Source organism: Streptomyces sp. NPDC058697 (assembly GCF_042715345.1).
GTDB classification, from domain to species: Bacteria; Actinomycetota; Actinomycetes; order Streptomycetales; family Streptomycetaceae; genus Streptomyces; species Streptomyces liliifuscus.
This window is the reverse complement of sequence record NZ_JBHXSU010000045.1, coordinates 1-57,671: the sequence shown is the minus strand read 5'-3', so window position 1 is coordinate 57,671 and position 57,671 is coordinate 1. Positions and strand designations below refer to the sequence as shown.

Below are 57,671 nucleotides of genomic sequence, written 5' to 3'. Positions count from 1 at the left end.
TGCTTCATCAGCCCCTTCTGGAAGCCGTCGATCTGCGCACAGGGATTCCGCAGCCCGGTGACCTTCACCACGGCCTCGCCCCCGACCCGCAGCAGCGTCCCGGTCGGCAGCCCCAGCAGATCGATCCCCCGGGTGGTGACGTTCTCCCCGAGCTCCCCGGCCGCGACCTCGAACCCGGCCTCCCGCACCTCGTCGAACAACTCCTCATGAATGAGGTGCACCTGCCGCAGATTCACCTGCGAAGGATCCTTCTCCACCCGGGACCGATGCTTCACCGTCACCCCGGCATGCACATCCCCCTCCACCCCAAGCCCGGCAAGCAACGTAATGCCACCCCGATTCGGCTTGGAAAACGAATACTCACCACTACTGCTGACCGCAGCGACACTCCCACCCATGCTGTGAAGCTCCCCTCTTTCTCACGCTCGCCGGCGCGTTACGCCTGGTCGACTTCCTCGTTGATCGGATCGTACGTCAACCGAACTGTTCGACCGGGGGCTTGAATGCGGGGCTGTGAAGCGAGCGGGAACGGCTGGGCCTGCGGCCGGTCTTCCGAACGGTTTCCGCTGACGAAGGGATTGTGCAGAACCCACTACACGCAGCAGCGGAGGGGGAGAGGGCTGGCTCCGATCAACGTTGGACGCGCAGTCGCCGACAGCCGGTGTTGTGAGTTCGGCGGATGCGGCAGAGCGGTTTCCGCCAGAGAACTCTGTTCCGCTCACTACCGGCAGAGAACCAAGAGGCAGCCGCTTTCACCCCTGCGGAAGAAGAGGGGAAACGGTGCCCTCCGCGAGATGGTCGAGCAACGCTTCGGGAGCACCGCGACCGTACTGCAGGCCGTGCAATGCGGAGCGCGTCCGCCTCGGCCACTACAACGTGACCAGAGGATTCGTCGACCAACTGCTGAGGCTCCAGCAGGGCAGTTGTGCCGTTTGCGCAAGAGCTCACACGGGCGGGAGAGCCATGGACATTGATCACGACCACGGCTGTTGCCCTGGCCCGGGCAGTTGCGGGGACTGCGTGCGAGGGCTCGTCTGCAACAACTGCAACCTGCATGGCCTTGGGTGGTACGAAGCTCTCCCGCCCGAGCTTCGTACCTTCGATCTGCTCAACGAGTACCTCGCCGACCCGCCGGCGAAGCGACTGCGCGCAGAACTGGCCCTGTCCGCAGGCTAGATCCCGTCAGGCGTTCTCGGCCCATTCGCGCAGAGCGGCCTTGCTGGAGAAGTCCGCCACGTTCTTGTCCAGCGGATCGTCTGTGTATTGATGGAAGCGCCACTTGGCCTGGATCCGCGGTTTGCCCGCCGTGACGTAGTCGGCGATCCAGAGACCGTCACCCGCGTATGAGGTGTCGTCGACGTTCAGCCAGTAGTTCCTGTTCGCGTAGAGAACGACCCGGTTGTTCGGCCGGAGTTCCTTCACCTTGCGGATGAAGCGGTCCTTTTCGGCGTTGGTCGCGTGGGTGCCGTCGCCTGTTGTCTCCCAGTCGACGGCGAGGATGTCGCCGGCCTTTTCGGGGGCCTTGCCGACGAAGTACTCGGCCTGAGCCGTGAGGTTGCCCGGCCAGAGGAAGTGGTAGAAGCCGACGACGCAGCCGGCGTCACGGGCCCGCTTCGTCTGCGCGCTCAGCTTCGGATTGACGTACGTGCGGCCTTCGGTGGCCTTGACGAAGACGAAGGACAGGCCCTCGGTGCTGTACGTGGACGACTGGTAGCCGCTGACGTCTATGCCGCGCAGCATGCGGTTCCTCCGTGCGGTGGGGGGACGGGTGCAGGTGTTGCCTGTGGGGAGCAACTTCCTTTGCTCTTCCCCCACTTCGCCCGTCCCATCCTCAGCACTCGATGATGTTCACCGCCAGCCCGCCCCGGGCCGTCTCCTTGTACTTGACGCTCATGTCCGCGCCCGTTTCCTTCATCGTCTTGATGACCTTGTCGAGGGACACCTTGTGGGAGCCGTCGCCGCGCATGGCCATCCTGGCCGCCGTGACGGCCTTGACCGCTGCCATGCCGTTGCGCTCGATGCAGGGGATCTGGACGAGGCCGCCGACCGGGTCGCAGGTGAGGCCGAGGTTGTGCTCCATGCCGATCTCCGCGGCGTTCTCCACCTGCTCCGGGCTGCCGCCCAGTACCTCCGCCAGCGCGCCCGCCGCCATCGAGCAGGCCGAGCCGACCTCACCCTGGCAGCCGACCTCGGCGCCGGAGATGGAGGCGTTCTCCTTGAAGAGCATGCCGATTGCGCCCGCCGCGAGCATGAAGCGGACCACACCCTCCTCGTCCGCGCCGGGCACGAAGTTGATGTAGTAGTGCAGGACCGCCGGGATGATGCCGGCCGCGCCGTTCGTCGGGGCGGTCACCACGCGGCCGCCCGCCGCGTTCTCCTCGTTCACCGCCATCGCGTACAGCGTGATCCACTCCATCGCGTGGGCCAACGGGTCGCCCTCGGCGCGCAGTTGGCGTGCCGACATGGCCGCGCGGCGGCGGACCCTGAGGCCGCCGGGCAGGATGCCCTCACGGGACATGCCGCGCGAGACGCACGCCTGCATCACCCGCCAGATGGCCAGCAGCCCCTCGCGGATCTCGTCCTCGGTGCGCCAGGCCCGCTCGTTCTCCAGCATCAGGGCGGAGATCGACAGGCCCGTCTCCTTCGTCAGGCGCAGCAGCTCGTCGCCCGTGCGGAAGGGGTACTTGAGAACCGTGTCGTCCAGCTTGATGCGGTCCGCGCCCACCGCGTCCTCGTCGACGACGAACCCGCCGCCCACCGAGTAGTACGTCTTCGACAGCAGCTCGCCGCCCGAGGCGTCGTACGCCCACAGCGTCATGCCGTTCGCGTGGTACGGCAGCGTCTTGCGGCGGTGCAGGACCAGGTCGTCGGGGAAGGAGAAGTCGATCTCCTGGTCGCCGAGCAGGGCGATGCGGCCCGACGACTTGATCTGCTCGACCCGTTCGTCGGCCCCCTCCACGTCCACCGTGCGCGGTGAGGCGCCCTCCAGGCCGAGCAGCACCGCCTTGGGGGTGCCGTGGCCGTGGCCGGTCGCGCCCAGTGAGCCGTACAGCTCGGCGCGTACCGAGGTCACCGAGGACAGGACGTCCTCGGTGCGCAGCCGGCGGGCGAACATCCGCGCGGCACGCATCGGGCCGACCGTGTGGGAGCTGGACGGGCCGATGCCGATCGAGAACAGGTCGAAGACCGAGATGGCCACGGGGACTCCTCAAAGCGGGGGTGATGCAGAAAAGACGAAAGGCGCGAAGCGCTGCGACCAGGGCGGTGGTGGTGGGTGTCGGGCGGGCGAGGCACCGCGCACACCTTCCAGTGTGCGCGGTGCCCCGGTGAAACGGGACTACTGGCCCAGACCGGGGTACAGCGGGTGCTTGTCCGCCAGTGCGGACACCCGGGCCTTCAGCGCCTGCGCGTCGGCCTCCCCGAAGGTCGAGGGGGCCTTCAGCGCCTCGGCGATGACGTCCGCGACCTCGGCGAAGTCCTCGGCCGTGAAGCCGCGGGTGGCCAGGGCGGGCGTGCCGATCCGCAGGCCCGAGGTGACCATCGGCGGGCGCGGGTCGTTCGGGACGGCGTTGCGGTTGACGGTGATGCCGACCTCGTGGAGACGGTCCTCGGCCTGCTGGCCGTCCAGCTCCGAGTCGCGCAGGTCGACCAGGATCAGGTGGACGTCCGTACCGCCGGAGAGGACGTTCACCCCGGCCGCACGCGCGTCGGGCGCCGTCAGCCGCTCGGCGAGGATCCGGGCGCCCTCGACCGTACGGCGCTGGCGCTCCTTGAAGTCCTCCGAGGCGGCGACCTTGAAGGAGACGGCCTTGGCCGCGATCACGTGCTCCAGGGGGCCGCCCTGGAAGCCCGGGAAGACCGACGAGTTCAGCTTCTTCGCGAAGGCCTTCTTGGCGAGGATGATCCCGCCGCGGGGCCCGCCCAGCGTCTTGTGGGTGGTGGAGGTGACCACGTCCGCGTGCTCCACCGGGTTCGGGTGGAGACCGGCCGCGACCAGACCCGCGAAGTGCGCCATGTCGACCCACAGATAGGCCTCGACCTCGTCCGCGATGCGGCGGAACTCGGCGAAGTCCAGCTGCCGCGGGTACGCCGACCAGCCGGCGATGATCACCTTCGGACGGTGCTCCTTGGCGAGCCGCTCGACCTCGGCCATGTCGACCAGGCCGGCCTCGTCCACGTGGTACGCGACCACGTTGAACTGCTTGCCGGAGAAGTTGAGCCGCATCCCGTGGGTGAGGTGGCCGCCGTGGGCCAGGTCCAGGCCGAGGATGGTGTCGCCGGGCTGGGCCAGCGCGAACAGCGCGGCCTGGTTGGCGGAGGCGCCCGAGTGCGGCTGCACGTTGGCGTACTCGGCGCCGAACAGCTCCTTGACCCGGTCGATGGCGATCTGCTCGGCGACGTCGACGTGCTCGCAGCCGCCGTAGTAGCGGCGGCCCGGGTAGCCCTCGGCGTACTTGTTGGTGAGGACCGAGCCCTGGGCCTCCATGACGGCGACCGGAGCGAAGTTCTCCGAGGCGATCATTTCGAGGGTGGACTGCTGACGGTGCAGCTCGGCGTCGACGGCGGCGGCGACGTCCGGGTCGAGCTCGTGGAGGGACTGGTTCAGAAGCGACATCGGTCAGGAGTCCTTAGCTGCCGGAGAATTCGGTGTACTCGTCCGCGGAGAGCAGGTCCTTCGGCTCCTCCGCGACCCGTACCTTGAACAGCCAGCCGCCCTCGAACGGGGCGGTGTTCACCAGCGCGGGGTCGTCCACGACGTCCTGGTTGATCTCGGTGATCTCGCCGGAGACGGGCGAGTACAGATCGCTCACCGACTTGGTCGACTCCAGCTCGCCGCAGGTCTCGCCCGCGGTCACCGCGGAACCCACCTCCGGGAGCTGGACGTACACCACATCGCCGAGCGCGTTGGCCGCGTGCTCGGTGATGCCGACCGTCGAGACGCCGTCCTCGGCGCCCGACAGCCACTCGTGCTCCTTGCTGTAGCGCAGCTGCTGGGGGTTGCTCATGGCCTGAATTCTCCTGTACGCGGGGGAGTGCTGATGCAGGGGGACTGGGGGTGACCTGGGCGGATGTGCTCCGGGTCACTTCTGACGCTGCCGACCGGTGTCGCACAGGGCCTGCGAACCGGTGTCACTTCCGACGCCGGCCGACCGGTGTCACTTCTGACGCCGACCGTCCGGTGTCACTTTCGACTCGTGCCGACCGATGTCACTTCTGACGCTTGCGGACCAGTGTCACTTCTGGCGCTTGTAGAAGGGCAGCGCCACGACCTCGTACGGCTCGTGGCTGCCCCGGATGTCCACGCCGACACCGGGCGTGCCGGGTGCGGAGTGCGCGGCGTCGACGTACGCCATCGCGATCGGCTTGCCCAGGGTCGGCGAGGGCGCGCCCGAGGTGACCTCGCCGACGGCCTTGCCGTCGGCGACGACCGGGTATCCGGCGCGCGGCACACGGCGGCCCTCGGCGATCAGGCCGACGAGGACGCGCGGGGGCTGCGACTCGGCCCGGGCGGCGGCCGCGGTCAGCGCCTCGCGCCCCACGAAGTCGCCCTCCTTCTCGAACTTCACGACCCGGCCGAGCCCGGCGTCGAAGGGGGTGAGCGAGGTGCTCAGCTCATTCCCGTACAGCGGCATGCCCGCCTCCAGGCGCAGGGTGTCCCGGCAGGAGAGGCCGCAGGGGACGAGCCCGACGGGGGTGCCCGCGTCGGTCAGTGCCTGCCACAGCTTCTCGGCGTCGGCCGGAGCCACGAACAGCTCGAAGCCGTCCTCGCCGGTGTAGCCGGTGCGCGCGATCAGCGCGGGGACGCCCGCGACCGTGCCGGGCAGGCCGGCGTAGTACTTCAGGCCGTCCAGGTCGGCGTCGGTGAGGGACTTGAGGATGCCGGGGGACTCGGGGCCCTGGATCGCGAGCAGGGCGTACGCGTCGCGGTCGTCGCGGACCTCGGCGTCGAAGCCCTCCGCCCGCTCCACGAGCGAGTCCAGGACGGTCTGGGCGTTGGAGGCGTTGGCGACGACCATGTACGTGGTCTCCGCCAGCCGGTAGACGATCAGGTCGTCCAGGATGCCGCCGTCGGCCCGGCAGATCATCGTGTAGCGGGCCCGTCCGGGCTTCACGCCCCCGATGTTGCCGACCAGCGCGAAGTCGAGCAGCGCGGCCGCCTGAGGCCCGGTCACGGTGATCTCGCCCATGTGGGAGAGGTCGAAGAGCCCGGCCCGGGTGCGTACGGCGAGGTGCTCGTCGCGCTCGGAGCCGTATCGCAGGGGCATGTCCCAGCCGGCGAAATCGGTCATCGTCGCGCCGAGCGAACGATGGAGGGCGTCGAGCGCGGTATGGCGCGGTTCAACGGGGGCGTTACTGCTCACGGTGGGGCTCCCAAGGCATGACGGCGAGGTCGTTCCTCCCCATCTGTCATCGGAACCTGAGAGGTTCGCCGTGACCACCGGTCGGCCGGACGGTCACTGACTTGCACCTTGGGTGGAGCCGAAGCCCTGCTGACAGGGAGACGGCCCGCTTTTCAGATGTGCCTCGCCCGCGCGGTAACGGTGCCTGAGAGATTCAAGGGAGGGACTTGCTCCTTCGGCGCCCGGACCACGTACGAAAAAACGTGTCCGGAACTCTCCCGCGCGGATTCAAGCGGCCGGTATGCAGTTGGCGGGCACATCATTGCACGCATCGGAGCGGCGCGGCAGGGGACTCTTCGCGAGGGGGCGGTGCACGGCGTCACGGCCCGGCCGCACGGCGTCCGCACAGGGTCCACAGGCATCCACAGCGATCTGTGACGGGGCTGTGGCAGGACGAGAACAGAAATGAGGGGACCAGCGCATTACCTTCTCTTTACACTCGACGGGGATGGGTCTCCCGACCCCATGGGGAGGACGATCAGGGTGAACAGGACCACGGCGTACGCCACGAGCGCGGCCATCGCGCTGCCCAAGCAGCCCACTGCCCCGGCCGGGGAGGCGTGCGGCCCGCTTCAGGCGCCCGTCGTCCGCGACCTGCGGGAGCGCGCGGGCCACAGCCCGCACGGCCTCCGCTTCGGCACGTCCGACCTGGTGGTGGTCACGGGCCTGCCCGGCAGCGGCAAGTCGACCCTGATGCGCCGGGCGGTGACGGGCCGCCGCATCGACTCCCAGGACACCCGCGACCGCTGGGACGGCCGGCTGGCCCGCTTCCTGCCGTACGCGGTCTACCGGCCCCTGGTCCGCGCCGCGCACTACGCGGGCCTGCGCCGGGCCCTGCGGTCCGGCGAGGGGGTCGTGGTGCACGACTGCGGGACGCAGGCCTGGGTGCGCAGCTGGCTGGCCCGGGACGCCCGGCGGCGCGGCGGCACCCTGCACCTGCTGCTGCTCGACGTGGACCCGGGCACGGCCCTGGACGGCCAGCGTGAGCGGGGCCGCGGTGTCTCGCGGTACGCGTTCGCGCGGCACCGCGGCGCGTTCCGCCGGCTGCTGCGTTCCGTGGAGAAGGGCGACCTGCCGGAGGGCTGCGGCTCGGCGGTGCTCATCGACCGGGCGGCGGCGGACGTGCTGCGGCGGGTCGACTTCGGCGACTGAGGTCCCGGCGACCGGACGGACTGCGGCGGGGGAGGGCGCGTGCGCGTAATCTCGACAGCCGCAGACGGCGGTTCGAGCAGGCGGTAGAGAGATGGACTTCCCGGCACAGGACATTCCGGTGCAAGCACACCCACACCCCCATGTCGGCTGGCCCGGCAACGAGTTGGAGGCGGTACTGGCCGCCTCCCTCGGCGCGGCGTCGCCTTCGGCGGGAGCCCGGATCGTGGAGGTCATGGGCCGCAGCTTCCTCTGGGTGCCGCTGCCCGAGGGCGGCGGCCCGCACAGCGGCCCGCTCGACCTGCCCACGATGGAGTTCGGCGGGCAGGCGTACGTGCCGGTCTTCAGCTCGGAGCAGCAGTTCCGCCAGGTCGTCGGCGACCACCTGTCGTACACGGTGGCGCCCGCCGTCGAGTTCGCGCGCGGGCTGCCGCCCCAGGTGGGCATCGTGGTGAACCCGGACGGCACGGTCGGGGTGCCGCTGCCGCCGCCCGCCGTGGCCGAGCTGTGCCGGACCGGACGTACGGAGCTGGACGGGCAGGCGAGCGGCGGCCGGGTGCGGCTGTTCCAGCCGGACTGGCAGCACGACCCGGTGGACTTCCTGGCCGCCGCCTCCGCGGAGTTCGCCGCGACCGGTGTCGTCCTGAGCGCCCGCCGCTGTCTGGCGAGCATCGAGGGCGGCGACCCCGTGATGTTCATCGGCGTGGAGCTGGCCCACTGGCACGACGACGCCCGCGCCCTCCCCCTGGACGCCGTGGGCCGCGCCCTCGGCCAGGTCCCCGTGCCCCACCCGGTGAACCTCGTCTTCCTGGACGTGGCCCAGGACCCGGTGGGCGACTGGCTGCGGACGCAGGTGCGCCCGTTCTACACCGGGGCCCACTAGTTCTCGCCGCCCGGCAAGGGCGCGCCCCGAAGGGGCGCGGGGAACGGCGCGCTCAGCCACCCCCGACCCGCGGCCGGCTGACAGCAGAAAGCCCCGAGCTCTCAACACCAAACCCAGCGGAGCGCAACGGTGCTGTCGGGATCGCCACTTAAGCTGGTTTCATGGCTCGTCGGGGTGGTGCCATGTTCAAGCGAGCACAGCGCCCCGTCGAATGGACCTGTATGTCAGGGATGTCACGAAGGGGCGGTAGAAGGTGAGCGCGTCGGGCACGGCCGCGGCCGGGCAGGTCGAGCACATGCTGCGCCAAGTGACGCCCGGGCGTTACGACGCCTACGAGGCGCTTCTGCGCGCCCTCGCGACCCCGTCGTCCGGCCAGGTCTGGATGCTGCTCTGGCACGGCCAGGCGGGCTCGCCCGACGCCCAGTACGGGAACATGGAGGTCGAGGGCTTCGGCTACGCGCCCTGTGTGACCTCCGCCCAGGAGCTCTCGGCGAGCGGCTGGAACCGTTCGTACGAGGTGGTCGACGGGCTCGACGTGGCCCGCACCCTCTACCCCGACCACTACGGCCTGTGGCTGAACCCGCATGCGCCGGGCGGCGGCGTCGGCATCCCCTGGCTGGATCTGCGCCGTATCTCGACCGGCCTGGAGCGGCAGCCCGCGGGCCCGCTCAGGCTGTCCGAGCCGGGCATCGAGATCCCGCAGTTCTACGCCCTGCTCACGCAGAACGCGCACCGGACCGCAGCTGTCAGATCGCTCCGCCGCGCCTGGGTGCAGCCCGCGCTCGGGGCGCCGTATCTCGCCATCGGGCTTGATGTGTACGACACCAGCCCGCCCGCCGTGGACTCGGTGCGGGCGATGATGCAGCAGTCCATCGGCGCGGTGCCGGACGGTCTGCCGGTGTCGACGGTCGCGATGTCCGACGAGTACGACCCGGTGGCCCTGTGGCTGCGGATCAACGCGCGGCCGTTCTACGATCGTGAGGCCCACGCGGCGCCCGCCCAGGCGCCGGCGGCCGGCGGATACGGATTCCCGGGCACCTACTGAGACGAATCGAAGCATCTGAGACGATCGGGTCGAACTACCCGGTCGACGCACCTGAGACGATCCGGTCGAAGCGCCCGGGCGAAGCACCTGAGACGATCCGGGTCAGGTCGAGTCCAACCTGTGGAGCATCGGCTCCCTCTCCCGCATCACCCCTGGGCGGTATGTCCCGATCTACGCGGGTAAATGGGCTGCGAGGCCCCTTTCGTACCAAAACTCCCGCGTCCGACCCCCGTTACCCGGCGTTCGGATAACGGAACCCTCCTGACAGCATCACGTTTGCGCATCCATTCACCGTCAGGTCTGGCAACAGATCGCCGAGGCGTTGAAGACTCCCGGTCCAGGGGGTTTATCCCCCGTGTACGACGGACTGATCACGCCGCTACAAGCGGCAAGTGTGGGCCGGCTACCGCCGGTTGAGAGGGGTCCCTGCCACGATGACGGCACCATTGCACGAGCCGACGGCCGAAGCCGCCCCGAGCGCGGCCGAGGAGGCGGCGCTCGTAGCCGGCTCCGCCGAGGCGAAGGCGGTACAGGGTCGTTCCCTCGGCCGCATCGCCTGGGAGCGCCTGAAGCGGGACAAGCTCGCCCTGACGGGCGGCGTCATCGTTCTCGTGCTGATCGCGATCGCGCTGCTCGCTCCCGTGATCACGAACCTGGTCGGGCAGGACCCCGAGTCCCACCACGAGGACCTGATCGATCCGCTCTTCTCGACCCCCACCGGGTCCTTCGGTGGAATCAGCGGAGACCACCTTCTCGGCGTTGAACCGGTCAGCGGCCGCGACATCTTCGCCCGGATCGTCTACGGCGCCCGTATCTCGCTGCTCGTCGGCTTCCTGTCGGCCCTGGTGGCCGTGGTGCTCGGCACCGTGCTCGGCGTTCTCGCCGGCTACTTCGGCGGCTGGGTCGACGCCTTCATCAGCCGCGTGATGGACGGCCTGCTGGCCTTCCCGCAGCTGCTCTTCATCATCGCGCTGGTCTCGGTCATGCCGAACGAGATGCTGGGCCTGACGGGTACGGGCGTGCGCCTGTTCGTCATGATCCTGGTGATCGGCTTCTTCGGCTGGCCCTATGTGGGACGCGTGGTGCGCGGTCAGACGCTGTCCCTGCGTGAGCGCGAGTACGTGGAGGCCGCGCGCAGCCTCGGGGCCGGGCGGTTCTACATCCTGTTCAAGGAGCTGCTGCCCAACCTCGTCGCGCCCATCATCGTGTACACGACGATGATGATCCCGACCAATATCCTCACCGAGGCGGCGCTCAGCTTCCTGGGCGTGGGCGTCAAGCCGCCCACCGCCTCCTGGGGACAGATGCTCTCCTCCGCGATCGACTACTACGACTCGGACCCCATGTACATGGTGATCCCGGGTGTAGCGATCTTCATCACCGTGCTCTCCTTCAACCTCTTCGGCGACGGCGTACGCGATGCGCTCGACCCGAAGGGTTCCCGCTGAACTGCCGTACCCCCAGGGCCCCGTCATCTGTCGACGGGCCGCTACATATCGGAGGATCCGAGTGAGTACCCAACGCACCACAGGGCGGCGCAAGCAGGCCGCGGCCGCCGCAGCCGTGGTCGCTGCGCTGCTGTCCACGGCGGCGTGCGGCGGCGGCAGCGACGACGACGGCGGCTCGAAGAACGGCGCGGCCGGCTTCAACGCAGCCAACAACAAGGTCGCGCAGGCCTCCCTCGCCAAGAAGGGCGGCGAGCTGAAGTTCGCGGGCGCCCAGGACGCCGACTCGTGGGACACCACGCGTGGCTACTACGGCTTCGCCTGGAACTTCATGCGGTACTACAGCCGCACGCTGGTGACCGGCAAGGCGGAGCCCGGAGCCAAGGGCGCCGAGGTCACCCCCGACCTCGCGACCAGCACGGCGAAGATCTCCGAGGACGGCAAGACCTACACGTACACGCTGCGTGACGGCGTCACCTGGGAGGATGGCAAGCCCATCACCTCCAAGGACGTCAAGTACGGCATCGAGCGCGTCTGGGCGCAGGACGTCCTGTCCGGCGGTCCGGTCTACCTGAAGGACGTCCTGGACCCCAAGGGCGAGTACCCGGGCCCGTACAAGGACAAGTCCAAGGACAAGCTCGGTCTGAAGGCGATCGAGACGCCCGACGACAAGACCATCGTCTTCAAGCTGCCCGAGGCGAACTCGGACTTCGAGGACATCCTCGGCCTGACCTCGGCGTCCCCGGTCCGTCAGGACAAGGACACCAAGTCGAAGTACGGCCTGAAGCCCTTCTCCTCCGGCCCGTACAAGTTCGAGTCGTACACGCCGAACAAGAAGCTGGTCCTGGTCCGCAACGAGAACTGGAAGCAGTCCTCGGACCCGGTCCGCAAGGCGTACCCGGACAAGATCTCGCTGACGCTGTTCACCAACGCCAATGACATGGACCAGCGTCTGATCAACGGCGACTACGACCTGGACATCGGCCAGACCGGTCTGTCCCCGCAGGGCCGCACCACCGCCCTGAAGCAGCACAAGGCCAACCTGGACAACCCGGTCTCCGGCTACATCCGCTACGCGGTCTTCCCGCAGAGCGTCAAGCCGTTCGACAACGAGCACTGCCGCAAGGCCGTGATCTACGGCGCCGACCACGAGTCGCTGCAGACCGCTCGCGGTGGCCCGGTCGCCGGTGGCGACATCGGCACCAACATGCTGCCGCCGTCCGTCCCCGGTTCCGAGGGCCAGAAGTACGACCCGTACGAGTCGGCCACGACGAACAAGAACGGCAACGTCGCCAAGGCCAAGGAAGAGCTCAAGGCCTGCGGTCAGCCGAACGGCTTCAAGACCACCATCGCGGTCCGCAACAACAAGCCGGTCGAGGTCGCCACGGCCGAGTCCCTCCAGGCCTCGCTGAAGAAGGTCGGCATCACCGTCGACATCGACCAGTTCGACGGTGCCCAGACGACCGGCATCATCGGTAGCCCCGAGAACGTGAAGAAGAAGGGCTACGGCATCATCATCATGGGCTGGGGTCCGGACTTCCCGACCGTCCAGGGCTACGGCATGCCGCTGTGGGACAGCAAGTACATCCTCGAGAGCGGCAACAACAACTTCGCCCTGATCAAGGACAAGACGATCGACGGTCTCTTCGACGACTACGTCAAGGAGCTCGACGAGGCGAAGAAGGTCGAGATCTCCACGGAGATCAACCACAAGGTCTCGGAGGGCGCGTACTACCTGCCCTTCGTGTTCGAGAAGTTCATCAACTGGCGCTCCAGCCGGCTCGCGAACGTCTACACGACCGACAACTACAGCGGTCAGTACGACTTCGTGAACCTCGGCCTGAAGAAGTAACACCGACCGGCGCACCCGCCATACGGCACGAAAGGCAGGTGAAGGCCGGCGCGGCGTGACCCGCGGGCCACCGGATGACCTCCGGTGGCCCGCGGCACCGCCGCCGGGCCGAGAGCAGTGCTCGCATACCTCATCAGGCGGCTCTTCGCCGCCGCAGTGATGCTGGTGGTCATCATTCTGGTGGTCTTCGGCATCTTCTTCCTCGTCCCCCGCTGGGCGGGCGTGGACCCGGCCACGATGTTCGTGGGCAAGCAGGCCGACCCCGCGGCGATCGAGGCCGTGCGGCAGAAGCTCGGTCTGGCAGACCCGATCTTCGCCCAGGTCTGGGAGTTCTTCAAAGGCCTCTTCGTCGGGCGCACCTACGCGGCCGGCGGCGACGTCACGAACTGCGCGGCCCCCTGCTTCGGCTACTCCTTCCGCAACGAGCAGGCCATCTGGCCGGTTCTCACCGACCGCTTCCCAGTGACCCTGGCTCTCGCGCTCGGTGCCGCCATCCTGTGGCTGATCTTCGGTGTCGCGGCGGGCGTGCTCTCCGCGCTCAAGCGCGGTTCCCTCTGGGACCGTGGCGCGATGATCGTCGCCCTCGGCGGCGTCTCGCTCCCCATCTACTTCACCGGCCTGCTGTCGCTCGCGATCTTCAGTTACGGACTGGGCTGGATCGACGCCCAGTACGTACCCATCGAGGAGAGCTTCACCGGCTGGTTCGGCGGCATGATCCTGCCCTGGGTCACGCTGGCCTTCCTCTACGCGGCGATGTACGCCCGGATCACCAGAGCCACCATGCTGGAGGTCCTGGGCGAGGACTACATCCGCACGGCCCGCGCCAAGGGCCTGCGCGAACCCGTCGTCATCGGCAAGCACGCGATGCGCTCCACCATGACGCCGATCCTCACCATGCTCGGCATGGACCTCGGCGCCCTGATCGGCGGCGCGATCCTCACCGAGACCACGTTCAGCCTTCCCGGCCTCGGGCAGGCGGTTCTCAAGGCGATCAGCGACAAGGACCTGCCCGTCATCCTGGGCGTCACGCTGATCACCTCGCTCGCGGTGATCGTCGCGAACCTCCTGGTGGACCTGCTGTACGCCGTGATCGACCCCCGAGTGAGGCTCTCATGACCGAACTCAGCAAGAGTGGAGCCGCGGTGAGCGAGCCCGTCAAGGACTCGCCCGCCCCCTCCGCCTTCCTCGAAGTCCGCGACCTGAAGGTGCACTTCCCGACCGACGACGGCCTGGTCAAGTCCGTCGACGGGCTCAGCTTCACGCTGGAGAAGGGCAAGACCCTCGGCATCGTGGGCGAGTCCGGCTCGGGCAAGTCGGTGACCTCGCTCGGCATCATGGGCCTGCACACCGCGGGCCAGTACGGCAAGCGCAAGGCGCAGATCTCCGGCGAGATCTGGCTCGACGGCACGGAACTGCTCTCCGCCGACCCGGACTACGTGCGCAAGCTGCGTGGCCGCGAGATGGCGATGATCTTCCAGGACCCGCTGTCGGCGCTGCACCCGTACTACACGATCGGCCAGCAGATCGTGGAGGCCTACCGGATCCACCACAAGGTCGACAAGAAGGTGGCGCGCAGGCGTGCCATCGAGATGCTCGACCGGGTCGGCATCCCTCAGCCGGACAAGCGGGTCGACAGCTATCCGCACGAGTTCTCCGGCGGTATGCGCCAGCGCGCGATGATCGCGATGTCGCTGGTCAACAACCCCGAGCTGCTGATCGCGGACGAGCCGACGACCGCCCTGGACGTGACCGTCCAGGCGCAGATCCTCGACCTCATCCGGGACCTGCAGCAGGAGTTCGGCTCCGCGGTCATCATCATCACCCACGACCTGGGCGTCGTCGCCGAGCTCTCCGACGACATCCTGGTGATGTACGGCGGCCGCTGCATCGAGCGGGGCCCGGCCGAGAAGGTCTTCTACGAGCCCAGGCACCCCTACACCTGGGGCCTGCTCGGCTCCATGCCGCGCCTGGACCGTGAGCAGACCGAGCGGCTGATCCCGGTCAAGGGTTCCCCGCCCTCGCTGATCAACATCCCCTCGGGCTGCGCCTTCAACCCGCGCTGCTCGTACGCGGACGTCCCCAAGGACAACGTCACCCGCACGGTCCGCCCCGAGCTGACCGAGGTCGGCAGCCAGCACTGGGCCGCCTGCCACATGACGCAGGAGCAGCGGGAACGGATCTGGACCGAAGAGATTGCGCCGAAGCTGTGAGTGACAAAGCAGAGGACAAACCCGTGGTCATCCCCGCGCAGAGCGACGGCGTGGCGACCCTCACCAAGGACGCCGCCCCCGGCGAGACGCTCCTGAAGGTGACCGGCCTGCAGAAGCACTTCCCGATCCGCAAGGGCCTGCTCCAGCGGCAGGTCGGCGCGGTGCGGGCGGTCGACGGCATCGACTTCGAGGTCAGGTCCGGCGAGACGCTCGGTGTCGTGGGCGAGTCGGGCTGCGGCAAGTCGACGATGGGCCGGCTGATCACGCGGCTGCTCGAACCGACCGCGGGCAAGGTCGAGTTCGAGGGCAAGGACATCACGCACCTCAGCGTCGCGGGCATGCGCCCGATGCGCCGTGACGTCCAGATGATCTTCCAGGACCCGTACTCGTCGCTGAACCCGCGCCACACGATCGGCACGATCATCAGCGCCCCCTTCAAGCTCCAGGGCGTCATGCCCGAGGGCGGCATCAAGAAGGAGGTCCAGCGGCTGCTGTCGGTGGTCGGTCTCAACCCCGAGCACTACAACCGCTACCCGCACGAGTTCTCCGGCGGCCAGCGCCAGCGCATCGGCATCGCCCGCGCGCTCGCGCTCAACCCGAAGATGGTCGTGGCGGACGAGCCGGTCTCCGCGCTCGACGTGTCGATCCAGGCGCAGGTGGTGAACCTGCTGGACGACCTCCAGCAGGAGCTGGGCCTCACGTACGTGATCATCGCGCACGACCTCTCCGTCGTACGCCATGTCTCGGACCGTATCGCCGTGATGTACCTCGGCAAGATCGTCGAGCTGGCCGACCGCGAGTCGCTGTACAAGGCGCCGATGCACCCGTACACCAAGGCGCTGATGTCGGCGGTGCCGATCCCGGACCCCCGGCGCAAGTCGGCCAAGAGCGAGCGCATCCTGCTCAAGGGCGATGTGCCCTCGCCGATCTCGCCGCCGAGCGGGTGCCGCTTCCACACGCGGTGCTGGAAGGCCACGCAGATCTGCACGACCACCGAGCCGCCGCTCCTGGAGCTGAAGCCCGGTCAGCAGGTCGCCTGCCACCACCCCGAGAACTTCGAGGACCAGGCCCCGCAGGACACCGTGCTGCTGACCGCCGCGAAGGAGGCGGCGGAGCTGGTGGCCGACGAGGTGCTCGCGGAGTCCGCGGCCACGTCGGCGGCGGTCGCGGCCGAGGTGGCGGCGGTCACCAAGGAGGCCCCGGCTTCCGAGGACACACCGGTGAAGGACGCTGGCCCCGAGGCCGCCTCCGAAGCCGATGAAGCCTCCGAGGCCTCCGAGGGAGAGACTCCAGCCAAGGAGAAGTAAGTAACACCGAGCCCCTGCCTTGCAATGGAAGGCAGGGGCTCTGTGCTGGGCGAGAATGTTCGGGTGATTCAGGAACTCTTCACCCCGTCCGTCCAGCACACACTCGACCTGGTCGGCATCTTCGTCTTCGCGATCTCCGGTGCCCTGCTGGCCGTGCGCAAGAACTTCGACGTCTTCGGCATCGCCGTCCTCGCCGAGGTCACCGCGCTGGGCGGCGGGCTGTTCCGCGACCTGATCATCGGAGCCGTGCCGCCCGCGGCCTTCACGGACCTGGGGTACTTCCTCACTCCGCTGCTCGCCGCCCTGCTGGTCTTCTTCCTCCACCCCGAGGTGGAGCGGATCCAGCTCGGGGTGAACATCTTCGACGCGGCCGGCCTCGGCCTCTTCTGCGTCGCGGGCACGACGAAGGCGTACGAGTACGGGCTCGGCCTCACCGCCTCGGCGACCCTCGGACTCGCGACCGCGGTCGGCGGCGGTGTGCTGCGGGACGTCCTCGCCAACGAGGTCCCCTCGCTGCTGCGCTGGGACCGCGACCTCTACGCCGTGCCCGCCATCGTCGGCAGCGCGATGGTCGCCCTGTGCATCCGCTACGACGCCCTGAACACCTTCACCTCCGCGCTCGCCGTCGTCACGGCCTTCACGCTGCGGCTGCTCGCGATGCGGTACCACTGGCGCGCGCCCCGGGCGTGGCACCGGCGCTCGACGGCGGTCGAGGTGTCGGAGTGAGGCGGGACACGGGGCGTTTCACGTGATCGAAACAGAAAAAGCTACTGCTTAGTAATCACCTGTTGTACCGTTCAGGCATGTCAGAAGCAGCTTCCGTGCATGCGGTACGGGCCAGGATCGGCGACAGCGAGTTCGACCGCGACACCGCGGTCACCCGTCGCGCGCCCGGCGTCTACGACATCGACCTGTCCGCCGGGTGGACGATCATCAGCGCCGTCAACGGCGGCTACCTGCTCGCGGTCCTCGGCCGCGCGCTCGCCGACGCCCTGCCGCACGCCGACCCGTTCACGATCTCCGCGCACTACCTCACCGCGTCCCAGCCGGGCCCGGCGGTCGTCCGCACCGACGTCGTACGCACCGGCCGCACCCTCTCCACCGGCCAGGCGTCGCTGTTCCAGTACGACGACCAGGGCCGCGAGGTCGAGCGGATCCGCGTGCTCGCCTCGTACGGGGACCTCGACGGCCTGCCCGACGACGTCCGTACGACGGCCCGGCCGCCCGCGATTCCTCCCATGGACCAGTGCTTCGGACCCGAGGACGGACCCGCCCCCGTCTCCGGCAGCTCCGCCATCGCCGACCGGCTGATGCTCAAGCTCGACCCCGCCACCCTGGGCTGGGCCCTCGGATCGCCGTCCGGCAAGGGTGAGATGCGGTCCTGGTTCGGCCTCGCCGACGGCCGCGACCCGGACCCCCTCTCGCTGCTCCTCGCGGTGGACGCGCTGCCGCCGACCGCCTTCGAACTCGGCCTGTCCGGCTGGGTCCCGACCGTCGAACTGACCGTGCACGTACGCTGCCGTCCGGCCCCGGGCCCCCTCCGCGTCTCCATCACCACCCGCAACCTCGCGGGCGGCTTCCTGGAGGAGGACGCGGAGGTCTGGGACAGCAGGGACCGACTGGTCGCGCAGTCACGTCAGCTGGCAAGGGTGCGGCTCGGATAGATGGGGTTCGGGCTAGGGGGTGATTGAGCCGGTCTGTGCCGGAGCCACAGGCTGGGCACAGCGTGAACCCAATCGAGGCACATGGGCGGTTGGTTGCATGCAGCTCTCAGAAACCGCTCAGAATCCGGGAGTTGTCCTCATGAAGCGTGTACGCCATGTCCCCGCCGTCGCCCTGTTGGTGCTGTCCCCGCTGCTCCTGACGGCCTGTGGATCCGGCTCGGACGACTCCTCGTCCTCGGGCAACGGCAACGGCAACGGCACCTCGGGGCAGCAGAGTTGCCAGGCGCCGTCGGGTGCGCCGAGCGGGGCTCCGTCGGGTGCGCCGAGCGGTGCGCCGTCCGGGGGGTCTTCGGGAGCACCCTCGGGAGCGCCGTCAGGTGCGGCCACGGCCAAGGCCCCGTCGGGCGCGCCCTCCGGGATGCCGTCGGGGGCGGCCAGTGGCGGTCCGGGCCAGGGCGGCGGTCCCGGCGGCGGGCAGGGTGGCGGTCCGGGCGGTGGCTGTGGGGCCGGTGGCCAGCAGGGGCAGGGGCAGCAGGCTCAGGGCTGATCCGCTCGCGGCCGGTGGTGAAGGGCGCGAAGGGCGCGTACGGCGGTGTCGTACGCGCCCTTCGCGCGTGCGGGCCAGTCGAATCGCGGGGCGTCAGCCCAGCCAGTGGCGGCGGCCGATGCTGATCAGCCGCATCCGGCGGGTGGCCACCCGGGCGACCTGGTCCAGTTCCTCGGGGGCCGCCTCCAGGAACGTACTGGCGGTCATCAGCATCTGGTCGACGTACAGACCGGCGAGCATCAGCAGGTCGTCGTCGCTCCAGCCGGCGGACTCGGGCTGCTTGGCCAGTTCGGCCTTCACCTCGTCGGTGAACCGGGCCATCTGCTCCGCAATCGCGGAACGGACCTTCTGCACACCGCCGTTGCGCTCGCGTGCGATGAACCGGATGTGCGCGGGATGCTCGCGCACATGACGGGCGATCAGGGCGACGGCACGGTCTATACGTTCGTCGCTGTCGCCGGAGGCCGACACCGTGCCGGCGATCATCGGGTGCAGACTGCCCAGCGCCTCCTCGACCAGGGCGACTCCGAGATCCGCGGTCGAGTGGAAGTGCCGGTAGAAGGCGGTCGGGGCGACGCCGACGGCCCGGGTGACCTCGCGCAGGCCCAGGCTGCTGAGGCTCTGCTCCTCCAGCAGGCTCAACGCGGCGTCCAGGAACGCCTGTCGGGTCTTCTGCTTCTGGGCCTGCCGGACGCCGAGGGTGTGACTCATGCCATGTAGTTAACAACTGTTCTCTGTATTGGGAAAGTCGTGCGGCGCGCTAGACTCTGGAGTCAGTGAACAACTGTAACCACAAGCGTTCACCGAGTTGTCGGGTCCCGGAAACATCCGGGGGCATCCGGACCGTACGGAGCTGTGCGGAGCGGACACGGCGGCTCGCCGGACTTCCACGAGAGGCATCTCATGCTGTTCCTCGTCGCAGCGCTCCTGCTGCTGGGCCTCATGCTCGGCACCGTGGCCCACGCCCCGCTGTCCTTCACCCTCGTCGCCGCCGCGGTCATCGGCGTGTGGCTGGCCGTCTTCGCGGTCCGCGAGCGCCACGGCCGGCGCCGCGAGACGTCGAACTGAACCGCCCGAACTCGCGATCACCCACGCTCACCTGACTGTTCGACTGCCTGTTGGGAGCAGACACATGGAACTCACCACCGCCGCCCCGCGGCGCCGGAGCACCGTCCGTGACGCCGACGGCATGGCCGTCGCGTCGTTCATCCTCGGCCTCGTCGGCCTGCTGGCCCTGAACATCTTCCTGGGCCCCATCTCCATCGCCCTCGCCTCGGCGGCCCTCTACCGCCGCACCACCCGCCGCGGCCGCGCCTACCTCGGCCTGGGCCTGGGAATCGCCGACCTCCTGGTCCTACTGGCCTTCATGTCGGCGGACAGCACGCTGTCGTGGAGCTTCTGAGGTTCACGCTGCCGCCACCGCTGCTACTGCTGTGGGCAGGCGTTCCGCAGGGCGGAACGGGTGGGCACAGCCACTAGCGCCGGGTGCCTGGTCAAGAGGGGCTGAGCAAGAGCCCCGGTGGGGCACCCCGGCACCGGGCCCGTACAAACAACCCCCGCCCGACCAGCCCATCAGACAGCGGGCCCTAGAATCGGGCCTACCATGGCATACCTCGACCACGCCGCGACCACCCCGATGCTCCCGGAGGCGGTCGAGGCAATGACCGCGCAGTTCTCCGTCACCGGCAACGCATCCTCCCTGCACGCCGCCGGCCGCCGCGCCCGCCGCACGGTCGAGGAAGGCCGCGAAACCCTCGCGGACGCCCTGGGCGCCCGCCCGAGCGAGGTGGTCTTCACCTCCGGCGGCACCGAGGCGGACAACCTCGCCGTGAAGGGCCTGTACTGGGCCCGCCGCGACGCCGACCCGGCCCGCACTCGGGTCCTCGCGAGCCCCGTGGAGCACCACGCGGTCCTCGACGCGGTCCACTGGCTCGGCGAGCACGAGGGCGCCACGGTCGAGTACCTCCCCGTCGACCGGTACGGCCGCGTCCACCCCGACACCCTCCGCGAGGCCATCGCGCGCAACCCCGACGACGTCGCCCTCGCGACCGTCATGTGGGCGAACAACGAGATCGGCACGGTCATGCCGGTCCGCGAACTGGCCGACGTGGCAGGGGAGTTCGACATCCCGCTGCACGCCGACGCCGTCCAGGCCTTCGGACAGGTCCCCGTCGACTTCGGCGCCTCGGGCCTCGCCGCGATGACCGTCTCGGGCCACAAGATCGGCGGCCCGTACGGCATCGGGGCGCTGCTGCTGGGCCGTGAGTACAGCCCCGTACCGGTCCTGCACGGCGGGGGCCAGGAGCGGCACGTACGCTCCGGGACCCTGGACGTGCCCGCCGTCGCCGCGTTCGCCGTGGCGGGCCGGACCGCCGCCGAGCAGCGCGAGTGGTTCGTCCGCGAGATCGGCGGGCTGCGCGACGAACTGGTCGACGCCGTCCGCCAGGCCGTGCCGGACGCGATCCTCGGCGGGGACCCGGCGAGCGGGGGCCGGCTGCCGGCCAACGCCCACTTCACGTTCCCCGGCTGCGAGGGCGACTCGCTGCTCCTGCTGCTCGACGCGCAGGGCATCGAGTGCTCCACGGGCTCCGCGTGCACGGCGGGGGTGGCCCAGCCGAGCCATGTCCTCCTCGCCACGGGCACCGATCCCGACCTCGCCCGCGGCACGCTCCGCTTCTCCCTCGGCCACACCTCGACGGAGACGGACGTCGAGGCGGTCGCGAAGGCGATCGGGCCGGCGGTGGAGAGGGCGCGGACGGCGGGGCTGAGCTAGACGCTCCGCTGGATGTGCGGTTCTGAGACGGGCCGGTTTGTAGCTGCGGGCCGGTGGGGGTTGGTCGCGCAGTTCCCCGCGCCCCTAAAAGGGGGCGCTCGTCTACGCGCTGCGTGTGGACGGTTCCGCCGACGGGGAGGCCGACCGCTCGGCCGCCTCGCGCACCAGGGGTATGTACCGCTTCCAGTCCCAGTGCGGGCCCGGGTCCGTGTGGTCCGTGCCCGGGACCTCGACGTGGCCGATGATGTGCTCCCGGTCGACCGGGATGCCGTACCGGGCGCAGATACGGGCCGTCAGACGGGCCGAGGCCTCGTACATCGCGTCGGTGAAGTCCTCGGGGCGGTCCACGAAGCCCTCGTGCTCGATACCGACGCTCCGCTCGTTGAAGTCGCGGTTGCCCGCGTGGAAGGCGACGTCCAGCTCGCGGATCATCTGTGTTACGCCGCCGTCCTGGCGGACGATGTAGTGCGTCGCGGCGCCGTGCGCGGGGTTCTGGAAGACCTTCACCGCGCTCGCGTAACTGCCCTGTGTGACATGGATGATCACGCGGTCTATGCCGAAGTCGTCGGGCCGGTCGGCCATACGCCAGTTCGACGAGGAGGCCGCCACCCAGCGCGCGCCCCGGAAGTCGACCTCGCCGTCCGTGCGCGGCTTCTCCACGCTCGGCAGCCGCCACCACATGCGCTTCAGCTCGTCCTGGGCCAGCACGGCCGTGCCCACCGCGGCCGCGGCCGCGGTGGCCCCGCCGATGAGCAGCGCACGGCGCCCGATGCGCCGGTCCGTGTCCTTGCCCGTATCCCCACCCTGATCGTGCATGTCTAGTCGAACGGATACTCGTGGGTTCCGGTTCCCGCGGACCCGTACCCTTGAAGGGTTATGACTGAGACCTCGCAGCGCCCCCTTCGCGTACTGGCCGCCATGTCCGGTGGTGTGGACTCCGCCGTCGCCGCCGCCCGTGCCGCGGAAGCAGGGCATGACGTGACCGGAGTCCACCTCGCTCTCTCGGCGAACCCGCAATCGTTCCGCACGGGCGCGCGTGGCTGTTGCACCATCGAGGATTCGCGCGACGCCCGCCGCGCCGCGGACGTCATCGGCATCCCGTTCTACGTGTGGGACCTCGCCGAGCGCTTCCGCGAGGACGTGGTCGAGGACTTCGTCGCGGAGTACGAGGCGGGCCGCACCCCGAACCCCTGTCTGCGCTGCAACGAGAAGATCAAGTTCGCGGCCCTGCTCGACAAGGCCCTCGCCCTCGGCTTCGACGCGGTCTGCACGGGCCACTACGCCAAGGTGATCGTGAACGACGACGGCACGCGCGAGCTGCACCGCGCCTCGGACATGGCCAAGGACCAGTCCTACGTCCTCGGTGTGCTGGACGACCGTCAGCTCGCGCACGCGCTCTTCCCGCTCGGCGACACGCTCACCACGAAGGACGAGATCCGCGCGGAGGCCGAGCAGCGGGGCCTCGCCGTCGCCAAGAAGCCCGACTCGCACGACATCTGCTTCATCGCCGACGGCGACACCCAGGGCTTCCTCGCGAACCGCCTCGGCAAGGCGGAGGGCGACATCGTGGACGAGACCGGCACGGTCCTCGGCAGCCACGAGGGCGCGTTCGGCTTCACGATCGGCCAGCGCAAGGGCCTGCGCATCGGCACCCCGGCTCCCGACGGCAAGCCGCGGTACGTCCTCGACATCTCGCCCGTGGACAACACCGTGACGGTCGGCCCGGCGGCCGCCCTGGACGTCTTGGCCCTGACCGCCGTCAAGCCCCGCTGGTGCGGTGCCGCTCCGGCCGGCCCGGGTACGTACACCGCCCAGCTCCGCGCCCACGGCGGCGAGACCACGGTCAGCGCCGAACTCGTCGACGGCGAGCTCCGGGTGCGCTTCACCGAGCCCGTCCGCGGCGTCGCCCCCGGCCAGGCGATCGTCCTCTACGACGACACCCGAGTGGTGGGCTCGGCGACGATCGCGACGACTACGCGCGCGGCGACCGCACTGGCCTGACCCGGCCAGGCACCGCACCGCACGGCGGTACGGCTACCCGGCGAAGAACTCCGCCAGCGCCGGTGCCAGGACCCCCGGATCCACCACGTGAGTCTGACCGTCGAGCACGCGGTACGTTCCGTCCGGTGCCGCCTCCGCGGTGGCCCGGGCGGCCTCGCGCATCCACTCGGGGCTCGCGCCGCCCGCCAGGGCCAGTACGGGCACGGGGACGGACGCGAGGCGCTTGCGGGGCACCAGTCCGTCGCCCATCACGGCGTTGTCGTACGCGAGGGTCGGGGCGACCGCCTCCAGGGCCGGCCACACGGCGGAGTGCCGCATGCCCCTGATGACCTCGGGGGGCGCCCCGGTCAGGGCGATGAACAGCTCCACCGCGTCTCCGCGCCTGTCCTGCGCCAGCAGCTGGGTGAGGCGCTCGGTGTACTCCGCGCGCTGTTTTTCGCCCCCTTCGTAGACGGCGAACGGCGGCTCGTAGACGGCCACTTTGCCGACCGGCAGCCCGCTCGCCGCCGCCTCCAGGACCAGCGCGGCGCCCGAGGACATGCCGTACAGGGCCGCGCTTCCGTCGCCCGTGGCCTCGATGAGGGCCGCGATGTCCTCGACCTCCCGGGCCACCTCGAAGGGCTGCGTGTCACCGCTCTCGCCGCGGCCCCTGCGGTCGTACACGACCGCGGCGAACCGGTCCGACAGGAGCGAGGCCAGGGGCGCGTCGGAAGCTCCCGTGGCCATCGCCCCGGTCACGAGGATGACCGCCGGGCCCTCACCACTGACTTCGTACGCGATGGGCGTCCCATCGCGCGAGATCGTCTTCTTCTCCATGCCTGTGAGGACTGCCGGGCGGCCCGGAACTCATCGGTGGGACATGGATCCGTTCGCGGACGGGGTCAGACGGCTTCTACTTCGTAGAAGCACAGGTGGTCCTTGATCTCGGCGACCTCCGGCTTGGGGTCGGGGTATGTCCAGACAAGGTCGGGAGCGTCCGGCAGCGACCAGTAGGACGCGTCACCCTTGAAGGGGCAGTGGGTACGGGTCTCCGACGGGGTCAGCAGATCGAGGCGTACGTCCTCCGCGGGGAGGTAGTAGCGCACGGGCAGGCCCGTCTCGCGCAGCAGCAGCGGGCGTGTGCTCTCGGCGAGCACCTGTCCGCCGTGCACGACACGGACGTGCTCGGTGCCCTGCTCAATGGTGATGCGGTGGCCTTGGGTCACGGCTTTTCGGCCTCCTCAGGTAGCGGTCTCGTCCGGTACAGCGCAGGCTGCTGTCGTGTTCTTCCCCGTCGTCCCCGGCTTTTCGTCCGTCTCTTCTCCTTGGTTTCTCTCCGGCGGAGGTCCTCATGGGAGCCACGCGCCTGACCCGCAACCGCACGACACTGGCCCACCAGGTGCGATACGCCCTGCGGTATCCCGAGAGGGTCCCCGCGCACGCGCGCCGCGCCACGCGTGACGCCTGGCTGCGGCTGCGGTACGGCCATGACCACATCGCGTACTACCGGGCCGTGATGGCCTCGGACACCGCGCGCGGCGCCGAGTCGGCGGTGGGGCACAACCCGTCGCGCGACCGGTGGACGCAGATCGGCCGGATGCAGTTCGACTACCTGACGGGGCACGGGCTGAAGCCGGAGCACCGGATGCTGGAGATCGGCTGCGGGAACCTGCGCGCCGGGCGGCTGTTCATCGACTACCTGGAGAGCGGCCACTACTACGGGATCGACATCTCGCCGGACATCCTCATCGCGGCCCAGGACACCCTCGTACGGGAGGGTCTTCAGGACCGGCTTCCGTATCTGACGCTCACCGACGACCTGACGTTCGCGTTCCTGCCTGACGCGCACTTCGACGTGGTGCACGCGCACAGCGTGTTCTCGCACTCGCCGCCGCACGTCATCGAGGAGTGCTTCGCGCACGTCGGCCGGATTCTGGCGCCGGGCGGCTTCTTCGACTTCACCTTCGACCGGACCGAGGGCAGGGAACACCAGGTCCTGCGCGAGGACTTCTACTACCGCACGCAGACCCTCGTCGGACTCGCCGCGACCCACGGCCTGTCGGCGCGCTTCATGGAGGACTGGGAGGCCCTGCCGCACCGTCAGTCGCGGATGCGCGTGATGGCGATGTCAGAGCCGGGTCGTAGCGTGGAGCCATGAATATCTGCGTCTTCCTCTCGGCCGCCGACCTCGACGAGCGCTACACCCGCCCCGCCCGCGAGTTCGCCGAGCTGCTCGGCAAGGGCGGGCACACGCTGGTGTGGGGCGGTTCGGACGTCGGGCTCATGAAGGTCGTCGCCGACGGTGTGCAGGAGGCCGGAGGGCGGCTGCTGGGCGTCTCCGTGGAGTTCCTGGCTGCCAAGGCGCGCAAGGGCGCCGACGAGATGGTCATCGCGGCAGACCTCGCCGAGCGCAAGGCACTGCTCCTGGAGAAGGCCGACGCCGTCGTGATCATGGTCGGCGGCACGGGCACGCTCGACGAGGCGACGGAGATCCTGGAGCTGAAGAAGCACGGGCACACCGACAAGCCGGTCGTCCTGCTCAACACCGCGGGCTTCTACGACGGCCTGAAGGAGCAGTTCCGCCGTATGGAGGACGAGGGCTTCCTGCCGCTGCCCCTCACGGAGCTCGTGTTCTTCGCCGAGGAGCCCGTCGGGGCGCTGGCCTACCTGGAGGAGAGCCAGGGCACGCAGTGAGCCGCCGGGGCACACAGCGGGCCCGGGGGCACCGGTTGTAGGGCACGGCGGGGGAGGGGGACGCCCGTGCGAGCATGGCGGGCATGCCTACTCACCTGATCACCGGGGCCGGTTCCGGCATCGGCGCGGCCGTCGCCCGCCGCCTGCACGCGCGCGGGGACGAACTCGTCCTGCACGCGCGCGACGCGGGCCGCGCGAAGGAGCTGGCCGCGGAGTTCCCCGGGGCCCGGACCCTGGTCGGCGACCTCGCGGACCCGGACCGGCTCTCCTGGGCGTTCTCGCACCAGACGCTGCCCGACCGGATCGACTCGCTGATGCACATCGCGGGTGTCGTCGACCTCGGCCCGGTCGGCGAGCTGACTCCCAAGACGTGGCGTCACCAGCTCGACGTGAACCTGATCGCGCCCGCCGAGCTGACCCGCCACTTCCTGCCCCAACTCCGCGTCACCCAGGGCCATGTGATCTTCGTCAACTCCGGCGCGGGCCTCAGCGCCTCCGCCGGCTGGTCCGCGTACGCGGCCTCCAAGCACGGCCTGAAGGCCCTCGCGGACTCCCTGCGCAACGAGGAGCACGCGAACGGCGTCCGCGTCACGACCGTCTATCCCGGCCGCACCGCGAGCCCCATGCAGGCCAAGGTCCACCAGCAGGAGGGCAAGGAGTACGACGCCTCGAAGTGGATCGACCCCGAGTCCGTCGCGACGAGCATCCTCATGGCCCTCGACCTGCCCCGCGACGCGGAGATCAACGACCTGACGGTACGCCCCGGCCGCTGACCGGGATCCGAACCGGAGCACCTACACGGCATCGAACCCGGACCCGCGTCCGATCCCGGGCACGGACTGTGGCGTCCCGTCCCGCGGGCATTCCGTAGGCTGCCCGGGTGAGCGAAAACAGCGAGTTCAGGCCCGGCCCCGCGACCGGTGTCGGGTCGATGCCCGGCGGGGACGCCCGGGAGGCCGCCAAGACCGTGGCCGGGACCTTCGAGGGCCCCGAGACGGGCATGCCGTTCCTGGCGGAACTGCCCGCGCGCGGCCCCGGTGCCGACATGATCGGGCGGACCGCCGGAATGCTCGCCGAGCTGTACGCGCGCGTGGAGCCCAGCGGCTGGCGGCTCGGGGACCGGCCGGGACGGGACACCAGGCGGGCCAGGTCCTGGCTCGGCGAAGACCTCGACGCGCTGGAGGAGTTCACCCAGGGCTACCAGGGCCCGCTGAAGGTCCAGGCGGTGGGCCCCTGGACGCTCGCCGCCGCGCTGGAGCTGCGCAACGGCGAGGTGGCGCTCTCCGACCCCGGCGCCTGCCGGGACCTCGCCGGATCACTCGCCGAGGGACTGCGTGAGCACCTCGCCGAGGTACGCCGTCGCATTCCGGGTGCCGAGGTGGTCCTGCAGCTCGACGAACCGTCCCTCTTCGCCGTACTGAGCGGCCGGGTGAGGTCCGCGAGCGGTTACCGCACCCACCGGGCCGTGGACCGGCAGGTCGTCGAGGCCACGCTGCGGGACGTCGTCGGAGTTCAGGCCGGCGGCCCGGTCGTCGTGCACTCGTGCGCCCCCGACGTCCCGTTCGCGCTGCTGCGCAGAGCCGGAGCGAGCGCCGTCTCCTTCGACTTCGCTCTCCTCACCGAGCGTGACGACGACACGATCGGGGAAGCGGTGGAAGGGGGCACCAAGCTCTTCGCCGGTGTCGTCCCGGGGACGGATGCCGCATTGTCAGACCCTGCCGGTAGCGTCATGGGTGTCAGGACGCTGTGGCGCAGGCTGGGGCTGAATCCGGGGCTTCTCACGGACGCGGTCACCCTCACCCCGTCGTGCGGACTCGCGGGCGCCTCCCCCGAGTACGCGCGCCGGGCACTCGCCCACTGCGCCCGGGCGGCGAGATCCCTCGCGGACAACCCAGAGTAACGGGAGGACGACACGGTGGCCGGCGACAAGGACGCACAGATGGCCTCGGCTGCGGGACCCGCGCCCGCCGAGGCTCGGGAGAAGCACGCGCAGCTCGCTGAGCAGATCGAGGAACACCGCTTCCGGTACTACAGGAATGACGCGCCGGTCATCAGCGACGCGGACTTCGACAAACTCCTGCGTGCCCTGGAGGCCTTGGAGTCCGAGTTTCCCGAGCTGCGCACCCCGGACTCGCCGACCCAGAAGGTCGCGGGGGCGTACGCGGGCGATTTCACGACGTTCTCGGCCGTCCAGCACCGCGAGCGCATGCTCTCCCTCGACAACGCCTTCGACGACGAGGAGCTGGTCGGCTGGGCGGACCGCGTCGCCAAGGAGGTCGGCACCTCCGACCACCACTTCCTGTGCGAGCTGAAGGTCGACGGCCTCGCGGTCAACCTCACGTACGAGCACGGCCGTCTCACGCGCGCGGCGACCCGTGGCGACGGCCGCACGGGCGAGGACATCACGCCCAACGTCCGTACGATCACGGAGATCCCCGACCGTCTGCACGGCGACCGCATCCCGGACCTCGTGGAGATCCGCGGCGAGGTCTACTTCCCGATGGAGAAGTTCGAGGAGCTCAACGCCCGGCTGGTGGAGGCGGGTGACAAGCCCTTCGCCAACCCGCGCAACGCGGCGGCGGGTTCACTCCGCCAGAAGGACCCCCGGATCACCGCGACCAGGCCGCTGCACATGGTCGTCCACGGCATCGGAGCCCTGGAGGGCTTCGACGGCATGAGCCGCCTCTCACAGGCGTACGAACTGCTGCACGCCTGGGGCCTGCCGACGACCCGCTACGGCAAGGTGGTCGACGACCTCGACGGCGTACGGGAGTTCATCGCCTACTACGGAGAGAACCGCCACTCCGTGGAGCACGAGATCGACGGCGTGGTCGTCAAGCTCGACGAGATCCCCCTCCAGGGCCGCCTCGGCTCGACCTCCCGCGCACCCCGCTGGGCGATCGCCTGGAAGTACGCGCCGGAGGAGGTCAACACCAAGCTGGTCAACATCCGCGTGGGCGTGGGCCGCACGGGCCGCGTCACTCCGTACGCGCAGGTGGAGCCCGTCACGGTGGCCGGCTCCGAGGTCGAGTTCGCCACGCTGCACAACCAGGACGTGGTGAAGGCCAAGGGCGTCCTCATCGGCGACACCGTGGTGCTCCGCAAGGCCGGAGACGTCATCCCGGAGATCCTCGGCCCGGTCGTCGACCTGCGGGACGGCAGCGAGCGGGAGTTCGTGATGCCCGCCGAGTGCCCCGAGTGCGGCACACCGCTTGCGCCCGCCAAGGAGGGCGACATCGACCTCCGCTGCCCGAACGGCCAGACCTGCCCCGCCCAGTTGCGCGAGCGCCTCTTCTACCTCGGCGGCCGCAAGTCCCTGGACATCGAGAACTTCGGTTACGTCGCCGCCGCCGCGCTCACCAAGCCCCTGGAGCCCGCCGAGCCGCCCCTGAGGGACGAGGGCGACCTCTTCGACCTCACCATCGAGCAGTTGCTGCCCATCAAGGCGTACGTCCTCGACCAGGACAGCGGACTGCCCAAGCGGGACCCGAAGACCGGCGAGGAGAAGATCGCCACGGTCTTCGCCAACCAGGAGGGCGCTCCGAAGAAGAACGCGCTCGCGATGCTGGACTTCATCGCGGCCGCCAAGGAGCGTCCGCTGGCCCGGATCATCACCGGCCTGTCCATCCGGCATGTGGGGCCGGTCGCGGCCGAGGCCCTGGCCCGCGAGTTCCGCTCGATCGACCGCATCCAGCAGGCCACGGAGGAGGAGCTGGCCGCCGTGGAGGGCGTCGGGCCCACCATCGCGGCTTCTCTGAAGCAGTGGTTCACGGTGGACTGGCACCAGGAGATCCTCCGAAAGTGGAAGGCCGCCGGCGTCCGCATGGAGGAGGAGAGCTCCGGCGAGGACGAGGGACCCCGCCCGCTCGAAGGACTCACGGTCGTCGTCACCGGCACCCTGGAACATCACACCCGCGACGGAGCGAAAGAGGCACTCCAGAGCCGGGGAGCGAAAGTGACCGGTTCTGTTTCTAAGAAGACGGCTTTTGTTGTCGTGGGTGACAATCCTGGATCGAAGTATGACAAGGCAATGCAGCTCAAAGTGCCGGTTCTGAACGAGGAGGGCTTCGCCGTTCTGCTCGAACAAGGACCGGAGGCGGCGGCCGAAGTCGCGCTTCCGATCGAGGAGTAGCGGTTGAAGACCACCCGTTCGGCGCATACCAGATGCATACGGGTGGCCGGGTCGCATTCGGGCAACCGTCGACGACCGCTGCCCGTGGAAGCCTTCTGCGGCCTACTGTTGAGGTGTGCGCCTGCCGTGCCCAGCTGCGGTTGGGGCATCCCCTGCTCTTCAGGAGCTCTGGGGAAGGGTTATCAGACGCGGTGCCGTTGAGGGTTTAGTCGGGCATCGGGCCGCGTGGCGTGGGCACCGCCGGCTGTGAGAGGGACGGGAATGGAACCGACCGAGAGCGCCGCCCCGGACTCACGGCTGCGCCCGCGCTGGGTGACCGGCGTGCGGCGATGGGGGCACCCCTTGCTGGAGCGAAGCCGGGAGTTCGGAGCGGGCCTCAGGGTCGCGCGGCCGACGGGGCGTCCGGGCGGGCAGGTGCGCGCCGCCGGACAGTACAGCGCGTCGGCCGGGCACGGCCCGGGCCGCCTCACCTCCGTCCCCGGATCCCCGTCCCACATTCCGGGCCACGAGTCCGAGAAGCAGATGTCCTGGCCCGCGCTGCCCACGGCGGTCATCACGTCGGCCGCGTTCGTCCTGGGCGCGGGCTTCTACCGGGCGTTCACCGGGAACCACGCGCTCTTTCCGTCCGGTTCCACCGGCTGGGCGCTCGCGGTCCTGGTCGGCGTCATCGTCGGCCACCTGGTCGCGCTCGGCCGTTCCCGCTGGTGGGGCGGTACGGGCTCCGGCGCGGCCCTCACCCTCGCCGTCCTGCTGCTCTACGGCTGGGTGCCCGCCGGGATGGTCAGCCTCACGGTCGTCGTCCTCGTCGGCATAGCCCGTCGGCATCGCTGGCGGCAGGGCGTGCTGCACGGCGCGGTGGACATCCTCGGCATCGGTGCCGGGGCGCTGGTGCTCGCCGTGTTCGGCCGGGTGCCGTCCGTCGAGACGCCCTGGAAACCGGAGACTTGGACTGTTTACACGGCTCCTTCGGTGGTGTTGGTGGCCGGGGCGTATCTCGTGGTGTCGCGCGCGCTGCTCTGGTACCTCCACGCGCCGCGTACGGCCGGACTGCCGACCGTGGCCCGAACAGCCCTGGTCAGACAGGGGCTGGTCGCCGTCGCGCTGCTCGGCATCGCCCCGCTGATCTGCGTCGTCGCGATCGCCCTCCCCGCGCTCCTGCCGCTCTTCTCGGTTCCCCTCATCGCTCTCGACTCAACGCTCTGGATAGCGCGGGCGCGGGCCGAGGAGCAACTGCGTGACCCCCTCACCGGACTGCCCAACCGGCAGTGGCTGCTCGAACGGACCTGGCGGGCGCTGGACGACGCCGAACGAATCGGTGCACGTTCCGCTCTGATGCTGATCGATCTCGATCGCTTCAGGGCCGTGAATGACACGCTTGGCCACCTCGCCGGAGACCGGCTGCTGTTGCAGATAGCGGACCGGCTGCGGGTGGCGCTGCCGCGCGGGGCGGAGGCCGCGCGGCTCGGCGGGGACGAGTTCGCCGTGTTACTGCCCATCGTCGACTCGACGACGTCCGCGTCGCGGGTCGCCCGCAATCTCGTCGCCGCGCTCGGGTCACCGCTCGACCTCGACGGGCTCACCCTCGTCCTGGAGGCCAGCGCCGGGCTCGCGGTCTTCCCCGATCACGCGCTGGACGCGGAGGGGCTGCTGCGGCGGGCGGACGTCGCGATGTACCAGGCGAAGCGCGACCGCACGGGCGTGGAGGTGTACGAGTCCAAGCGGGACTCCAACACCCCCGACCGGCTCGGACTGCTCGGGGACCTGCGGCGGGCGCTCGACGCGGGAGACGTCGAACTGCACTACCAGCCGAAGGTCCGCTTCGACGGACAGGTGGCGGGCCTCGAAGCACTCGTGCGGTGGGTGCATCCCGAGCGCGGGAAGGTGCCGCCGGACGAGTTCATAGCCATCGCCGAGTCGTCCGGGCTGATGCCGCATCTCACCGAGTACGTGCTGGAGACGGCGCTCGCCCAGGTGGCGCGGTGGCGGGCCCGGGGGCTGCGGGTGCCGGTCGCCGTCAACGTGTCACCGCGGGACGTGCACACGCCCGGGTTCGCCGGGTCGGTCGCCGCTCGGCTCGCCCGGCACGGGGTTCCCGCGGGGGCGCTTCAGCTGGAGATAACGGAACACGTGCTGCTCGAAGACCCGCAGCGGGCCGCGGACACCCTGGCGGGGCTGACCGGGCACGGCGTGAAGATGTCGCTCGACGACTTCGGGACCGGGTATTCGTCGCTGGTGCATCTGCGGCGGCTGCCCGTGAGCGAGCTGAAGATCGACCGGTCCTTCGTGGCGCGGCTCGCCGTGGACACCGAGGACGCCGAGATCGTGCGGTGCACCATCGATCTCGCTCACTCGCTCGGGTTGGTGGTCGTCGCCGAGGGGGTCGAGGACGACGAGACGTGGGAGCGGCTCCGGGATCTCGGGTGCGACGCGGTTCAGGGGTGGCTCGTGGCGGCGGCGATGCCTCCGGAGGAGGCCACCGCGTGGCTGCTTGCGCGGGGGTCCCGGGGGTGGCAGCGGCCGAAGGCCGCCTTGCCCGCCGCGTTGCCTGCGGCGGCTGAGGAGTAGTTCTTCGGGTGCGGGTCGGTGGGTTGTTGCTTTCCCGCCCGCACCGCCCATTACTGGTGCCTGAGACGTGAGGGTTTCCCGTGGGGGGTTCTCGCCGTCGGCGTCGTCCGGCCGTCGTGCGGCGGTGGTCCCGCCGTCGTGCGGCGGTGGTCCGGCCGTCGTGCGGTGCGTGAGACCCGTACGGTCCATACCGCCCGCATGCGTCCCCCACCGAGCCGTGCCCGGGAAACCGATGTACGGGGATCTCCGTGTGACCCATAGGATTGGGCCAAACCACACTCACTCACCCCTGAGGATCGCTGCATGCCTGGCATCACGCGCGAGGAGGTCGCCCACCTCGCCCGGCTGGCGCGTCTGGAGCTGAAGGGCGAAGAGCTCGACCACTTCGCCGGCCAGCTCGACGACATCATCGGCGCGGTCGCCCGCGTCAGCGAGGTCGCCGACCAAGACGTACCGCCGACCTCCCACCCGCTGCCGCTGACGAACGTCATGCGCGCGGACGAGGTCCGTCCGTCGCTCACCCCCGCGCAGGCGCTCTCCGGCGCCCCGGCCCAGGAGCAGCAGCGTTTCAAGGTGCCGCAGATCCTGGGGGAGGACTAATCACCATGACGGACAGCAACGTCAACATCATCAAGCTCACCGCCGCGGAGATCGCCTCCAAGATTGCCGCGGGCGAGCTCACCGCCGTCGAGGTCACCGAGGCGCACCTCGCGCGCATCGAGGCCGTCGACGAGAAGGTGCACGCCTTCCTGCACGTCGACCGGGACGGGGCGCTCGCGCAGGCCCGTGCCGTCGACGAGAAGCGCGCCAAGGGCGAGAAGCTCGGGCCTCTCGCCGGTGTGCCTCTCGCGCTCAAGGACATCTTCACCACCGAGGGCATCCCGACCACCGTCGGGTCGAAGATCCTCGAAGGGTGGATCCCGCCGTACGACGCCACCGTCACCAAGCGCCTGAAGGCCGCCGACGTCGTCATTCTCGGCAAGACCAACATGGACGAGTTCGCCATGGGGTCCAGCACCGAGAACAGCGCGTACGGGCCCACCGGCAACCCGTGGGACCTCACCCGCATCCCCGGCGGCTCCGGCGGTGGTTCGTCCGCCGCGCTCGCCTCCTACGAGGCGCCCCTCGCCATCGGCACGGACACCGGCGGCTCCATCCGCCAGCCCGCCTCCGTCACCGGCACGGTCGGCGTGAAGCCGACGTACGGCGCCGTCTCGCGGTACGGAATGGTGGCGTTCAGCAGCAGTCTCGACCAAGGCGGGCCCTGCGCTCGTACCGTTCTCGACGCCGCCCTCCTGCACGAGGTCATCGCCGGGCACGACCCCCTCGACTCCACCTCCATCGACGCGCCCGTCCCGGCCGTCGTCGAGGCCGCCCGCAACGGCAGCGTCGAAGGAATGCGCGTCGGTGTCGTCAAGCAGTTCCGCGGCGAGGGCTACCAGGCCGGTGTCGTGCAGCGCTTCGACGAGTCCGTCTCGCTCCTCAAGGAACTGGGCGCCGAGATCGTCGAGCTGGACTGCCCGTCCTTCGACCTCGCCCTTTCGGCGTACTACCTCATCGCCCCGTCCGAGTGTTCGAGCAACCTCGCCCGTTTCGACGGCCTGCGCTACGGCCTGCGCACCGGCGACGACGGCACGCACTCCGCCGAGGAGGTCACCGCCCTCACCCGTGAGGCGGGCTTCGGCGACGAGGTCAAGCGCCGCATCATGCTCGGCACGTACGCGCTCAGCTCCGGCTACTACGACGCGTACTACGGCAGCGCCCAGAAGGTCCGTACGCTCATCACGCGCGACTTCGAGAAGGCGTTCGAGCAGGTGGACGTGATCGTCTCGCCCACCACGCCGACCACCGCCTTCCCGATCGGCGAGCGCGCCGACGACCCGATGGCGATGTATCTCGCGGACCTGTGCACCATTCCGACGAACCTCGCGGGCAACGCCGCGATGTCGCTGCCCTGCGGTCTCGCGCCGGAGGACAACCTGCCCGTGGGCCTGCAGATCATCGCCCCCGCGATGCAGGACGACCGCCTTTACAAGGTGGGAGCCGCCGTCGAGGCCGCGTTCGTGGAACGCTGGGGGCACCCGCTGATCGAGGAGGCTCCGTCGTTGTGAGTGCCACGGCCAACAAGGCAAAGAACTTCAAGAAGTCGAAGAAGGGGCTGTACCTGTCGCTCGGCAGTACGGCGTTCGGCGCGATCAGCGTCGCCAAGCAGGCCAAGCTGGCCCGCAGTGACGGGGACACCCTGAGGCTCATCGACGCCGCCGTTTCCGCCGCCGCCATCGTCACCGGCCTTGCGATCATCTACCGGGAGCTCAAGCGCCTCGGTGACGACGACGTCCTGCTGGGCTGAGAGGGAAAGTTTCACCGTGACTGTCACGACTGACCTGGTGTCGTACGAGGACGCGCTGGCGTCGTACGACCCCGTCATGGGCCTCGAAGTCCATGTCGAACTCGGCACCAAGACCAAGATGTTCTGCGGCTGTTCCACCGAGCTGGGCGCCGAACCCAACTCGCAGGCCTGCCCGACGTGCCTCGGCATGCCCGGCGCGCTGCCGGTCGTCAACGCGATCGGCGTCGAGTCCGCGATCAAGATCGGTCTCGCGCTGCACTGCGAGATCGCCGAGTGGTGCCGCTTCGCCCGGAAGAACTACTTCTATCCGGACATGCCGAAGAACTTCCAGACCTCGCAGTACGACGAGCCGATCGCCTTCAACGGCTATCTGGACGTCCAGCTGGAGGACGGCGAGGTCTTCCGCGTGGAGATCGAGCGCGCCCACATGGAGGAGGACACCGGCAAGTCGCTGCACGTCGGCGGCGCGACCGGCCGTATCCACGGCGCCTCGCACTCGCTGCTCGACTACAACCGTGCCGGCATCCCGCTCATCGAGATCGTCACCAAGCCGATCGAGGGCGCCGGCGAGCGCGCTCCCGAGGTCGCCAAGGCGTACGTCGCCGAGCTGCGCGAGCTCATCAAGGCGCTCGGGGTCTCGGAAGCCCGCATGGAGCAGGGCCAGATGCGCTGCGACGTGAACCTGTCGCTGCGCCCGCACGGCCGCGAGAAGTTCGGCACCCGGAGCGAGACCAAGAACGTCAACTCGCTGCGGTCCGTGGAGCGGGCGGCCCGCTTCGAGATCCAGCGGCACGCGGCCGTTCTGAACAGCGGCGGCACGATCATCCAGGAGACCCGCCACTTCCACGAGGACACCGGGTCCACGACCTCGGGCCGCGTGAAGGAGGAGGCGGAGGACTACCGCTACTTCCCCGAGCCGGACCTCGTGCCGATCGCCCCCTCCCGCGAGTGGGTCGAGGAGCTGCGCGCGGGCCTGCCCGAGCAGCCGCTGGCCCGGCGCAACCGGCTGCGCGAGGAGTGGGGCATCACCGCCCACGACATGCAGTCGATCCTCAACGCCGGTGCCATCGACTCCATCGTCGCCACCATCGCGGCGGGCGCCGACGCGGCCTCCGCCCGTAAGTGGTGGATGGGCGAACTGGCTCGTACGGCCAACGAGTCGGGTGTGTCCCTGGACGCGCTGGCCATCACGCCCGAGCAGGTCGCCCGGGTGACCGCCCTGGTCAACGAGGGCTCCCTCAACGACAAGCTGGCCCGTCAGGTCATCGAGGGCGTCCTCAAGGGCGAGGGCACTCCGGACGAGGTCGTCGACAAGCGCGGTCTGAAGGTCGTCTCCGACGAGGGCGCCCTGACGACGGCCGTCGAGGAGGCCATCGCCGGCAACGCGGCCATCGCGGACAAGATCCGCGGGGGCAAGGTTGCCGCCGTGGGCGCCCTGGTGGGCGCCGTCATGAAGGCCACGCGCGGGCAGGCCGACGCGGCCCGCGTCAAGGAGCTCATCCTGGAGAAGCTCGGCGTCGAGGGCTGAGCCCTGAACGCCGTGGCGGTCTCATGCGTACAAGTCTTTGAGGCCGCTCACTCCTACCGCGTGTAGGGCGATCGGGGGGTGCATCGGTACCGATGTACCCCCCATTGGCGTGTCTGCGGGTGTCGTGCGGGGCGACAGAGTTCATTGGATTGTCGTGTGAACTGTCTCGCATTCCTGTGAGTAAACCCACGAATGAGGCCAACGATCACTTTCGACTGCAAGAGTGATAACGAATTGGTCATGCGTTCTTTGCGGGCAGTTCCCGATAAAGATCCACATAACACCCAGGGGAGCTCGTCCGTGGCAGCTCTAGCACGTTGGTGTGTCCAGCACCGCCTCGTCGCCGTACTGCTCTGGCTCCTCGCCTTCGGCGGGATCACCGCCGCCGCTGCCGTCACCGGAACCGCGTACTCGAACGACTACGAGGCGCCCGGCACCGAATCGGGCCGCGCCAGCCAGCTCCTCCAGGACGGTTTCCCCGGCCTCGGCGGCGACAGCGACACCGTTGTCTGGCACACCACCTCCGGCACGGTCCGCGCCGCGGACGTCGAGCAGACCATGAGCCACACCCTCGACGAGATCGCCGCCCTGCCCGGAGTGGCCGCGGTCGCCAGCCCGTACAAGGGGCACGGCGCGGACCAGATCAGCGGCGACGGACGTACGGCCTATGCCACCGTGACCTTCGACGACCCGGCCGAGGACATCGACCAGGGCGAGGCCACGGCCGTCGTCGACACCGCGAAGGCCGCGGAGACGGACGGACTCCAGGTGGAGCTGGGCGGCCAGGCCGTCGCCCTCACCGAGTCGTCGGGCGGCCACATCGCCGAGGTCGTCGGCGTGATCGTCGCCGCCGTGGTCCTCTTCCTCGCCTTCGGCTCCCTCGCCGCCTCGCTGCTGCCCATCGCCACGGCCCTGGTCAGCGTCGGCACGGCGTACGCGGGGATCGCGCTCCTCGGGCACGCGATGACCGTGGCCGACTTCGCGCCGATGCTCGGCATGCTGATCGGACTCGGCGTCGGCATCGACTACGCGCTGTTCATCGTCACCAGACACCGACGCGGCCTGAAACGCGGACTGTCCGTCGAGGAGGCCGCGCGGAACGCCGTGGCCACCACCGGGCGCGCGGTCGTCTTCGCGGGCGCCACCGTCTGTATCGCCCTGCTCGGCATGCTCATACTGCGGCTCGGTTTCCTCAACGGCGTCGCGATCGCCGCCTCCCTGACCGTGGTCCTCACCGTCGCGGCCTCCGTGACCCTGCTGCCCGCGCTGCTCTCCTTCATCGGCATGCGCGCCCTCAGCCGCCGGGAACGCCGCCGCCTTGACGAGCACGGTCCCCAGCCGGAGATCCCCACCGGGCTCGCCGCCCGCTGGTCCGCCTTCGTCGAGAAGCACCCCAAACTCCTCGGCGGTGTCGCCCTGGCCGTCATCGCCCTGCTCGCGATCCCGACGTTCTCCCTGCACCTGGGCACCTCCGACCAGGGCAACAACCCGGAAACGGCCACCACACGACAGGCGTACGACCTGCTCGCCGACGGCTTCGGACCCGGACTGAACGGGCCGCTGACCCTCGTCACGCATGTCGACGGGGCCCAGGACCGGGTCGCCCTCGACAACCTCGACGCCACGCTCAGGGCGACCGAGGGCGTCCGGACGGCGACCCCGGTGAGGTACAACAACGCCGGTGACACCGCCTACCTCAGCGTCGTACCGACATCCTCGCCGCAGTCCGAGCGGACCAGCGACCTCGTCGACCGGCTGCGCGACGACGTGCTGCCGCGGGCCGAGGCCGGGACCACGCTCGACCTTCAGGTCGGCGGCATGACCGCCGGGTACGACGACTTCGCCGCCGTCATCGTCGACAAACTGCCCCTCTTCGTGGGCGTCGTCATCGGCCTCGGCTGCGTCCTGCTGCTGCTCGCCTTCCGCTCCGTCGGCATCCCGCTGAAGGCCGCCGCGATGAACATCGCGGCCGTCGCAGCCTCCTTCGGAGTCGTCGTCGCGATCTTCCAGTGGGGCTGGGGCAGCGAACTGCTGGGCCTCGGCCGGGCCGGCCCGATCGAACCGTTCCTGCCCGTGATCATGGTCTCCGTGCTCTTCGGGCTCTCCATGGACTACCAGGTGTTCCTGGTCAGCAGGATGTACGAGGAGTGGCTGGAGACCGGCGACAACCGGCGGGCCGTCCGCGTGGGCCTCGCCGAGACCAGCCGGGTGATCAACTCGGCCGCCGTGATCATGATCTCGGTCTTCCTGGCCTTCGTGCTCAGCGGCGACCGCGTCATCGCGATGTTCGGCATAGCGCTCGCCGCGGCCGTCGCCCTGGACGCCTTCGTGCTGCGTACGCTCCTGGTGCCGGCCCTGATGCACATGCTGGGCGGCGCCAACTGGTGGCTGCCCCGCTGGCTCGACCGGCGCCTGCCGCGCATCAGCATCGAGCCGCCGGAAACCCGTACCGTCGACGCGGAGGGCCGTGCGAGGATCCCGGGGGCGCGCGAGGACGCGCTCGTGGAGGTTCTCGAGAAGGAGCAGCAGCAGGATGTACGCGATATCCCTGGGTGACGACGGCGCCGAACTGCGGCCCCTGGAGCCGTGGCACGCGGAGGAGTTCCTGGCGCACCTGGACCGGGGGCGCGAGTTCATCGGGCAGCACATTCCGTTCGGGACCAAGGCCGTCGACGTCGACTCCGCTAGGGAACTTCTTCAGGCGTACGCCGACAAGCGCGCCACCGACACCGGGAGCCTGCACGGGCTGTGGCTGGAGGGGAAGCTGGTCGGCGGTGTGCTGTTCCTCCACTTCGACGCCGAGCGGGGCACCTGTGAGGTCGGCTGCTGGCTGGAACCGGCCGGCGTGGGGCGCGGACTGGTCACGCGCGCCATGCGGATCCTCATCGACTGGGCGGTCGAGGAGCGGGGCGTCCACCGCGTGGAGTGGCAGGCGTCGGCCGCCAACGAACCGAGCATCAACGTGGCGCGGCGGCTGGGAATGAACCGTGACGGGGTCCTCAGGGAGAGCTTCCCGTACCGGGGCGTACGCCAGAACCTGGAAGTGTGGTCGGTGCTCGCGCCCGAGTGGCGTGCCGCACGCGCGCGTGCCTGGAAGTGACGTCCCGACCGTGCTCGGGGCGATGGCGTACGGGTGCCGAGTAAGGCGAAAAGCCGCCCGGCGCGTGAGGATCTTGGGATCTTTAAGAAATTCTCAGACAGCGTCCGTACGGTGCGGAGCATGGGAACCAAGACAGAGGACGAAGCCGGAGCCAAGACCGGCACCGAGGCACAGCGCGACGAGGAGGCCGTGAAGATCGGCAAGGGCGAGGAGACGGCCGCGATCGGGGAGGTCGAGGAGGCCGAGGCCGCCGAGGCGGCTGACGACCAGGACGACTCCGAGGTCCTCGGCGAGGACGAGGACGACGAGCTGGTGGTCGCGGCCGAGCGCGGTTCCGGCGTGGGCCTGGGTGCCGCCGCCGTCGTGTCCGCCGGGCTCGGTGTCGTGTCGCTGACCGGCAGCTGGGTCGGCACCATCGCGCAGGCGCGCAACGCGCTGCAGGGTCAGCTGGAGGCGGCGCAGAACGCCGATGTGGCCGCGCAGGTCAAGGTCTTCTCCGACTCCTGGAACGCCAACGCGCTCGTCGGCGGCTTCTTCGCGCTCGTCGCGCTGATCGTCGGCGTCGTGGTGCTGGTCCGGCCCGCGTTCGGCAACCCCGACCGGATCCCGGCGCAGGCCCCGTGGGTCAAGTCGGTCGCCTGGGCGGGTGTTGCGCTCGGCGTCGTCGGCCTTCTGCTGGCCGCGCTCAAGTACTCCGACATCCTGCTCGCCATGCCGTCCACGAGCTGAAAACCGCACGTCTGAGGGGCCTTAGTCCCGCCGTAGGCCACTTACGGCGGGACTAAGGCCCTTCCTGCGCCCAAGATGCGGAACTCTCCCGATGTGGCGCACCCCCCTTGGAGACGAAGGTTGAGGCATCGCAACAGAGCGAGGCCGGAAACAACACTTCACGAGGGGTACGAGATGTTCGAGTACGAGCTCCAGCAGATCCGCACCGCGGAGATGATCCGCGAGGCCGACAACTACCGACTGGTCCGCGAGGCCGTCCGCAGCCGCCGCGCCGCCCAGCGCGAGGCCGCGCGATCCGGCCGCGACGACAGCGAGGGGCGGGTGCATAGCCGCCGCCACCGCACACCCCGGTCCGCACGCGTCGCGTGACCGCCGGCGCGGGTGAGGGCGGCCGCACGGGGGTCGGCCGCCCTCACCGGGACAGCACCACCGCGACCACGACCACACCCTCCGAACCCCCGGCCCCGACCGCATCCGCGGCCGGGCCCGAGGCCTTGAGGGGGGCCGACGCGGTACCCGGGCCGGGGGCTGTGGGCGGACCCGAGTCTGTGGGCGGGGCCGAGGCCGCGGGTGGGCCTGAGGTCGTGGGCGGGGCTGCGGCTGCGGGCAAGCCCGAGAGCGCGGGCAGGACCGGAGGAGTGGGTGGCCCCGGGACCATGGGCACGTCCGAGGCTGTGGGTGAGCCTGAGGTTGCGGACGGGCTTGCGGCTGTAGACGGGCCCGAGCCTTTGGGCGGACCTGACGGCACGGACGGGCGCGGAGCGGTGGGTGAGCCCGAGGCTGCGAGCAGGCTCGTAGGTGTGGGCAGGGCCGAGTCTGTGGGCAGGCCCGGGGCCGAGGTCGCCGGTAAGCCCGAGGGCGTGGGCGGGGTCCAGGTTGTGGGTAGGGCCGATGTCTTTGGTGGGGGCTCGGGTGGGCGTAGGGGTGGAGGGCTGGGGAGGGTCGGTGGTGTGGGGCTGGTCGCGATAACCAGTGCCGTTGTGTCAGAGCGCTGTGCGATGCTCGGCGTTGTGGAGACCAGGTCCGTCAGTCCGGTCTTCGTCGGCAGGGTCGGCGAACTGGGCGTGCTGAACGACGCGCTCGCCCGCGCCGCCGCGGGCGAGCCGCAGGCGTTGCTGCTCGGCGGTGAGGCCGGGGTCGGAAAGACCCGGCTCATCGAGGAGTTCGCCACCGCGGCCTGCCGCGAGGGGGCGGTCGTGGCGCTCGGCGGCTGTGTCGAGATCGGCGCCGACGGCCTGCCCTTCGCACCCTTCTCCACCGCGCTGCGCGCCCTGCGCCGCCTCCTGCCCGACGAACTGGCCGCCGCGGCCGCGGGACAGGAGGAGGAACTGGCACGGCTGCTGCCCGAGTTGGGCGACACCTCACGCGGGCGGCACGACGAGGACGGCATGGCCCGCCTCTTCGAACTCACCGTCCGGCTGCTGGAGCGCGTCGCCGCCGACCGCCCGGTCGTCGTCCTCCTGGAGGACCTGCACTGGGCCGACGCCTCGACCCGCCACCTCCTCGCCTACCTCTTCCGCACGCTCCGCAGCGGCCGCCTCCTCGTCGTCGCCACCTACCGCGCCGACGACATCCACCGCCGCCACCCCCTGCGCCCACTGCTCGCCGAACTCGACCGGCTGCGCACCGTCCGCCGTATCGAACTCGGCCGTTTCAGCCGCGCCGAGGTCGGCCGCCAGATCGCCGGAATCATCGCCTCCGAACCCGACCCGACCCGGGTCGACGAGATCTTCACGCGCTCCGACGGCAACGCCTTCTTCGTCGAGGAACTGGCCGTGGCCGCCAACGACGGCTGCCGCACCGGCCTCACCGACTCCCTGCGCGATCTCCTCCTCGTCCGCGTCGAGAGCCTCCCCGAGGGGTCCCAGCGGGTCGCCCGGATCGTCGCCGAGGGCGGCTCCACCGTGGAGTACCGGCTGCTCGCCGCCGTGGCACGCCTCTCCGAGGACGACCTCATCGAGGCACTGCGAGCCGCCGTCGGCGCCAACATCCTGCTCGCGACACCCGACGGGGACGGCTACCGCTTCCGCCACTCCCTGGTGCGCGAAGCCGTCGGCGACGACCTGCTGCCCGGCGAGCGCTCCCGCCTCAACCGCCGGTACGCGGAAGCGCTGGAGGCCGACCCCGCGCTCGTCCCGGCCGACGAGCGCGCCGCCCGCCTGGCCAGCCACTGGTACCACGCGCACGACGCGGCCAAGGCCCTGCCCGCCGTCCTCGACGCCTCCGTCGCGGCCCGCCGCAGGCACGCCTACTCGGAGCAACTGCGGCTCCTGGAGCGGGCGATGGAGCTCTGGGACACGGCCCCCGACTCCGTACGCGCCGAACTGCGGCCCGTCGACTACACCGAGGTCTACCCTCCGTGCGGCTGCGACCCGGCCACCACGCCGCTGCGCTACCTCGACCTGATGGCCGAGGCCGCCGTAGCGGGCCGGTTCTGCGGGGAGCGCGAGCGCGCCCTGAAGATCACCAAGCGGGCCCTGCACCTCCTGGAGGACGAGGACGATCCGCTGCGCGCGGCCTGGTTCTGGATCCAGCGCTCCCGTCTCATCGAGGCGGTGGCCCGCGGCGACGGGTGGAAGGAACTCGCCACCGCCCAGGAGCTGGTGCGAGGGCTCCCGCCGTCCGAGGTGCACGCCGACGTCCTCGCCAACGTCGCCAACTGGTCGATGATGCACAGGCCGGGACCGGAAGCCCTCCAGGCCGCCGAGCGCGCCGTGGAGTACGCCCGGATGGTGGGCGCCCGCGACATCGAGCTGAACGCGCGCCTCACCCTGGGCGGCCTCCTCGTCGAGTCCGGCGACATCGAGGCGGGGCTCGCCGAGGTGCACGAGGTCAAGGAACGGGCGGGGGAGATCGGCGCCGCCTATGTCGTGGGCCGCGCCCATGTGAACCTGCCCTCCCACCTGGAGGGCATCGGCCGCTCCCAGGACGCCGTCCGGATCCTTGAGGAAGGAGTCCAACTCGCCCGCAAGTTGGGTCTGCTGGACACCGAGGCCTGGGTGTGGGGCAATCTCGCCGAGTCGCTCTTCTCCCTGGGCCGCTGGGACGAGGCCGGTGCGGCCGGCTTCAACTCGGACCGTGTCGGCCAGAGCGCCAAGCCCCGCGGCTTCCGCACCACCCTCCAAGCCCATCTCGCGCGCGCCCGGGGCGACCTGCCCGAGGCCGGCCGCCAACTGGCCGCCGCGCGCGAGCACTTCGGCACCCACGACACCGTGCCCCAGCACGCGCTGCCGCTGACCACCCTCGCGATCGGCATAGCCGCCGCCGAGGGCCGTCTCCTCGACGCCCGTGCCGAACTCGACGAGGCCCTGAACACCGGCTTCCCGCCCGGCACCCAGCGCTACGCCTGGCCCCTGCTGCTCACCGCCGCGACCGCGGAGGCCGACGCCCGCGGACTGCCCGTCGCCGAACAGGGCCGCCCCGGCGTCCTGGAACGCCTGCGCAAGTCCGCCAAGTCCCTCACCACGAACGTGCCCGTCTGGCAGGCCCACGAGCACTGGGTACGCGCCGAACTGCTGCGCGCCGAGGGCCGGGACACCCCGGACGAGTGGTCCGAGGCGGTCACCGCCTTCGAACCCCTTGAGCGCCCGTACGACCTCGCCCGGGTGCGGCACCGGCTCGCGGAGTCCCTGCTGGCCTCCGGGGGCGGTGAGGAGGAACGGGACCGCGCCACGGAACTGCTGCGACTGGCCCGCGCCGTGGCCGACCACCTCGGCGCGCGCCCGCTCGCCGATGCCGTCGCCCTGCTCGCCCAGCGCGCCCGCCTCACCCTCACCCTCGCCCGGGCTCCCGAGCGGTCCGCCCCCGCTCCCGCCGACCCGGCCGAGGCGCTCGGCCTCACCAGCCGCGAGCGCGACGTCCTCCGGCTGGTCGCCGCCGGCCGCAGCAACCGCCAGATCGCCGAGGAACTCTTCATCTCCCCGAAGACGGCCAGCGTCCATGTCTCCAACATCCTCGGCAAGCTCAACGTCTCCGGCCGCGGCGAGGCGGCCGCGCTCGCACACCGGATGCGGCTGTTCCCGCCCCACCCGGCCGGCGCCCGGACGGCAGGGTGAGATCCATACGGACACGGGACAGGGGACACGGGCCAGGGGTACGCAGACGGGTCCACCCAGTGGGTTCCACGGAGTGAGGTCTACGCTGTAAGAGACCCCGGGGCGAGGGAGGCACTGTGTTCAACATGATCGAGGAGCTGTTCGCACCAGGCCGCAAGCACACCGACGAGGAACGCAAGCGGCTGGAACTGACCCGCGTGGATCTGAACGACGGGGACCCCGGAAGAGGCCCGATAGACCTCGCCTCCGGCAAAGTGGTCGTCCGCCTGCCGACACAGGCCGAGACCGAGCCCGAGACCGAGCCCCATGCCGAGGCCGAGTCGGACCCCGCCACGACTCCCGACCAGGCTCCAGCGCCGGACCGGACCCGAGCCAGGGAGCAGACCCCGGCCACCAAGCCGGCCCCAGCTACAGCGCAGGCCCCGGCTCAGGCCTTGGCCCCAGCTCCGAACCAGGCTCCGGCCACAGTTCCGGACCCGAACCCGGACCCAGACCCAGCCCCGGCCCCGAACCAGCCCTCGGCCACGGTTTCGGCATCGGACCCGGCCCCCGAGGAAGCTCCCGAATAGGCGCCCCAGATAGACGTCCCAGCCAGACGCCCCAGTTTTCGGGTGTCCTATGTGACCTCCAGCTCCAGAATCTTGTCGTCCCCCGACTCAGGGGTGCCCCGGCCGTCCGTCTCGCTCGTCACCAGCCACAGCTTGTTGCCGCCCGCCGAGACCACCGTGCGCAGGCGGCCGTAGTCGCCCTCCAGGAAGGCCTGGGGGGCCGCCGACTCCTCCGTGCCGTTGAGCGGGATGCGCCACAGCCGCTTGCCGCGCAGGCCCGCCATCCAGATCGAGCCCTCCGCGTAGGCGATGCCGCTGGGGGAGGCCTCGTCGGTGCTCCACTGGTCGATCGGGTTGTGGTACTTGGAGTCGTCGGACTGGCCCTCCGCCTCCGGCCAGCCGTAGTTGTCGCCCGGCTTGATGTGGTTCAGCTCGTCCCACGTGTCCTGGCCGAACTCGGAGGCGAACAGGCGCTGCTTGGAGTCCCAGGCGAGGCCCTGCACATTGCGGTGGCCGTACGAGTAGACCGGCGAGTCGAATGGGTTGCCCGGGGCCGGCTCGCCCTCCGGGGTCAGACGGAGGATCTTGCCGCCGGTGGACTTCTTGTCCTGGGCGAGCTCGGTGACGTACGTCTCGCCCGTGCCCACGTACAGCATCTTGTCCGGGCCGAAGGCGATCCGGCCGCCGTTGTGGTTGGTGCCCTTCGGGATGCCCCTGAACACCGTGTCGGGCGCGCCCAACTGCTCGCCGGCCGGCTTCTTCGCGTCGTACAGCATGCGCACGATGCGGTTGTCCGAGTCCGAGGTGAAGTAGGCGTAGACCATGTGGTCCGATGCGTACGAAGGGGAGAGGGCCAGGCCCATCAGGCCGCCCTCGCCGGCGGGGGCGACGCCGGGCACGGAGCCCACCTCCGTCTTCCTGCCCGTCTTCTCGTCGACCCTGGTGATGGTCCCCTCGTCCCGCGAGGACACCAGGAGGCCGCCCTCGGGCAGTGGCGCCAGGCCCCAGGGGGTCTTCAGACCCTCGGTGACGGTCCGCACGACCTTCACGGAGCCCTTGGCGGGCGGGGCCTCCTCGGCCGTCTGCCCGGAGGCCGGGGCCGAGGCGCCGGGCTCCGAGCTTCCCGGAGACGTGCCATTGCCGCCGCCCGGCTCCTCCCCGTCCCCCGAGGAGCACCCGGCCGTCACCAGGAGCGTGGCCGCGGCCAACATGGCCGTCACAGCTCGACGTTGCACGATCTGGATCCCTTCGACGCGGCAGGTTCTACTTTTCATACACCGCTCGAGCCTCATGAGTTCCCGATCACCGAACCCCGAAGTAACGAACCCCGAAACTGCCGGGCCCCAGAACCGTACGGCTCAGTCCCAGGATCCCCGTGCCGAAGGCAGTCCCGCCACCTCCGCGAGATCCTCCGTCGTCAGACGCAGTCCGGCCGCCCCCGCGTTCTCCGCGGCCCAGCACTCCCGCTTGGTCCCCGGCACCGGCACCACGTGCCGCCCTCGCGCGAGCACCCACGCGAGCGCCACCTGCGCGGGAGTGACGTCCGCTCCCTGCGCCCAGTGCCGGGCGGCTATGCGCCGCAGACCGGCGACTATCGGCTGGTTCGCGGCCATCATCTCAGCGGTGAAGCGGGGATGCCGGGCCCGTACGTCGTCGGGTTCGAAGCCCTCGCCGGGGGTGAGCGTCCCGGTCAGGAAGCCGTTGCCGAGCGGCATCGCCGCCAGGAAGCCGACGCCGCGTGCCTCGCACCACGGCAGCAGAGCCTCCAGCGCCTCCGGCGACCACACCGACAGCTCGGCCTCCACCGTGCTCACCGGGAAGACCTGCTGCACCCGCTCCAGCTGGCGGATCGTTCCGTCGTGCAGCCGCGCTCCCGAACGGCGGTGGGAACGCGCACCCACCGCGCACAGCCCGAGCGCCCGCACCTTGCCGGCCGAGACGAGGTCCGCCATCGCGCCCCATGTCTCCTCGACCGGCACCTCCGGGTCGGCGCGGTGCAGTTGGTACAGGTCGATGACATCCGTCTGGAGGCGGCGCAGCGAGGCGTCGCACGCCCGCTTCACATAGCCGGGGCGGCCGTTGGCCACGATGTGCTGTTCGCCCACCAGGAGGCCGACCTTGGTCGACACGAAGGCCTCGGAACGCCGCTCCTTCAGTGCCCGTCCCACCAGCAGCTCGTTGGTGAACGGTCCGTACATGTCGGCGGTGTCCAGGAGCGTCGCGCCCCGGTCGAGGGCCGTGTGCACGGTCCGCAGCGACTCGTCGCCCCGCTGCCGCGAACCCGAGTACGCCCAGCTCATCGGCATGCATCCGAGGCCGACAGCCCCCACCTCGAGCGCCGCCGCCCCGATCGTCCTGCGCTCCACCTGGCCGTGCCCTCCCTTTCCTGGCACCCCAAACTAACCTCTGCGTCCCCAGGGGCTTCGCATAGCCTCCTGACCATGACGTACGAAGTGTGGCTTCCGTTTCACGCAGACGAACTCGACGGCCTCCCCGACGGCCCCAACTACCGTTACTGGAACGGTGAGCAGGACTTTCCCGCCGATCCCGCCGACTGCGCCTTCTATGTCGTGCCCTACATGAAGAGCAGCGACATCTCGGTGCGTCCCCTGGCCGAAATGACGTCCGTCCAGGTCGTGCAGACCCTGTCCGCCGGTATCGACCACGTACAGCCGGGCCTGCAACTGCTCCCCGGGGGCGTGCAGTTGTGCAACGCGCGCGGGGTGCACGACGCGAGCACCGCCGAACTCACCCTCACCCTGATCCTCTCCTCGCTGCGAGGCATCCCCGACTTCGTCCGTGGGCAGGACAGCGAGGAGTGGCGGTCGGGATTCCGTCCTGCGCTCGCCGACAAGTCCGTACTGATCGTCGGCTATGGAGCGGTCGGTTCGGCCATCGAGGACCGGCTCGTTCCCTTCGAGCTCGCGCGGGTGGCGCGCGTCGCGCGCTCCGCACGCGAGACGGCGCGCGGTCCTGTGCATCCGATCACCGCCTTGCCCGAACTTCTCCCGGAGGCCGATGTCGTGGTGCTCATCACGCCCCTCACCGAGCAGACGAAAGGCCTGGCAGGGGCCGACTTCCTGGCCCGGATGAAGGACGGCGCCCTGCTGGTGAACGTCTCCCGTGGTGGAGTCGTCGACACCAAGGCGCTCCTCGCCGAGCTGGAGAGCGGCCGGATCACGGCCGCCCTCGATGTCACCGACCCCGAACCGCTGCCCCCGGGGCACCCCTTGTGGCACGCGCCCGGCGTCCTCATCAGCCCCCACGTGGGCGGCCCGACCTCCGCGTTCTTCCCGCGCGCCAAGAGGCTCCTGGGCGACCAGTTGAACCGATTTGTGAACCGGGAGCCGCTGCGGAACGTGGTCCTTACGACGGGCTCCTAGTCCTCCTCCACCCTCGGCCGCGCCCGGGCGGGGACCCCGCCGGGCACCCTCCGCAGTCTCCCGAATGCGGCACGTGTCCGTATTCCCGCTGGTCGTCACGGAGCGTAGAGAGACTATGTCCCTGAGTGACGAGACTGGTGTATCGTCCCGACAGGGGCTGCGCCGCGCACGTACGGCGCCGGGGAGCGACAGAAAGCAACAGCGAGGGGGGCGACGGGCGATGCACGGTCTATGGACCAACGATCCGACGCGGCGGGGCCGCCGACGGCGACCCTGGCGCCTACCGACGCACAGACGCGGTCACAGCGGCCACCACCACCGAAGGCCCGGCGGTCGCAGGAGGCACGCACATCCGGCACGCCGGGACCAGAGGGACTCGGGGGCGGCACGGTCCGGAGAGACACAGTGAGCTCCCCGGCGGCGCTGCTCGCCCGTCGTCCGGTCCCCGGGGGCGGAGTGGGTGTCGTACCGCAACTCCTGCTGGCCCTGGTGTGCGCGGGATACGCCGTCGGTTCCGCGCTCGGCTGGGGCTCACCACGCCTCGCCCTGATCATGGGCGACTTCGGGCTGAGTGCGGCGGCCGCCACCGCGGCCGTGTCCTGCTTCCTCTGCGCCCGCACCCGTCGCAGCCGCTTTCGACCCGCATGGCTGCTCTTCGCGCTCTCCTCCGCCATGGCGGCGGCGGGCAACCTCGTCTGGGGCTGGTACGAGGTCGTCCTGGAAGCCCCGGTGCCCAGCCCGAGCTATGCCGACCTGTTCTTCCTGTGCTTCGCGCCACCGGCCATCGTGGGACTGCTCGTCCTCGCCAAACGGCCGGTGAGCAAGGCCGGCTGGGTCTGTCTGGCCCTGGACGCCTGGCTGATCGGCGGCTCGCTGCTCACGCTCTCCTGGAGCCTCGCGCTCGCCCAGGCGGCGAAGGCGGAGGGTCCGAGCGTCCCGCACACCGCGCTGTCGCTCGCGTATCCGCTGCTGGACATCGCCCTGGTGAGCATGGTGCTCGCACTGCACTTCAGGCGCTCGGCGATGAACCGCTCCGCGGTGAACACCGCGATCGGCGCCCTGGCCCTGACGGTCATGTGCGACGCCCTGTTCACCTCACCCCTGATGCACAACGACTACCGCTCCGGGCAACTGCTCGACGCGGGCTGGTTCGCCGGATCACTACTGCTCGCGTACGCCCCCTGGGTGGGGCAACGACACGGACACACGGAAGAAGAGGGGCACACGCGCGTGGTGTACGGCTACGTGCCCAAGCCCCAACAGGGACAACCGGCACACGTGCCCCTCCAGGAAGGAGGTCACAGTCGGTATCCGGCCAGCCGGCCCATCAGCAGTTCACTGGCGGCACTCACTCCCTACCTGGCCGCCGCCGTCTGCACACTGGGCATTCTCTACAACGTGCTCAACGGCCGCAGCGTCGACCGCGTGGTGCTCGTCACCGGCGGCACGGTCGTCCTCGCCCTCGTCGTGCGCCAGGGCATCATGCTCCTCGACAACATCACCCTCACCCAGGAACTGGCCCAGAAGGAGAACCACTTCCGCTCCCTGGTGCAGGGCTCCAGCGACGTCATCATGATCGCCGCTCCGAACGGCATCCTCCGGTACGTCAGCCCGGCCGCAGCCGGGGTCTACGGACAGCCCGCCGAGGAACTCGTCGGCTCCGAACTCGCCTCGCTGATCCACCCGGAGGACCTGGGCTGTGTGGTGCACGAGGTGCGCCGCTTCCTCGCCGCCAGCCCCGCCGAGGAACCCACCACCCGCATCGAGTGCCGCTTCAAGTCCGGCGGCGGGGGAGGCTGGCTCAACGTCGAGTCGACCGTCAACCGCCACCACGGCGGCCTCATCTTCAACAGCCGTGACGTGACCGAACGGGTCCGCCTCCAGGCGCAGTTGCAGCACAACGCCGAGCACGACCCGCTCACCGACCTGCCCAACCGCGCCCTGTTCACCAAGCGCGTCGGACAGGCGCTTTCCGGCCGCCGTTCCTCCGACCGCGGCACCGCGGTCCTCTTCATCGACCTCGACGGCTTCAAGGCCGTCAACGACACCATCGGGCACCAGGCGGGCGACGAACTGCTCGTCCAGGCCGCCCGCAGACTCCAGGACGCCGTCCGGCAGAGCGACACCGCCTCCCGGCTCGGCGGCGACGAGTTCGCGGCCCTGATCGTCGGCGACGGCGGCCGCGACCGCACCGCGCGCGAGCACCAGATCTTCGAACTCGCCGACCGGCTGCGCGTGACCCTCTCGCAGCCGTACACCATCGACGGCAACGATGTCCGGGTCGCCGCCTCCATCGGCGTCGCCTTCTCCGAACCCGGCCTCGGCGCGGGCGAGCTGCTGCGCAACGCCGACCTGGCGATGTACCGCGCGAAGGCCGCCGGCAAGGGCCGCGTCGAGCTGTACGCGCCACAGATGCAGCAGGACGTCGTACGGAGGGCCCAGCTGGCCACCCGGCTGCGGGCCGCCCTGCACGACGGCGAGTTCGCGCTGCTGCACCAGCCCGTGGTGTCCCTCGACACCGGCCGGATCACGGCGGTCGCGGCCCAGGCCCGCTGGCGCTCGGCCCAGGGCGTGCTGTTCACCCCCGCCGAGTTCCTGCGCGTCGCCGAGGACAGCGACCGCACCGCCGAACTGGGCCGCTGGATGCTGGAGGAGGCCGTCGAGCAGGCCGCCGAGCGTGCCGCCACGGGGCTCGCCGTGCCCGTCGCCGTCCGGATGACCGCCCGCCGGCTCCTCGACCGCTCCATGCCCCTCGGCTCCGTCGAGGCCCTGCTGACCCGGCACGGCCTGCCGTCCGGTGCCCTTGTCGTCGAACTGGCCGAAACCGATCCCAAGATCTCCCTGGACGAGCTGGAGCGCCGTCTCAACGCACTCAGGCGGCTGGGCGTCCGGATCGCCCTGGACGGCTTCGGCAACGGCTACGCCACGATCACCGCACTGCGCCGCCTCCCCGTCGACGTACTGAAACTGGATCGCGGTCTGGTCGAGGGCGTCGTCGAGTCCGCCCGGCTCCACAAGATCACCAGTGGGCTGCTGCGCATCGCGAACGATCTGGGCCTGCAGACCGTGGCCGCCGGTGTGGACCTGCCCGAGCAGGTGATCGCCCTGCGCTCGATGGGCTGCACACATGGACAGGGCAACGCGTTCTCCGGACCGCTGGACGAGTACCGACTGCGCCGCGCCCTCGCGGCCGGTGCCTACCCCGTGCCCCACGGCCCCGTCGAACCGATCTTCGTGGGAGGCGGCAGCAGCGGTGTCTACGCAGGTGGGAGTACGAGTGCGTACGTGGCCGGAGTGTCCTCCGCCGGGTACGGAACCGGTACGGTCCTCCGCTCACATGATGAGACTCCCGTCCCACCCACTTGACACGCACTGCGTGCCGGGGGGAGGGTCTGTGCCATGCGCACCCGAATTCTCGTACTTGGAAAGCGCGTCGGCTGAGCTGGGAAGCACCGGATCGATGACCCGGAACTCCCAGCGACCGCACCCGGCGCGCTCCCCTCGCTTGCCTCACGGCACGAGGGGTTTTTTGTTGCACGGGCGCCTGTCGAGCAGCAACTGAACACCGTACAAACCTCGCAAAAACCCTCAGCATCGAGAAGAGAATGCCGATGACCGAGCAGGCCACCGGGGCCCACCATCCGCAGCCGCGGCCCCGTTCCGGAGGACAGCAGTCCGCCCCCGAGCAGGTGACGGGAGCGCAGTCCCTCATCCGTTCTCTCGAGGAGGTCGGGGCCGAGACGGTATTCGGCATTCCCGGCGGTGCGATCCTTCCGGCCTACGACCCGCTGATGGACTCCCGGCGGGTGCGCCACGTGCTCGTCCGCCACGAGCAGGGCGCGGGCCACGCGGCCACCGGTTACGCGCAGGCCACCGGCAAGGTCGGTGTCTGCATGGCGACCAGCGGCCCCGGCGCCACCAACCTGGTGACCCCGATCGCCGACGCGCACATGGACTCGGTGCCGCTCGTGGCGATCACCGGCCAGGTCGCGTCCAAGGCGATCGGTACGGACGCCTTCCAGGAGGCGGACATCGTCGGCATCACGATGCCGATCACCAAGCACAACTTCCTCGTCACCAAGGCCGAGGACATCCCGCGGACGATCGCGGAGGCCTTCCACATCGCCTCCACCGGCCGCCCGGGCCCTGTCCTCGTCGACATCGCCAAGGACGCCCTCCAGGCGCGCACCACCTTCCAGTGGCCGCCCGCCCAGGACCTGCCCGGCTACCGCCCGGTGACCAAGCCGCACGCCAAGCAGATCCGCGAGGCCGCCCGGCTGATCACCCAGGCCAAGCGACCCGTCCTGTACGTCGGCGGCGGCGTCATCAAGGCCGGGGCCACCGCCGAGCTGAAGGTCCTCGCGGAACTCACCGGAGCGCCCGTCACCACCACACTGATGGCGCTCGGCGCATTCCCCGACAGCCACCCGCTGCACGTGGGAATGCCGGGCATGCACGGTGCGGTCACCGCCGTCACCGCGCTGCAGAAGGCCGACCTGATCGTCGCCCTCGGAGCCCGCTTCGACGACCGCGTCACCGGCAAGCTGGACAGCTTCGCCCCGTACGCCAAGATCGTCCACGCCGACATCGACCCGGCCGAGATCGGCAAGAACCGCGCCGCCGACGTGCCGATCGTCGGTGACGCCCGCGAGGTCCTCGCCGACCTGGTGCAGGCGGTGCAGAAGGAGCACAGCGAGGGACACCAGGGGGACTACACCGCCTGGTGGAAGGACCTCGACCGCTGGCGCGAGACGTACCCCCTGGGCTACGACCAGCCGGACAACGGCTCGCTCTCGCCCCAGCAGGTCATCGAGCGCGTCGGACAGCTCGCCCCCGAGGGCACGATCTTCGCGGCGGGCGTCGGCCAGCACCAGATGTGGGCCGCGCACTACATCCAGTACGAGAAGCCCGCGACCTGGCTGAACTCGGGCGGTGCCGGAACGATGGGCTACGCGGTCCCCGCCGCGATGGGCGCCAAGGCCGGCGCCCCGGACCGTACGGTCTGGGCGATCGACGGCGACGGCTGCTTCCAGATGACCAATCAGGAACTCACCACCTGCGCCCTGAACAACATCCCGATCAAGGTCGCCATCATCAACAACGGTGCCCTGGGGATGGTCCGCCAGTGGCAGACCCTCTTCTACAACCAGCGGTACTCCAACACCGTGCTGCACTCCGGTCCGGGCGCCGACGGTAAACAGCCGAGCGCCGGCACCCGCGTCCCCGACTTCGTGAAGCTGTCGGAGGCCATGGGCTGCTACGCGATCCGCTGCGAGTCCGCGGACGACCTGGACAAGTGCATCGAAGAGGCGAACTCGATCAACGACCGTCCCGTCGTGATCGACTTCATCGTCCACGAGGACGCCATGGTGTGGCCGATGGTCGCCGCCGGCACCTCGAACGACGAGATCCTGGCCGCCCGGGACGTCCGCCCCGACTTCGGCGACAACGAAGACGACTGAGAGCCGTAGGTAAAGGAAGCAGACCCATGTCCAAGCACACGCTCTCCGTCCTGGTGGAGAACAAGCCCGGTGTCCTCGCCCGGATCACGGCCCTGTTCTCCCGCCGCGGCTTCAACATCGACTCGCTCGCCGTCGGCGTCACCGAGCACCCCGACATCTCGCGCATCACGATCGTGGTGAACGTGATCGAGGAACTGCCGCTCGAACAGGTCACCAAGCAGCTCAACAAGCTCGTCAACGTCCTGAAGATCGTCGAGCTGGAGCCGGCCGCGGCCGTTCAGCGCGAACTCGTTCTGGTGAAGGTGCGCGCCGACAACGAGACGCGCTCCCAGATCGTCGAGATCGTCCAGCTGTTCCGCGCCAAGACGGTCGACGTCTCCCCGGAGGCCGTCACCATCGAGGCCACCGGCGGCAGCGAGAAGCTGGAGGCCATGCTCAAGATGCTGGAGCCGTTCGGCATCAAGGAGCTCGTCCAGTCCGGCACGATCGCCATCTGCCGCGGCGCCCGGTCGATCACCGACCGTTCGCTGCGCGCACTCGACCGGTCCGCGTAGGCCCCGTACGACTTCACGTGCGACTCGTACGTGAATGCGACTCGTACGTGAAGTCGTACGCGCCCGTATTCCGAGACCCCGAGACTTCCCTTCCCCCTCCCGCCGTACGGTGGGACGCAACACCCAGCACACATAGGAGAGAACCCAGTGGCCGAGCTGTTCTACGACGACGACGCCGACCTGTCCATCATCCAGGGCCGCAAGGTCGCGGTCATCGGCTACGGCAGCCAGGGCCACGCCCACGCGCTGTCGCTCCGTGACTCGGGTGTCGACGTCCGGGTCGGTCTGCACGAGGGCTCCAAGTCCAAGGCGAAGGCCGAGGAGCAGGGCCTGCGCGTGGTGACCCCGTCGGAGGCCGCCGCCGAGGCCGACGTCATCATGATCCTCGTCCCGGACCCGATCCAGGCCCAGGTGTACGAGGAGTCCATCAAGGACAACCTCAACGACGGCGACGCGCTGTTCTTCGGCCACGGCCTGAACATCCGCTTCGGCTTCATCAAGCCCCCGGCCGGCATCGACGTCTGCATGGTCGCCCCGAAGGGCCCGGGCCACCTGGTCCGCCGCCAGTACGAGGAGGGCCGCGGCGTTCCGTGTATCGCGGCCGTCGAGCAGGACGCGACCGGCAACGGCTTCCCGCTGGCGCTCTCGTACGCCAAGGGCATCGGTGGCACGCGTGCGGGCGTCATCAAGACGACCTTCACCGAGGAGACCGAGACCGACCTGTTCGGTGAGCAGGCCGTTCTCTGCGGTGGTACGGCCGCGCTGGTCAAGGCGGGCTTCGAGACGCTGACCGAGGCCGGCTACCAGCCGGAGATCGCGTACTTCGAGTGCCTCCACGAGCTGAAGCTGATCGTCGATCTCATGTACGAGGGCGGCCTGGAGAAGATGCGCTGGTCGGTCTCCGAGACCGCCGAGTGGGGCGACTACATCACCGGCCCCCGCATCATCACGGACGCCACCAAGGCCGAGATGAAGAAGGTCCTGGGCGAGATCCAGGACGGCACGTTCGCCCAGCAGTGGATGGACGAGTACCACGGCGGTCTGAAGAGGTACAACGAGTACAAGCAGCAGGACGCCGAGTCCCTGCTGGAGACCACCGGCAAGGAGCTGCGCAAGCTCATGTCGTGGGTCAACGACGACGAGTGACTCCGTCGGTCGGGCCGTGGTGTCGGGGTTGCCCGGTACCACGGCCCGACCGCCTGCCTCGGGCCACGCCTCGGGGCTCCGCCCCGGACCCCGCTCCTCAAACGCCGGAGGGGCTGGATTTCCACGTGCGGGTGATCCTTCTGCGGAGGCGTAAGAACAGCACCGCGCCGCCACTAGACTGCTCCACTACATACGCGTCGGGCCCACAGCGTCGTGCGTCTTCCACGCGGCAATCGCGACACCGAGGAGTTTCAGGCACGTCCCCACGCCGCCCGGCACGCACTCTCGCACACCGAGAGCACGCACCGAACGACGCGGGAACGCACCCGGAACTCCCCGGCGCCGCTCCCTCCACCGCATGCGGCCGTCGGGACGGCCGTCCGCATTGGACCTGTGAGGACTCACGTGAGCTCGAAACCTGTCGTACTCATCGCTGAAGAGCTGTCGCCCGCGACCGTTGACGCCCTGGGCCCGGACTTCGAGATCCGGCACGCGAACGGCGCGGACCGCGCCGAACTGCTGCCCGCCATCGCCGACGTCGACGCGATCCTGATCCGTTCCGCGACGAAGGTCGATGCCGAGGCCATCGCCGCCGCGAGCAAGCTGAAGGTCGTCGCACGAGCCGGCGTCGGCCTGGACAACGTGGACGTCTCCGCCGCCACCAAGGCCGGCGTGATGGTCGTCAACGCCCCCACCTCGAACATCGTGACCGCCGCCGAGCTGGCCTGTGGTCTGCTCCTGGCCTCCGCGCGTCACATCCCGCAGGCCAACACCGCGCTCAAGAACGGTGAGTGGAAGCGCTCCAAGTACACCGGCGTCGAGCTCGCGGAGAAGACCCTCGGTGTCGTGGGTCTGGGCCGTATCGGCGCGCTCGTCGCCCAGCGCATGTCCGCCTTCGGCATGAAGGTCGTCGCCTACGACCCGTACGTGCAGCCCGCGCGGGCCGCGCAGATGGGCGTCAAGGTCCTGTCGCTGGACGAGCTGCTCGAGGTCTCCGACTTCATCACCGTGCACCTGCCCAAGACGCCCGAGACCGTCGGTCTCATCGGCGACGAGGCGCTGCACAAGGTCAAGCCGTCGGTGCGGATCGTCAACGCCGCGCGCGGCGGGATCGTCGACGAGGCCGCGCTGTACTCCGCGCTCAAGGAGGGCCGCGTCGCCGGCGCCGGCCTCGACGTGTACGCGAAGGAGCCCTGCACGGACTCCCCGCTCTTCGAGCTCGACGAGGTCGTCTGCACCCCGCACCTCGGTGCCTCCACGGACGAGGCACAGGAGAAGGCCGGTATCTCCGTCGCCCGCTCGGTGCGCCTCGCGCTCGCCGGAGAGCTGGTCCCGGACGCGGTGAACGTCCAGGGCGGCGTCATCGCCGAGGACGTCAAGCCGGGTCTGCCGCTCGCCGAGAAGCTCGGCCGCATCTTCACCGCCCTCGCGGGCGAGGTCGCGGTCCGCCTCGACGTCGAGGTGTACGGCGAGATCACCCAGCACGACGTCAAGGTGCTCGAACTCTCCGCGCTCAAGGGCGTGTTCGAGGACGTCGTCGACGAGACCGTCTCGTACGTGAACGCCCCGCTGTTCGCGCAGGAGCGCGGTGTCGAGGTGCGGCTGACCACGAGCTCGGAGTCCTCGGACCACCGGAACGTGGTGACCGTGCGCGGCACCCTCGGTGACGGCCAGGAGGTCTCGGTCTCCGGCACGCTCGCCGGGCCCAAGCACCACCAGAAGATCGTCGCGGTCGGCGAGTACGACGTGGATCTGGCGCTCGCCGACCACATGGTCGTCCTCAACTACACCGACCGTCCCGGTGTCGTCGGCACCCTCGGCCGGATCCTCGGCGAGGCGGGCATCAACATCGCGGGTATGCAGGTCGCCCGTGCGGATGTCGGTGGCGAGGCGCTTGCCGTGCTGACTGTGGATGACACGGTTCCGCAGGCTGTTCTTACGGAGCTGGCTGAGGAGATCGGCGCGACGCAGGCTCGGTCGGTCAACCTCGTGTGAGGATGCCCGCCACTGGGGGCTGCCGCCCCCAGGCCCCCGCTTCCGCCTGAACGGTCTTGTCCTCAAGCGCCGGACGGGCTGAGAGGTTCTTTGGCTGCGGGTTGGGTGTGGCTGGTCGCGCCGTTCCTCGCGCCCCTAAAAGATTGCGCAGTTCCCCGCGCCCCTACTAAGGGG

50 protein-coding genes and 1 riboswitch (1 of these 51 running past the window's edge) are annotated in these 57,671 nt (G+C 70.0%); of the genes, 38 read left to right on the top strand and 12 right to left on the bottom strand.

Annotated features, from left to right (window positions below):
* Positions 1-398 carry the 5' portion of an MOSC domain-containing protein gene (locus ACFWXQ_RS45920; protein ID WP_383938040.1) on the bottom strand. Its footprint begins 145 nt before the window's first position, so the window shows 398 of its 543 coding nt (coding positions 1-398); the start codon lies at positions 396-398; the stop codon falls past the left edge of the window.
* A 268-nt stretch (positions 399-666) separates the two neighbouring features.
* Between ACFWXQ_RS45920 and ACFWXQ_RS45915 the strand changes: the two genes are divergently transcribed.
* On the top strand, positions 667-1,176 hold the full coding sequence (locus ACFWXQ_RS45915) for an endonuclease domain-containing protein (protein WP_383938059.1): 510 nt from the start codon (positions 667-669) through the stop codon (positions 1,174-1,176).
* Positions 1,177-1,182: 6 nt separating this feature from the next.
* Here ACFWXQ_RS45915 and ACFWXQ_RS45910 read toward each other — a convergent pair whose 3' ends face one another.
* The 5 genes from ACFWXQ_RS45910 to gcvT all read right to left on the bottom strand — a co-directional run bounded on the left by ACFWXQ_RS45910 (position 1,183) and on the right by gcvT (position 6,362).
* Positions 1,183-1,740: a glycoside hydrolase family 25 protein gene (locus tag ACFWXQ_RS45910; protein WP_383938037.1), complete on the bottom strand. Its 558-nt coding sequence runs from the start codon at positions 1,738-1,740 to the stop codon at positions 1,183-1,185.
* 91 nt (positions 1,741-1,831) lie between these two features.
* Entirely contained in the window at positions 1,832-3,199 is a 1,368-nt protein-coding gene (locus ACFWXQ_RS45905; RefSeq protein ID WP_383938034.1) for an L-serine ammonia-lyase, read from the bottom strand.
* Between the two features lie 138 nt (positions 3,200-3,337).
* Positions 3,338-4,615: a serine hydroxymethyltransferase gene (gene glyA / locus ACFWXQ_RS45900; protein ID WP_383938031.1), complete on the bottom strand. Its 1,278-nt coding sequence runs from the start codon at positions 4,613-4,615 to the stop codon at positions 3,338-3,340.
* Between the two features lie 13 nt (positions 4,616-4,628).
* Positions 4,629-5,006: a glycine cleavage system protein GcvH gene (gcvH, locus tag ACFWXQ_RS45895; RefSeq protein WP_200395756.1), complete on the bottom strand. Its 378-nt coding sequence runs from the start codon at positions 5,004-5,006 to the stop codon at positions 4,629-4,631.
* 228 nt (positions 5,007-5,234) lie between these two features.
* A complete protein-coding gene (gene gcvT / locus ACFWXQ_RS45890) occupies positions 5,235-6,362 on the bottom strand; it encodes a glycine cleavage system aminomethyltransferase GcvT (RefSeq protein WP_383938028.1) in 1,128 nt (375 codons plus the stop codon).
* Positions 6,363-6,524: 162 nt separating this feature from the next.
* Positions 6,525-6,632: riboswitch (glycine riboswitch) on the bottom strand.
* Between the two features lie 252 nt (positions 6,633-6,884).
* Here gcvT and ACFWXQ_RS45885 point away from each other — a divergent pair.
* From ACFWXQ_RS45885 to ACFWXQ_RS45835, 11 genes are all read left to right on the top strand, one after another.
* Complete coding sequence (locus tag ACFWXQ_RS45885) at positions 6,885-7,553, top strand: AAA family ATPase (protein WP_383938025.1); 669 nt, start codon at positions 6,885-6,887, stop codon at positions 7,551-7,553.
* 91 nt (positions 7,554-7,644) lie between these two features.
* On the top strand, positions 7,645-8,433 hold the full coding sequence (locus ACFWXQ_RS45880) for an enhanced serine sensitivity protein SseB (RefSeq protein ID WP_383938022.1): 789 nt from the start codon (positions 7,645-7,647) through the stop codon (positions 8,431-8,433).
* Between the two features lie 253 nt (positions 8,434-8,686).
* On the top strand, positions 8,687-9,478 hold the full coding sequence (locus ACFWXQ_RS45875) for an enhanced serine sensitivity protein SseB C-terminal domain-containing protein (RefSeq protein ID WP_383938019.1): 792 nt from the start codon (positions 8,687-8,689) through the stop codon (positions 9,476-9,478).
* Between the two features lie 434 nt (positions 9,479-9,912).
* Positions 9,913-10,926, top strand: coding sequence for an ABC transporter permease (locus tag ACFWXQ_RS45870; RefSeq protein ID WP_055614840.1), 1,014 nt, complete (start codon positions 9,913-9,915; stop codon positions 10,924-10,926).
* A 61-nt stretch (positions 10,927-10,987) separates the two neighbouring features.
* Positions 10,988-12,775: an ABC transporter substrate-binding protein gene (locus ACFWXQ_RS45865; protein ID WP_383938014.1), complete on the top strand. Its 1,788-nt coding sequence runs from the start codon at positions 10,988-10,990 to the stop codon at positions 12,773-12,775.
* A 117-nt stretch (positions 12,776-12,892) separates the two neighbouring features.
* Positions 12,893-13,891 (top strand): ABC transporter permease, encoded by a 999-nt coding sequence (locus ACFWXQ_RS45860; protein WP_362075764.1) that lies wholly within the window; start codon positions 12,893-12,895, stop codon positions 13,889-13,891.
* On the top strand, positions 13,888-14,985 hold the full coding sequence (locus tag ACFWXQ_RS45855; RefSeq protein WP_328844656.1) for an ABC transporter ATP-binding protein: 1,098 nt from the start codon (positions 13,888-13,890) through the stop codon (positions 14,983-14,985). The genes ACFWXQ_RS45860 and ACFWXQ_RS45855 overlap by 4 nt, the downstream gene beginning before the upstream one ends.
* Positions 14,986-15,008: 23 nt before the next feature.
* Positions 15,009-16,292: an ABC transporter ATP-binding protein gene (locus ACFWXQ_RS45850; protein WP_383938055.1), complete on the top strand. Its 1,284-nt coding sequence runs from the start codon at positions 15,009-15,011 to the stop codon at positions 16,290-16,292.
* A 24-nt stretch (positions 16,293-16,316) separates the two neighbouring features.
* Complete coding sequence (locus ACFWXQ_RS45845) at positions 16,317-17,018, top strand: trimeric intracellular cation channel family protein (RefSeq protein WP_383938012.1); 702 nt, start codon at positions 16,317-16,319, stop codon at positions 17,016-17,018.
* A gap of 77 nt (positions 17,019-17,095) precedes the next feature.
* The gene (locus tag ACFWXQ_RS45840) at positions 17,096-17,956 is read left to right on the top strand and encodes a thioesterase family protein (RefSeq protein ID WP_383938009.1); all 861 of its coding nucleotides are present in this window, start codon (positions 17,096-17,098) and stop codon (positions 17,954-17,956) included.
* 139 nt (positions 17,957-18,095) lie between these two features.
* Positions 18,096-18,503 (top strand): hypothetical protein, encoded by a 408-nt coding sequence (locus ACFWXQ_RS45835; protein ID WP_383938006.1) that lies wholly within the window; start codon positions 18,096-18,098, stop codon positions 18,501-18,503.
* Between the two features lie 93 nt (positions 18,504-18,596).
* On the opposite strand, the gene ACFWXQ_RS45830 is transcribed toward ACFWXQ_RS45835, so the two are convergent.
* Positions 18,597-19,214, bottom strand: a complete 618-nt coding sequence (locus ACFWXQ_RS45830; RefSeq protein ID WP_383938003.1) for a TetR family transcriptional regulator — start codon at positions 19,212-19,214, stop codon at positions 18,597-18,599.
* Positions 19,215-19,358: 144 nt separating this feature from the next.
* Between ACFWXQ_RS45830 and ACFWXQ_RS45825 the strand changes: the two genes are divergently transcribed.
* From ACFWXQ_RS45825 to ACFWXQ_RS45815, 3 genes are all read left to right on the top strand, one after another.
* Positions 19,359-19,571, top strand: a complete 213-nt coding sequence (locus ACFWXQ_RS45825) for a hypothetical protein (RefSeq protein WP_383397674.1) — start codon at positions 19,359-19,361, stop codon at positions 19,569-19,571.
* A gap of 64 nt (positions 19,572-19,635) precedes the next feature.
* The gene (locus ACFWXQ_RS45820) at positions 19,636-19,905 is read left to right on the top strand and encodes a DUF4190 domain-containing protein (protein ID WP_383938000.1); all 270 of its coding nucleotides are present in this window, start codon (positions 19,636-19,638) and stop codon (positions 19,903-19,905) included.
* Positions 19,906-20,106: 201 nt separating this feature from the next.
* Complete coding sequence (locus tag ACFWXQ_RS45815; protein WP_383937997.1) at positions 20,107-21,276, top strand: cysteine desulfurase family protein; 1,170 nt, start codon at positions 20,107-20,109, stop codon at positions 21,274-21,276.
* A gap of 102 nt (positions 21,277-21,378) precedes the next feature.
* Here the strand turns inward: ACFWXQ_RS45815 and ACFWXQ_RS45810 are convergent, their stop codons facing one another.
* The gene (locus ACFWXQ_RS45810) at positions 21,379-22,092 is read right to left on the bottom strand and encodes an N-acetylmuramoyl-L-alanine amidase (RefSeq protein WP_383937994.1); all 714 of its coding nucleotides are present in this window, start codon (positions 22,090-22,092) and stop codon (positions 21,379-21,381) included.
* A gap of 60 nt (positions 22,093-22,152) precedes the next feature.
* Between ACFWXQ_RS45810 and mnmA the strand changes: the two genes are divergently transcribed.
* Positions 22,153-23,277 (top strand): tRNA 2-thiouridine(34) synthase MnmA, encoded by a 1,125-nt coding sequence (gene mnmA, locus ACFWXQ_RS45805; protein ID WP_383937991.1) that lies wholly within the window; start codon positions 22,153-22,155, stop codon positions 23,275-23,277.
* A 33-nt stretch (positions 23,278-23,310) separates the two neighbouring features.
* On the opposite strand, the gene ACFWXQ_RS45800 is transcribed toward mnmA, so the two are convergent.
* The gene (locus tag ACFWXQ_RS45800; protein ID WP_383937988.1) at positions 23,311-24,093 is read right to left on the bottom strand and encodes an alpha/beta fold hydrolase; all 783 of its coding nucleotides are present in this window, start codon (positions 24,091-24,093) and stop codon (positions 23,311-23,313) included.
* A 65-nt stretch (positions 24,094-24,158) separates the two neighbouring features.
* Entirely contained in the window at positions 24,159-24,482 is a 324-nt protein-coding gene (locus ACFWXQ_RS45795) for a DUF427 domain-containing protein (RefSeq protein WP_383937985.1), read from the bottom strand.
* Between the two features lie 125 nt (positions 24,483-24,607).
* On the opposite strand from ACFWXQ_RS45795, the gene ACFWXQ_RS45790 reads away from it, so the two are divergent.
* The 16 genes from ACFWXQ_RS45790 to ACFWXQ_RS45715 all read left to right on the top strand — a co-directional run bounded on the left by ACFWXQ_RS45790 (position 24,608) and on the right by ACFWXQ_RS45715 (position 44,978).
* Positions 24,608-25,414 carry a class I SAM-dependent DNA methyltransferase gene (locus ACFWXQ_RS45790; protein WP_383937983.1) on the top strand — a complete coding sequence of 269 codons (807 nt, stop codon included), beginning with the start codon at positions 24,608-24,610 and terminating at the stop codon, positions 25,412-25,414.
* Positions 25,411-25,950 (top strand): TIGR00730 family Rossman fold protein, encoded by a 540-nt coding sequence (locus ACFWXQ_RS45785; protein WP_383937980.1) that lies wholly within the window; start codon positions 25,411-25,413, stop codon positions 25,948-25,950. Before ACFWXQ_RS45790 ends, ACFWXQ_RS45785 begins: the two co-directional genes overlap by 4 nt.
* Positions 25,951-26,024: 74 nt before the next feature.
* On the top strand, positions 26,025-26,723 hold the full coding sequence (locus ACFWXQ_RS45780; protein WP_306937755.1) for an SDR family oxidoreductase: 699 nt from the start codon (positions 26,025-26,027) through the stop codon (positions 26,721-26,723).
* 107 nt (positions 26,724-26,830) lie between these two features.
* Positions 26,831-27,850 (top strand): methionine synthase, encoded by a 1,020-nt coding sequence (locus tag ACFWXQ_RS45775; protein ID WP_383937977.1) that lies wholly within the window; start codon positions 26,831-26,833, stop codon positions 27,848-27,850.
* A 15-nt stretch (positions 27,851-27,865) separates the two neighbouring features.
* Positions 27,866-30,082 (top strand): NAD-dependent DNA ligase LigA, encoded by a 2,217-nt coding sequence (gene ligA, locus ACFWXQ_RS45770; protein WP_383937974.1) that lies wholly within the window; start codon positions 27,866-27,868, stop codon positions 30,080-30,082.
* A gap of 261 nt (positions 30,083-30,343) precedes the next feature.
* Positions 30,344-32,647, top strand: a complete 2,304-nt coding sequence (locus ACFWXQ_RS45765; protein ID WP_383937971.1) for a putative bifunctional diguanylate cyclase/phosphodiesterase — start codon at positions 30,344-30,346, stop codon at positions 32,645-32,647.
* Between the two features lie 303 nt (positions 32,648-32,950).
* The gene (gene gatC, locus ACFWXQ_RS45760; protein ID WP_003966094.1) at positions 32,951-33,247 is read left to right on the top strand and encodes an Asp-tRNA(Asn)/Glu-tRNA(Gln) amidotransferase subunit GatC; all 297 of its coding nucleotides are present in this window, start codon (positions 32,951-32,953) and stop codon (positions 33,245-33,247) included.
* Positions 33,248-33,252: 5 nt separating this feature from the next.
* Entirely contained in the window at positions 33,253-34,758 is a 1,506-nt protein-coding gene (gene gatA, locus ACFWXQ_RS45755) for an Asp-tRNA(Asn)/Glu-tRNA(Gln) amidotransferase subunit GatA (protein ID WP_383937968.1), read from the top strand.
* Positions 34,755-34,997, top strand: a complete 243-nt coding sequence (locus ACFWXQ_RS45750; RefSeq protein WP_055614821.1) for a hypothetical protein — start codon at positions 34,755-34,757, stop codon at positions 34,995-34,997. Before gatA ends, ACFWXQ_RS45750 begins: the two co-directional genes overlap by 4 nt.
* A gap of 16 nt (positions 34,998-35,013) precedes the next feature.
* Positions 35,014-36,525 (top strand): Asp-tRNA(Asn)/Glu-tRNA(Gln) amidotransferase subunit GatB, encoded by a 1,512-nt coding sequence (gene gatB / locus ACFWXQ_RS45745; protein WP_383937964.1) that lies wholly within the window; start codon positions 35,014-35,016, stop codon positions 36,523-36,525.
* 300 nt (positions 36,526-36,825) lie between these two features.
* Positions 36,826-39,081, top strand: coding sequence for an MMPL family transporter (locus tag ACFWXQ_RS45740; protein WP_383937961.1), 2,256 nt, complete (start codon positions 36,826-36,828; stop codon positions 39,079-39,081).
* The gene (locus ACFWXQ_RS45735; protein WP_383937957.1) at positions 39,059-39,625 is read left to right on the top strand and encodes a GNAT family N-acetyltransferase; all 567 of its coding nucleotides are present in this window, start codon (positions 39,059-39,061) and stop codon (positions 39,623-39,625) included. The genes ACFWXQ_RS45740 and ACFWXQ_RS45735 overlap by 23 nt, the downstream gene beginning before the upstream one ends.
* 120 nt (positions 39,626-39,745) lie before the next feature.
* Positions 39,746-40,354 (top strand): hypothetical protein, encoded by a 609-nt coding sequence (locus tag ACFWXQ_RS45730; RefSeq protein WP_383937954.1) that lies wholly within the window; start codon positions 39,746-39,748, stop codon positions 40,352-40,354.
* 174 nt (positions 40,355-40,528) lie between these two features.
* Positions 40,529-40,723, top strand: a complete 195-nt coding sequence (locus ACFWXQ_RS45725; protein WP_383937951.1) for a hypothetical protein — start codon at positions 40,529-40,531, stop codon at positions 40,721-40,723.
* A gap of 629 nt (positions 40,724-41,352) precedes the next feature.
* Positions 41,353-44,409, top strand: coding sequence for an AAA family ATPase (locus ACFWXQ_RS45720; protein ID WP_383937948.1), 3,057 nt, complete (start codon positions 41,353-41,355; stop codon positions 44,407-44,409).
* A gap of 125 nt (positions 44,410-44,534) precedes the next feature.
* A complete protein-coding gene (locus tag ACFWXQ_RS45715) occupies positions 44,535-44,978 on the top strand; it encodes a DUF6191 domain-containing protein (protein ID WP_383938052.1) in 444 nt (147 codons plus the stop codon).
* A 47-nt stretch (positions 44,979-45,025) separates the two neighbouring features.
* Here the strand turns inward: ACFWXQ_RS45715 and ACFWXQ_RS45710 are convergent, their stop codons facing one another.
* Positions 45,026-46,168, bottom strand: coding sequence for a PQQ-dependent sugar dehydrogenase (locus ACFWXQ_RS45710; protein ID WP_383938049.1), 1,143 nt, complete (start codon positions 46,166-46,168; stop codon positions 45,026-45,028).
* A gap of 147 nt (positions 46,169-46,315) precedes the next feature.
* Positions 46,316-47,323: an aldo/keto reductase gene (locus tag ACFWXQ_RS45705; RefSeq protein WP_383937945.1), complete on the bottom strand. Its 1,008-nt coding sequence runs from the start codon at positions 47,321-47,323 to the stop codon at positions 46,316-46,318.
* A 75-nt stretch (positions 47,324-47,398) separates the two neighbouring features.
* Here ACFWXQ_RS45705 and ACFWXQ_RS45700 point away from each other — a divergent pair, with 75 nt between their 5' ends.
* The 6 genes from ACFWXQ_RS45700 (at position 47,399) to serA (ending at position 57,497) form a co-directional block, all read left to right on the top strand.
* Complete coding sequence (locus tag ACFWXQ_RS45700) at positions 47,399-48,340, top strand: 2-hydroxyacid dehydrogenase (protein ID WP_383937942.1); 942 nt, start codon at positions 47,399-47,401, stop codon at positions 48,338-48,340.
* A 405-nt stretch (positions 48,341-48,745) separates the two neighbouring features.
* On the top strand, positions 48,746-51,706 hold the full coding sequence (locus ACFWXQ_RS45695) for a putative bifunctional diguanylate cyclase/phosphodiesterase (protein WP_383937941.1): 2,961 nt from the start codon (positions 48,746-48,748) through the stop codon (positions 51,704-51,706).
* A gap of 239 nt (positions 51,707-51,945) precedes the next feature.
* Positions 51,946-53,802, top strand: a complete 1,857-nt coding sequence (locus ACFWXQ_RS45690) for an acetolactate synthase large subunit (protein ID WP_383937939.1) — start codon at positions 51,946-51,948, stop codon at positions 53,800-53,802.
* A gap of 26 nt (positions 53,803-53,828) precedes the next feature.
* Positions 53,829-54,356, top strand: a complete 528-nt coding sequence (ilvN, locus tag ACFWXQ_RS45685) for an acetolactate synthase small subunit (RefSeq protein WP_383937936.1) — start codon at positions 53,829-53,831, stop codon at positions 54,354-54,356.
* 147 nt (positions 54,357-54,503) lie between these two features.
* Positions 54,504-55,502 carry a ketol-acid reductoisomerase gene (gene ilvC / locus ACFWXQ_RS45680; RefSeq protein WP_383937933.1) on the top strand — a complete coding sequence of 333 codons (999 nt, stop codon included), beginning with the start codon at positions 54,504-54,506 and terminating at the stop codon, positions 55,500-55,502.
* A gap of 405 nt (positions 55,503-55,907) precedes the next feature.
* Positions 55,908-57,497, top strand: a complete 1,590-nt coding sequence (gene serA, locus ACFWXQ_RS45675) for a phosphoglycerate dehydrogenase (protein WP_055615060.1) — start codon at positions 55,908-55,910, stop codon at positions 57,495-57,497.
* Positions 57,498-57,671 lie beyond the last annotated feature (174 nt).

Coding starts and splice junctions, on each gene's coding strand:
- gatC (WP_003966094.1), top strand. CDS start 32,951: ATGCCTGGCATCACGCGCGAGGAGGTCGCCCACCTCGCCCGGCTGGCG.
- ACFWXQ_RS45820 (WP_383938000.1), top strand. CDS start 19,636: ATGGAACTCACCACCGCCGCCCCGCGGCGCCGGAGCACCGTCCGTGAC.
- glyA (WP_383938031.1), bottom strand. CDS start 4,615: ATGTCGCTTCTGAACCAGTCCCTCCACGAGCTCGACCCGGACGTCGCC.
- ACFWXQ_RS45845 (WP_383938012.1), top strand. CDS start 16,317: ATGGAAGGCAGGGGCTCTGTGCTGGGCGAGAATGTTCGGGTGATTCAG.
- ACFWXQ_RS45810 (WP_383937994.1), bottom strand. CDS start 22,092: ATGCACGATCAGGGTGGGGATACGGGCAAGGACACGGACCGGCGCATC.
- ACFWXQ_RS45715 (WP_383938052.1), top strand. CDS start 44,535: ATGATCGAGGAGCTGTTCGCACCAGGCCGCAAGCACACCGACGAGGAA.
- ACFWXQ_RS45835 (WP_383938006.1), top strand. CDS start 18,096: ATGAAGCGTGTACGCCATGTCCCCGCCGTCGCCCTGTTGGTGCTGTCC.
- ACFWXQ_RS45735 (WP_383937957.1), top strand. CDS start 39,059: ATGTACGCGATATCCCTGGGTGACGACGGCGCCGAACTGCGGCCCCTG.
- ACFWXQ_RS45780 (WP_306937755.1), top strand. CDS start 26,025: ATGGCGGGCATGCCTACTCACCTGATCACCGGGGCCGGTTCCGGCATC.
- ACFWXQ_RS45765 (WP_383937971.1), top strand. CDS start 30,344: ATGGAACCGACCGAGAGCGCCGCCCCGGACTCACGGCTGCGCCCGCGC.
- gatA (WP_383937968.1), top strand. CDS start 33,253: ATGACGGACAGCAACGTCAACATCATCAAGCTCACCGCCGCGGAGATC.
- ACFWXQ_RS45870 (WP_055614840.1), top strand. CDS start 9,913: ATGACGGCACCATTGCACGAGCCGACGGCCGAAGCCGCCCCGAGCGCG.
- mnmA (WP_383937991.1), top strand. CDS start 22,153: ATGACTGAGACCTCGCAGCGCCCCCTTCGCGTACTGGCCGCCATGTCC.
- ACFWXQ_RS45910 (WP_383938037.1), bottom strand. CDS start 1,740: ATGCTGCGCGGCATAGACGTCAGCGGCTACCAGTCGTCCACGTACAGC.
- ACFWXQ_RS45840 (WP_383938009.1), top strand. CDS start 17,096: ATGTCAGAAGCAGCTTCCGTGCATGCGGTACGGGCCAGGATCGGCGAC.
- ACFWXQ_RS45790 (WP_383937983.1), top strand. CDS start 24,608: ATGGGAGCCACGCGCCTGACCCGCAACCGCACGACACTGGCCCACCAG.
- ACFWXQ_RS45880 (WP_383938022.1), top strand. CDS start 7,645: ATGGACTTCCCGGCACAGGACATTCCGGTGCAAGCACACCCACACCCC.
- ACFWXQ_RS45855 (WP_328844656.1), top strand. CDS start 13,888: ATGACCGAACTCAGCAAGAGTGGAGCCGCGGTGAGCGAGCCCGTCAAG.
- ACFWXQ_RS45800 (WP_383937988.1), bottom strand. CDS start 24,093: ATGGAGAAGAAGACGATCTCGCGCGATGGGACGCCCATCGCGTACGAA.
- ilvN (WP_383937936.1), top strand. CDS start 53,829: ATGTCCAAGCACACGCTCTCCGTCCTGGTGGAGAACAAGCCCGGTGTC.
- ACFWXQ_RS45725 (WP_383937951.1), top strand. CDS start 40,529: ATGTTCGAGTACGAGCTCCAGCAGATCCGCACCGCGGAGATGATCCGC.
- ACFWXQ_RS45720 (WP_383937948.1), top strand. CDS start 41,353: ATGCTCGGCGTTGTGGAGACCAGGTCCGTCAGTCCGGTCTTCGTCGGC.
- gcvH (WP_200395756.1), bottom strand. CDS start 5,006: ATGAGCAACCCCCAGCAGCTGCGCTACAGCAAGGAGCACGAGTGGCTG.
- ACFWXQ_RS45785 (WP_383937980.1), top strand. CDS start 25,411: ATGAATATCTGCGTCTTCCTCTCGGCCGCCGACCTCGACGAGCGCTAC.
- ACFWXQ_RS45830 (WP_383938003.1), bottom strand. CDS start 19,214: ATGAGTCACACCCTCGGCGTCCGGCAGGCCCAGAAGCAGAAGACCCGA.
- ACFWXQ_RS45730 (WP_383937954.1), top strand. CDS start 39,746: ATGGGAACCAAGACAGAGGACGAAGCCGGAGCCAAGACCGGCACCGAG.
- ACFWXQ_RS45710 (WP_383938049.1), bottom strand. CDS start 46,168: ATGTTGGCCGCGGCCACGCTCCTGGTGACGGCCGGGTGCTCCTCGGGG.
- ACFWXQ_RS45690 (WP_383937939.1), top strand. CDS start 51,946: ATGCCGATGACCGAGCAGGCCACCGGGGCCCACCATCCGCAGCCGCGG.
- ACFWXQ_RS45700 (WP_383937942.1), top strand. CDS start 47,399: ATGACGTACGAAGTGTGGCTTCCGTTTCACGCAGACGAACTCGACGGC.
- ACFWXQ_RS45815 (WP_383937997.1), top strand. CDS start 20,107: ATGGCATACCTCGACCACGCCGCGACCACCCCGATGCTCCCGGAGGCG.